This is a genomic window from Micromonospora sp. DT68, from assembly GCF_049847245.1.
Taxonomy (GTDB): domain Bacteria; phylum Actinomycetota; class Actinomycetes; order Mycobacteriales; family Micromonosporaceae; genus Micromonospora; species Micromonospora profundi.
The window spans coordinates 1-57,671 of the sequence record NZ_JBNCNZ010000022.1; the positions used below are offsets into that span (position 1 = coordinate 1).

The following is a 57,671-nucleotide window of genomic DNA, read 5'->3' on the forward strand; positions in this document are numbered from 1 at the left end:
CGGACCGGACGTGGGAACCGGACCGGACGACATGGCCACGATCGCCGAACGGACCCCGCATGCGTTCTGCCGACCGGTGCACGCCGGTGGCAGCGGCGACTCCTCCGGACACACCGCCGTCGGCGTCCTCGCCGCGCTGCATGCCCTGTGCGCCGAGCGATTCGGGTCAGCCGACCTGTCCGCGCGCAGCTTCGCCGTGCTCGGCCTCGGCCGCGTCGGCGGCCACGTACTGCGCATGCTCGCCGAAGCCGGCGCGACCCTGGTGGCCGCCGACACCGACGAGGGCAGGCGCACGCTCGCCGACACCGCGGGTGCCGCATGGACCAGCCCGCAGGACTGCCTGACCGCCGACGTGGACGTGCTCGTCCCCGCCGCTCTTGGCGGTCTGCTCACCCCGCACACAGTGCCGACACTGCGCTGCGCCGCGATCGCCGGACCGGCCAACAACCAACTCGACACCCCGGCCGCCGCCGACCTGCTGCACCAGCACGACATCCTCTGGGCACCGGACATCATCGTCAGCGCCGGCGGCATCATCCACGCCACCGCCGTCGAGCTACACCAGGAAACCTCCGCCCAGGCCACCGCCCGGGTCCACGGCATCGCCGACACCCTCACCGACATCCTGCGCACCGCCCGCGCCACCGGCTCGACCCCGGCCGCCGCCGCCCGCTCCCGCGCCCGCCACCACATCGAAAACCGCCGCCGCTGACCCTGCCGCCACCCGACCCGCACCACCGATACCCGGCCGAAGCCCTCCGTCACAATCAGGAACACTGCTCTCGGCAAAGCCGTGAGCGACTGATCATGTTCCGGACGCCATGTAGTTCGCGGCAGATCAGCACTCCTGATCTTGGCGTTCGACCGTTTGACTGCGACGGAGGTTCTCAACTCCAGGAGGGATTGCGGCTCGGCAGCCACGGCCCGAACAGCGACTCGTACTCCTCACCAGTTTCGACGGTGAGGAGGAAATCAGGTGCGGTACCGGCCACCGCATCACGCAAGCGGGCCAGCAGCAGCGGGACAGTCGCCAGGTCCAACATCAGTGCTGTCGCGAGTTGGACTCGCTTAGCTCCAACCTCCGGCTGGTCTCTGAGCTCGTCGCGCTGCAGGTGCTCCGCAGCGGACTGCATGCTCACCAGATCCCCGTCGCCGGAAACTTCAAGCAGTCCCACCAGGACGGTAGCCCGATCATGACCTCCAAAGCTTCGGCAAGGCTATAGCCGATAAGGCCGGCCTGCCCTTCGGAGCTGGCATACAAGACCGGGCGGACCGAGCGGCGTTCACCGCAGAGGAAGAACGTGCCGCCAGTGAAGTCACCTGCTATGCCTTCCAGTGCCTGCCCGGACGACAGCCGGACAGCTTCGCTGTGATCACCGCGTGTGAGGTCAAACTCGCAGACCTCCCACAGCATCTCGGCGAGACTCAGGTCATGGCGAACCAATTCCAGGAGTTCGTCATCGCTCTTCACGCCGCGGACGGTAACAGTCAGCGGGGTCCGCAATCCCGCCGGACTGCGCCCTCGACATCCGCTCACCGCACGCTGCCTGCCACCTCGACACGCTCCCGTCCACGGCGGCCATCGCTGAGTTGCGAGCGCTTGGCGCGAACGGGAGACGGCCCCAAGAGTGAGTCCGACCGGACGGTCCGCTCATGGTTTTGACGGAACCCGGGCCGACTCGGCGTGACGCTGCGTAGCGCGGGCTCGCGGCTCGGCAGATGCGTGCATGGCGTGGCTCGGTGGAGGGCCGACGAGGCGCCCGGAGTCGGAGTACGCGCTGTTCCGGCAGTTCGGCGCCAAGCCGCCGGACGACCTCACCGGCGGCGCGGTCCTCAACGGGCCTAACTACGGCTCGCGCGCCGGCTACGACAACGGCTACGCACTAACGGCCAACCTGCCCGCGGCCGCAGCCGCGACCACCACCGGCAATCTGATCTTCTTCCCTAAGGTGAACGTCCTCGTGGTCTACCAGAAAGCCTTCGTCGCGCTGCCCGCCGACCTGCACGTCGTCCTGACCGACGCGACCACCCGCACCCGCACCCGCACCCGATGACCGCCGCCCGCACGCCCGACGCCGCCGCTCAGGCCGCCCACCCGCGGTGATTCCGTGCGCTAAGTAGATCCAGCCCCGGCGCCGGCCGCGTGATCGGCCGGCGCCGGATACCGGTTCAGCGCGTTCCGGTGCGGTGCAGCTGGACGGCGCCGGAGGTCAGATCGCGTGGGGCGATCCGGTCGACGTCGAACTCGGTGCTGCCGGGGCTATGGTCGTAGACGACCGTCCCGGTGGCGGTTTCGAAGACGACCAGACGGGCCCGGTCGGTGGGGATGCCCACGCAGTCGGTGCGGCCCGACGAACAGGCGTCCCAGCCGTAGATCACCCAGGTGTAGCCGGACCGGCCGTTGAGGGTTCCCGTACCACGGGAGGCGACCTTGCCGTCCTTGGTGAGCACGAGCCACTCCAGGGAGCTGGGTTCGAGCCGGAAGCTCGTCCCGTCCGTCCACGCCTTGCCCTGGCCGACCGGGATTGTGGCATTGCTGGTCTGGTACTGCGCGGTGTTGTGCAGCCATGTCTGGCCGGCCGGATGGTCGGCGGGAGATCGCTACCCTCGTAGTCGACCGAGCGGGGAGGAGAGCGCATGGCGGCGCTGGTCGAGCACACCGAGCTGTACGTCGATGTCGACTATCGACTGTTCGCGATGATCGACGACAGCAACGACCGGCGCAACGTGCCGCCCCCACCCCACGAGCTCGATCAATGGGTCAGCTCGACGCCGGGCTACGTGCTCGTCGAGAACATCGACGACGCCGTGGTGCTGGGTAGCGACACCCGGCTGGAAACCTGGGACGGGCCGGCCGACTTCGACCCGGCCGACTGGGACCGCAGCCACGTCCTCGATGTGGTCTTCGAGTCGGGCATCCTCGGGTTCTCCAGCGGCACGGCCGGCGGCATCGCCGACGCCTACCGCCTTCCGCCGGGCCGCCGATGGAGCGTACGGCTGGCCTGGCGCACCGAGGCGCCACCCGCTCCGGACGAACTGCCGACCGCGTCGGTCCTCATCCAGTTCAGCCCGGCCTGAGCCGCCGGGGCCGACACTTCGCGGTCGGGCGTGTCTGTCACCGTGTGCGGCAACACCCACGGCGACGCTGACTCTCGGCGCTGCTCAGCGCTCAAAGTGGGCAGGCACCCACCGGCTGCGGGCGGCGACCCTGGTCACGGCGATCCGGCGGCGCACAATCAGCGCCGGGACGCCGCCCCCGGCCAAGGCCAGAATGCTGCCCGTCGGCACGGGGTTCCGGCAGGCGCGCGACGTACCGGCCGACATGAAGGACTCGCGCGAACTCTCCCAGCCGCCTCGCGACCGAGCACTTCGCCTCTGGCACGCCTCGGCACATGCCTGACGGCCTGACAAGCCGGATTCTCGGAGACTCCTCGACCAACGCCGGACCTACACCCGTCCTACTACGACCCGTCCAGCCTTGCGTTCCTTGCCCCCGACAAGCGCGTTCCAGTCGAACACCGTCGCGTCGGCCAGACCAATGAACCTTGATATCGGCCCTCATGCGGAGTCGACGAGCCCGAGCGGCGGCAATGCACGATCGGAGGCCACGAACGATCGGCATGTCGACGGCGATTGCCACGTGCGAGCGTTCCATCACTGAGTAGCATCAATCCGACTCGGAGCGTCCACCGGGGGGAGCTCGGATGTCGCTGTACGGCAAGAACCTTCGCCTCGGTGCCCGCGGTGACGACGTGGTCGAGCTGCACCGGCTGCTCGACAGCGCGGGCCATCCCGCACCACCTGACGAGGTTCGCGGTCAAATATTCGAACGTGGCACGCAGGAAGCCGTCACAGAGTTTCAGCGCCGGCACGAACTCGGGGCCAGCGTTGTCGTCGACGATCGCACCGTGGCGGCCCTTGAGGGCCGTGACCCACCACCGGAGCGTCCGCGCCGCGTGGTTCGCGGCCAGGTGATGTATCGGCGCGGGTTGGCCATCTCCGGCGTCCATCTCGTGGCCCTGCACCGCGGCCTGCGCGACGACGTGCCGCTCGGCTCGGCGGTCACCGACGAGCGCGGCGAGTTCGTCATCGAGTACGACCCCGCCGACATCGGCCGCGACCAGGTCGACCTGCAGGTACGTGCGTTCGCAGGTGCGGACGAGGCCAGCGACGGCAGCGCCGAGTCGTCCCTGGCACAGTCGCGCATCTTCTACGCGGCCCAACCTATCGAAAAGGTTCGCATCCGGGTGAACGGCGGCCCGGAGACTCGCTGGTCCGAATACCAGCAAGCCGTCACGGAGCTCGACCGTCACCTCGACGGGCTCAGCATCGCCGACCTCGATGAGAAGAAAGGGATCCACGACCTGTCGCTGCTGGCCGGCAAGACCAACCAGCCGATGCGACGGCTCGCCGATCTGGTCGTGGCCCACCGACTCTCCGAGACCACTGGCGTCGCGCCCGAGGCGTTGTACGGGCTGGTCCGGCGGGGCGTGGCCACCGACCTCGCGTCGCTCGCCAGCCAGAGTGACGACCGGTTGCAGGCTGCCATGCAATCCGCCTCCGACCGCGGACTGGTGCCAGCCCGCGCCGTCGAGGACGTGGCGTCCGTGGCATCCGACATCCGCGCCGCCGCGATCAAGGTGCTCGCCGAGAGCCCGGACGCGTTGGGCGGGTTGCTGCATTCCCTCGACGGCATCACCGCACGAACGGCATACGTGGAAAAGCTCGTTCAACACGACGCGGTGTGGACCGAACCGGGCGATGACGGTGAGCTTCCGCATCTGTGGGAGACGGTGGCCGCGGATCCGCTGCTCGCCGAGCAGGTGCCCCGGCTGCAACTCAACATGCAGCTCGCCGCGCTCACCGGTGAACACGCCCCGCTCGTCGACACGCTGGCGAGCCGGCTCGACGGCGTCAAGGCGCTGTCGGCGTACTCGGTTGGCGACTTCGAGTCCTTGATCAGCGAGCTTCCCGACAACGACAGGGTGCCACCGGAGATCGACGCCGCGGTTGTCGCCGCGCTGCCGCACGGCACCCCACCGGAAGAGATCGAAAAGGCCAAGATCAGGACGTACGCCACGACGTTACGCGCCGTCGTGGCCGAGACCATGCCCACAGAAGTGCTGGCCAACACACTGTTGGCCGACGACGCGACGACAGGCGACGCGAGGACCTTCTGGCGCAACGTGCTTCGCGACGACACGACGTTCGACCTGCGCACGGGCATCGACCCCGCCCAACTCGACGAAGCGCTGTTCGACGACGTCGCTGATCGCGCCGCACTCGTCGACGAGGTCGCCACCGTCAAGCGGCTGTTCAATGTCACAAAGGATCCCGCGCACATGAAGGTGCTGCGCGACGCGGGCCTGGATTCGGCGACGGCGATCGCGCGGTTGGGCGCCTCGACGTTCATCGGCCGGTACGGCGAGGCGCTCGGCGGGCCGACACCGGCGTTGAACTACCTTACGAGAGCGGTAAACATCTCGGCGACCAGTGCAGCCATCTATTCGGCGTTCGCTCCCGAACTGAACGACACCCCGATGTACGTGCTGCCAGCGTACGACTACGAGGGCCGGGCCAATCTGGAGACGCTGTTCGGCTCCGCGGGCTACTGCGAGTGCGGGGACTGCAATTCGATTCTCAGCCCCGCCGCCTACCTGGCCGAGCTGCTCGGTTGGCTGGCCGATCGGCACCTGCCCGGCGGAGGCACCGCGCTCGACGTGCTCTACCGTCGCCGCCCGGACATCGGCGAGATCGAGTTGTCCTGCGCGAACACCAACACCACGCTGCCTCACCTCGACCTCACCCTGGAACTGCTCGAGAACCTCGTCGCCCCCATCGCCGACATCACTGTCGACGCCGCCGAAGCCGCTGAGCTCGATGCGCGCACCATCTCGGCCGCCCTGCGGGACGCGTTCGCCGCCGCGGGCGTACCGCTCGCCGAGGACCACGCGTGCTACGTCGTCACGCCCGACGAGCATTGGTTCCTCACCGACCATCGCGTGCTGTGGGTGCTGCGTCGCAGCTCACCGACGGAGCTCACCGCCCGGTTCGGCAGCTGTCAGACCGCAGGTACCGCGGTAGAACTCGCCGCCGAACCTGAACACCGCAACGCCAGGGCCTACGACGCGCTGCGCACCGCCGTCTACCCCGTCTCGGCGCCGCTCGACCTGTGGACCGAGGAGGTGCGCACCTACGTGGGGCACCTACTCGACGATCCCGACGCCCCCGCCACCCACCGCCGTGACCTGATGGTCGCGTTGGCCTCCCCCGCCGACGACCCGTACACCGATGTCGACATCGCATGCGAGTCGCTGGGCGTCACCGTCGGGCAACACACGCTCATGACCGGCCGTTCCGCGACTCCGTGGAGTGATTTCGGGCTCGCCGAGAACGGCAACCCCGTCGCGGTGTACGACGCGGTCGCCGAGGCGATGGCGACCGTCAACCTCACGTGGACCGAGGCGCTGCGCTGGGTCGCACAGGTGCTGCACCGGTTCGACGTCGACTACCCCGACCTGCTCGGCCTGCTGTCCAGTGAGTTCGTCGATCCCGACGACACCATCCGCATCCAGTCCGCCGACCCGCAGGACCCGGCGACCTGCGACGTCGCCAAGCTCGTCATTGTCGACTTCGACGCGGCGGCCGCCGACCGGATGCGCAGGTTCGTGCGGTTGCGTCGGGCGCTGGGCTGGACCACCCGAGAGTGCGACGACCTCATCGCCGCGCTGCGCTCCGATCTCGCCGACGTCAACGACCGGATCGACGACAAACTGCTGGTCGCACTGTCCTGCGCGGCCCGCCTGCACCAGCGGCTCGGCATCACCCCCGCCGAACTGCCCGCGCTGTGGGCGACGCTGCGCGCCGACCGGCCCGACGAGCTCTACTTCAAGCTGTTCGGCAACCCCGAAGTGATGCGGCCCAGCGACCCGGCCTTCGCCGTGGCCGAGGACGCGGGCGGTGCCATGGAGATCGCGTTGCTCGCGCTCGATCCCGCGCAGGCCGTGATCACCGCACATACGTCGGCCATCATGAGCGCTCTCAATCTGACCGCCGGTGAACTCGATACGTTGACGCGCACGCTGACCGACGGGCGCCTCACTCTCGCGAATCTGTCGGCGCTGTACCGCTTCAGTCGGCTGGCCCGCGCGCTGACCATGCCGGTCGACGAGCTGTTGGCGCTACGGGGCTGTGCCGCCGACGTGTTCCCGTCGGGAGTGGCCGGCCCGGCCGCCACCGAACGGTTCGTCGACCTCGTCACCGACATACGCGAGAGCGGGCTCACCGTCCCCGAGGTGGACTACCTGCTCTTTCACCAGACGACGACGCCCGGCCAGGCGATGGGCCCGTCGGAGGAGGAGCTGGCCGTACGCCTGGGTGAGACACGCGACGCCCTGCGCGACGTCGCGGCCGGCACCGAGATCGCCGGCCAGGTTCCGGCGGAGGCACTGCGGCGGTGGATGGCCCAACTGCGGTGGTCCACCCCGCTCATCGACGACGTGCTGGCCGTACTCGATGACACAGCGACGTTCGACGCGCCGTTGCCGGCCCCGCCGAACGACCTGGTTGTCCCGGCGGCGCTGCGGCCCCGCGTCACCGCCACCGACGGCCGGCTTCGGGTGCGGGGCGTGCTGACCACCGCCCAACGTGGCGCGCTGCTGAGCGCGCACACCGACGCCGCCTACCGGGCGGCCGTACACGCCGCCTACGACGCGCCGCGGACCGTCCTCTCGCGCAGCCTGAAAACGTGGCAGTGGCCCCCGTTGAGGGCCGGCCTGCCGGCGCTACCCGCCGACCTGGTGCTCCCCCCGGAGCTGCGCACCCGCATCCACCACGACGGACCCGCCGGCGAAATCGTCAGCGACGGCCCGCTCACGACCGACGAACGGACCCGGCTCGCCTCCCTGTCCGTCGATGCCTCGTGGCGCACCGCACTCGACGCGCTGGCCACCGCCGCCACCGCGTACGCGCCTGCCAACGAGCGCCGCCTGTTCGACGTCGCGGCGGTGAACGCGTTGCTCGACACCGCGGGCGACGCTCGGATAGCCGCGGTCGCAGCCGGTGTCGCGACGCATCTGCGCGCCGAGCTGAGCCACCGCGTGATCGTGTCCGACTGCTCGGAGCAGTTGGGCGTACCGATCGCACTCGTCGACGACCTGCTCACACACCGGCTCGTGTCGGCGGACGACCCGGCGCGACCGGCGCTTGCGGATTTCCTCGCCCCGTCGTTCGCCACCAGCCACCAGGACGTGCCGCTGACCGCGGTGAGCTTCGAGGCGCAGTTCCGCACCTATGTGCGGATGGCCAAGCTCGCACGCCTGGTGACCCGAATGGGTTGGACCACGACCGAACTCTCCTGGCTGGCCGACTACGGCGCCACCGTCGCGCCACGACCGATTCCCTGGCAACCCGCCTCGCAGGCGCCGTGGTGGCAGCCCGCGACGCTGCCGGTGACCCCGACGCCGCGCGACCCGGTGCCGCTGGCCGCGTTGCTGCGGGTGCTGCGGCTCAGCCGATGCGCCGCCAATCTCGGTCGGCCCGTTGTCTCCGCCCTGCTGGCGTCGGCACGCCAACCCGGCGCCACACTTGACGATCTCACCGCGGCCATCGCGACAGCGGCCTCCCGTGACAACCTCCGGGTCTCGGCCGCGGACCTGTCGACGCTGGCCACCACCACCGGCCTCACCGTCGCCGACTTCGCCGACGAAACGGGCCCTGCGGCGCAGCTGCGCGTCATCGGACTCGTCCGCCGCACCGGGGCGTCCGCCGCGCAGCTGGCTCAGTTCGCCGCCGTAGAGTGCGACGAGCGTGCCGCACGATCAGCGCGCGAAGTGGTGAAGGCACGCTACGACGACGCCCGCTGGCGCGAGGTGGCCGCGCCGCTCCGCGACGTGATGCGCCGCGCCCAGCGGGACGCTCTGTTGGAGTACGTGCTGGCCGACCCAGCCTCGGCGTGGCCGGCCCTGCACACCGAATCGGAGCTCTACCGCCACCTGCTTCAGGACAGCCGCACCGAGCCGATCGTCACGACGTCACGCATCAAACAGGCCATCGCGTCGGTTCAGCTGTTCGTGCAGAGCGCCACGATGAACCTGGTTGCCGGCATCGAGGTCGACGACGCCCTGGACCCGGGCTGGCGGGACTGGGCGTGGATGAAGAACTACCGCGTGTGGGAGGCCAACCGCAAGGTGTTCTGCTTCCCCGAGAATTGGATGGAACCGACGCTGCGCGACGACAAGACACCTCTGTTCGGCGAGCTCGAGTCCGCGTTGATGCGCGACGACGTCACCGCCGAGCTGGTCGACGACGCGTTCAGCGTGTACCTCGAGCGACTCGACGAACTCGCCCGACTGGAGATCCTCGGCCTCTACGAGGTCGACGCCGCCCCCGGTAACCCCGCCACTCTCTACGCCGTCGGCCGTACCCGCGGACTGACCCCGAAGTACTTTTGGCGCACCAGAATCGACTACGCCGAGTGGACACCATGGAGGGCCATCGACGCCGACATCAGTGAGCGTCAGGTGCTGCCGGTGGTATGGAACGGCCGGCTGTACGTGTTCTGGCCGATCTTCGCCGACATCACGCCACAGCAGGAGCCCGGCGACAAACCCACGCTGCCGGCGGGCCGCCGTTACGACATCTCGTTGGCCTACACCTACTTCCACCGCAACAAGTGGCAGCCCAAGCAGGTCACCGAAGTGTCGGTGCAGACGCAGCTCGTACCGGTCAACGATCATCCTGAGACCGTCAAGCAGAAGTTGGTCCTGCGGGCCGTCGTCGGGTCGCCCGATCTGTGGATCTGGCCCGAGTGGGACAACCCCGCCGTCAACGTCTCCACCGTGAATCCCGGTTACACGCCCGCGAACCCCGGTTACAACGCCCTGTACGCGTCAGTCTCGGGATTCCACTTCACCGGACGTAGCCGTCAGGTGGAGACCTACGGGCAGAGCATCGCGGGCATCTTCGAACCCACGGGCACGGTCCCGGCCGGGATGCTGTTCGCCCAGAAGGGCAACAATCGACTCAACCTGCCCGCGACGCTCGACTGGCGCACCGAGGCCATGGCGCTCGGCAGGTCGCCCAGCCCTTTCACGCTGGCGTACGCCCATCAGGATCAGTTCATCAGCGGCGCACGGACGTTCGTCTATCAGGACGGCCAGCGGTGCTTCGTCGTCGATCCCTCCACCGGCATCGACTGGGGCTGGTTCTTGGCCGACAAGGACAAGATCGACCCGTCCGTGGTGGGCAAGCTCAAGGCCAAGTACTACACCGACGTCACCACGTACATGCCCGAATTCGTGGTGCACCCCGACCCGGTGATCGACGTGGCCGCCGTGCACGGCACCACCGATCCGCTTCAGCTGGCGAAGCTGACCTCCACCACCGATGTCGCGATTCGTCCCAAGCGAGCCCTGGCGCGGCGCAGCCTCTTCCAGGTCGGCGACCAACGTCAATTCGTGTCGAAGGCCGACAAGTCGATGCTGAAGATCTCCGACTACGTGAGCCGCGACCGCATCGTCGCCGAGCTGGGCCCCGTACTGGTCTCCAAGCAGGCCCGGCGTTACCTCTTCAGCACCGCGTTCCACCCGTACGTCGGCGACTTCCAGAGCGACCTCGCCGCCGGCGGCGTCGAGCGGCTGGTCACCCGGGCAGGGCAGTCGCGGGCCGCGGACACGTTCGCGGCTACGTACAAACCCGAACGTCTCGTCAGCGAGCCGTATCCGGTCGAGGAGGTCGATTTCGCGCCCACCGGCTTCTTCCAGCAGTACAACTGGGAGCTGTTCTTCCACGCGCCGGTGCTGATCGCCACACGGCTGTCGGCGAACCGGCGCTTCGAGGAGGCGCAGCGGTGGTTCCACCTCGTGTTCGACCCCACTGACACGTCGAGACAACAGGTCCCGGCGCGCTTCTGGCGCACCAAGCCGTTGTTCGACGCGTCGGTGGACGGCGTCGCACCCCAACGGTTGTCGGACATCATCAACGCGCTCGCGGCCGGTACCGCCGACGCTGGGCTGTTGCGCCAGGTCGCGACCTGGCGGGCCAGCCCGTTCAATCCGTACGCGATCGGCCGGATGCGGGTGGTGGCGTTCCAGAAGATGGTCGTGATGGCCTACCTGGACAACCTCATCGCGTGGGGCGACCAGCTTTTTCGACAGGACACCATCGAGTCGATCAACTACGCCGCCAACCTCTACACCCTGGCCGGTGACATCCTCGGTGAACGGCCGACGGCCATCCCGCAACGTGTTCGGCCCCAGATTCGTACCGCCGTCAGCCTCGACCCGCAGTTGGAACGGCTGTCGAACACGATGGTGGCGATCGAGCAGCGCATCGGTTCGACAGCGCCGGACACCGTCGTCGTCGACCCAGACGCACCGCCGTTGTCCTGGCCGAGCGTCACCTACTTCGGAGTCCCCAGGAACGACAAGCTGTTCGGCTACTGGGACACCGTCGCCGACCGGCAGTTCAAGATCCGCAACTCCATGAGCATCGAAGGCGTGGTTCGCCAACTGCCGCTGTTCGAACCACCCATCGACCCCGCACTGCTGGTGCGCGCACGGGCGGCAGGGCTCGACATCGCGTCGGTGCTCTCCGAGGTGACCGCCGCACCGCCCACCTACCGGTTCCACACCCTGGTGGCCCAGGCGCTCGCGTTGGCCGACGACGTCCGCAATCTCGGTGGCGCCCTGCTGACCGCCATGGAGAAGCGCGACGCCGAAGCGCTGGCGATGTTGCGCGCCACCCACGAGACCGAACTGGCCGACGCGATCGAGGAGATCAGGCAGAAGCAGGAGGCTGAGGCCCGTCGACAGGTGGAGGTGCTGCGTGCGCAACGCGGCACGCTTGTCAGCCGCTACCAGCACTACCAGCAGCTGCTCGGGGTCACCACGGTAACCGTGCCACCGGAGGACATGCCGATCGCACCGGTCGCCGCGTCGGCGAGCGCCAACATCCCCAGTTCCGAAGGCGTGAAGCTGCTCAGCCATGACAAGGCCGAACTCGGCAGCCTCGAAAAGAGCCGCGACAGCCAGACCGCAGGGGCGGTGGCGCAGGGCTCCGGCAGCATCCTGTCGGTCCTTCCGACGTTCTCGTTCTCCGCCAAGCCGTGGGGCATCGGCGTCGGATCGTCGTGGGGCGGAGGCAATCTGGCGGCCGCCGCGAACGCCATCGGCGCCGTGTTCAACGCGAACGCCGCCAGCTCGGGCTTCGACGCCAGCAAGTCCAGCCGACTGGCCCAGGCGGTGGTACGCGAGCACGACTGGGTGCTTCAGCACAATCAGGCCGCCTCGGAGATCATGTCGACGGACAGGCAGCGGCTGGCGGCGGAGCTCCGGTTGGACGCGGCCACCAAGGAACTGAGCAATCACCGGATCGCCATGGGCCAGGCACGCCAGATGCAGGAGCACCTCGCCGGCAAGTACACCAACACCGAGTTGTACGACTGGATGTCGGCGCAGCTCAGCACGCTCTACTTCCAGAGCTATCAGGTGGCCTACGACACCGCCAAACGTGCCGAGCGGGCGATGCAGCGCGAACTGGGCACCGGGGCCACGCAGTACGTGCAGTTCGGCTACTGGGACAGCACCCGCAAGGGGCTGCTGGCGGGTGAACGCCTACACGCCGCCGTCACCCGCATGCAGGCCGATTATCTGCAACGCAACCGCCGCACGTACGAGCTGACCAAGCACGTCTCACTCGCCAACGTCAATCCGGCCGCACTCATCGAACTCCGCGAGACGGGAACCTGCACCGTCACGCTGCCCGAAGCGCTGTTCGACCTCGACCGGCCCGGTGACTATTGCCGTCGCATCAAGATGGTCAGCCTGAGCCTGCCCTGCGCGACTGGCCCCTACACCGGCGTCAACTGCACTGTGACGTTGCTGTCGAGCATGATCCGCACGGCTGCGACACCGGTCAAGCCGTACCGGAGCAGCGGAGTCGACGATCCACGCTTCACGTACGTCTCCCCCGTCGAGTCGGTGGTCACGAGCTCCGGCCGCGACGACTCCGGCATGTTCCAACCAGACCTGCGCGACGAGCGCTTCCTGCCGTTCGAGGGTGCCGGCGTGGTCGGCACGTGGCGCCTCGAACTGCCCGCCGAGTACCGGCAGTTCGACTACCAGACCATCTCCGATGCCGTGCTCACCGTCCGGTACACGGCGCTCGACGGGGGTCCGCAGCTCCGCGACGCCGCTCAGGCCGACCTCCGGGACGCACTGCTGTCCATGGAGGTCGGCGACGGCCGGAGCGGGTTGTACCGACTGCTGTCGGGCAGGCACGACTACTCCGACGAGTGGTACAGGATGTACTACCCGGCGGGCGACGCACCGACCCCGAGCACGTTCCGCGCGACGATCGGGGCGCAGCGTTTCCCGGTCACGTACGCCACGGCCGCGTTGGCGGTCGAGCGGCTGGCGGTGGTCGTGCGCTGCCTCGACTACGACACCGCCGACGACTTCACGATTAGAGTCACGAGACCCGACGGGCGAACCGACCAGCAGACCGTCCGCATCGTCGACACCGACCTCGGCGGCCTCCCCGTCGCCGTCTTCGAGTTCGACGGCGGGGGCGTGAAGATCGAGGACACGACGCCGTGGAACATCGAGTTCACCGCCCTGCCGAGTGCTCTGGGGCAGCAGGTCCAGGTCGGTGCGCAGCAGATAACCCGGCTCAGGCCCGACGCCCTCGACGACGTCGGCCTGCTCTTCGAGTACCGGTTCTGACCGTGGGCATCGACACCGCGCAGTCGCCCGTCGCCGGGACCACTGACGTCGAGGTGGCCGCGCGGCTGTGCGCGATCATGGCCCGCCTCGGCGGCACCGGCCCCCGCCCGGGGGCGCACGCCCAGATCCGCCGGCTGACCACTGCGGCGTTTCCGCGTCCGCTGGGCGATGCCGCCTACCGCACCAACGCGCTCAACCCCGGCGGTACGCCCGTCGAGGTGTCCTTCTCGGAGCAGACCCCGCTGGCGCTGCGCTTCGACCTCGTACGAGGCCACCCGGATACCGCCCTGGCAGACCGGCGGGCCGACGCCCTGCGGCTGGCCGACGTTCCCGTGTCGACAGCGAGACGGTGGGCGCCATACTTCGCAGACGATCGGTTCGGCGGGTTCGTCTCCGCCGTAATCGGCGCCGACGGTACGGCGGCCAAGGCCTATCTCGAAGTTCGGCGCAGTCGTGACGTGCTCGCAGCGCTGGGTTCCCGCCAGGGCCTTCACGAAAGCCTTCTGGACGCGGTCCCCGGCCTGGAGCCACACTTCGTCGCGCTCGACGGCGCCCGGTTCGCGGCGAATCCGCGAATGTACTACGAATGCCGCAACGGCATCGCGCTGTCGACGCTTGTCGACTGGGCGGCCGGCCACGGGCTCACCCGGCATGCGCTGGCCGCGGCACACGTCGCGCGCCGGCTGACCGGGAGGCTCATCCTGCCCGAGGCCGGAGTGCTGCTCGCACTGGATACGACGAGCGACTCCGTCGAGCTCAAGCTCGAGCTGACCGGCGGCGTGCTGGACGGCGACCCGCTGGCCGCGATCCGCGCGGTGCTGGTGGAGCGACCGCACGCAGAGCGGGCCTTCCGCGACTGGTGCGACGCGGTCGACCAACCCGTGCGACCCACGATGGTCAGCGTGCGAATCTGCGCCGACGGTCCCCTGCTGAGCGTCTACGCCGGGCTGGCGCCATGACGATACCGCCCGACGCCGACTACGACACCGCCGTGACACTGGCGGGCGACGCGGCGCGCGTCCTCTACGAGGCTGGGGCGAAACGCGTGTGGCTCGCCGGGTCGCTGGCCCACGCTCAGCACTGGGATGCGCGGTCCGACATCGACTTCGGCACGATCGGATTGCCGCGCGTCCAGTTGCCCGACGCGGTGGCCCGACTACGGCGTCGGCTGGGTCGTCATGTCGACGTGATCCCGATCGAGGACGCCCCCAGCTTCATCCGCAACCAGATCCTGCTCGAAATGCTGCCGGTGGGGTCCGACGGCCGGGTGGAGCCTCGCAACGGCCCTGCGCCCCCCTACCCCGTCGCCACGTTGACCGGCCCCCCTTATCCGAAGGGCCTGCACCAGCAACGCCATGCCGTCGCATCCGACATGCTGAACCGGCGCGGGGTGCGCAAGGCCCTCGACGTCGGATGCGCCCAGGGCGAGTTCGAGCTCGCGGCGTTGCGGCGGTGGCCGCAGAAGGCCATCGAGTTCCACGGCATCGACCCGGACACCGACGCCGTACGCTCCGGACTCGAACAACTCGACCGCGAACTGGACGATCGACTCCGCCCCCGGGCCCGGCTGGACGTCGCCGAGATCGCCGACCTTCCGCACCTGTGGGCCGACCACGACGCGGTGGTGGCCATCGAGGTCATCGAGCACCTCGACGAGCCCACCCTGGAGTTGTTCGCGCGCCTGGTGTTCCGCGAACTGTCCCCACCGACGATCGTGCTGACCACCCCCAACGTCGAGTACAACGTCCTGTTCCCCGAGGACGACCACACCGGTCAGCCCCGCGTCCGCCACCCCGGGCACCACTTCGAATGGACCCGGTCGGAGATGCGCCGCTGGATCGCCGGGCACGCCGCCCCCGCCGGGTACCGTGCCGCCCTGCGCGGCATCGGGGAGGCCCACCCGGCGTACGGCCCGCCGACACAGATGTGGGTGCTCTCGCATGACAGCTGACGCCGGTCTGCCGGCCCCCTCCGCCTCGTCGGTTGCCCCCGCGTTCACACCGCCGGCGCTACCGAAGGGCGGCGGCGCGGTCCGCGCTATGGGCGACAAGTTCACCGTGGCGCCCGCGACCGGGACAGGTTCCACCTCGATACCCGTCCGGATTCCACCGGGCCGGGCCGGTTTCGCGCCCCAGCTCGCGCTGACGTACGACTCGGCTGCCGGCAACGGACCATTCGGCCTCGGCTGGAGCCTTCCCGTGGCGTCGATCACCCGCCGCACCGACAAGGGCGTACCCACCTACCGCGACGACGTGGACGCCGACGTCTTCATCCTCTCCGGTGCCGAGGATCTGGTGCCGGTACCCGGACCGCGCGGCCAGCGCGACGATCTGGACAGCGCACCCGGGTATGCGATCCGCCGCTACCGTCCGCGCATCGACGGGCTGTACGCGCGCATCGAACGCTGGACACGCACCACCGACGGCGACGTCCACTGGCGCTCGCTCAGTTCGACAAACGTGCTCAGCGTCTACGGCCGGGACCACGGATCCCGCGTGGTCGACGCCGCCAGCTCGCGCCGGGTGTTCAGCTGGCTGCTCACCGAGACCCGTGACGACCGCGGAAACGGCATCGTCTACGAGTACGTGGCGGAGAACGGTGACGGGATCGACCTCACCCGACCGTGCGAGATCGGCCGCGGGGAGCGCCACGCGCCGGGGCGGGCGACAAACCGCTATCTCAAGTCGATCCGGTACGGCAACCGCACCCCGCTGCTCGACGACGACGGCCGCCGGCCCCGCTTCCTCGCCGACCTGGCAGCGGCACCGGACCCGGGCTGGATGTTCGAGGTGGTGCTCGACTACGGCGAACACCACAGTGACGCGCCCACGCCGGGCTCGGTCCGGGACTGGGACCTGCGGCACGACCAGTTCTCCAGCTACCGGAGCGGCTTCGAGGTACGCACGCTGCGCCGGTGTGCACGCATCATCACCTTCCACCACGTGCCGGACTCCGTCGCCGGTCACCTCGGCTACGACGGTCCAGTGTCGTCGATGGACCTCGGATACGGCGTGGCCGAGTCGGCGACGTACAGCCAGTTGCGCACGATCACCCACCGCGGTTACCGCAGGGACGGCGGAGCGATCACCAGCCGGGCGCTTCCTTCCGTACGGTTCGACTACAGCCCCGCCACCGTCGGCCGGACGACGCACACGGTCGACGTCGACGAACTCTCGTCCGGTGACGACCCGCGCTGGGTCGATCTCCACGGCGAGGGCATCCCGGGGCTGCTCGTCGAACGCCACGGTTCCTGGTCGTATCGCCGCAACACCAGCCCGCTGTCCGGGGCCGCCGCGTTCAGCCGGGCCGAACCGGTCGCGCTCCGACCAAACGCCGACAGCACCGACGGCGCCCACTTCGTCGACCTGGCCGGCGACGGCACACTCGATGTCGTCATCTTCGACGGCCCGACACCGGGACTGCACGAGCACGACGATGGCGAGAGTTGGCGACCCTTCCGGCCGCTGGCGTCACGGCTCAGCGCCAACGTCCAAGCACCGAACGCCCATTGGGCGGACCTGACCGGCGACGGCTGCGCAGACGTGGTGTTCGTCGAGGACGCCGTCTTCGTCTGGCATCCCTCGCTGGCCGAGGCGGGCTTCGGGCCAGGCATCCGGATACCCCGGCCCGACATCGACCAGAGAGGCCCTCAGCTGGTCTTCAGCGATCCCACCCAAGCGGTCTACTTCGCGGACCTCGGTGGCGACGGGCTGCCCGACCTCGTTCAGGTTCGCAATGGATCCGTCTGCTACTGGCCGAATCTTGGACACGGCCGGTTCGGCACCAAGGTCGTCATGGACGGCTTGAGGGCCTTCGATCACCCGGATCGGTTCGATCCGAACCTTCTCCAGCTCGCCGACATCGACGGCTCGGGTACGACCGACCTCGTCTACCTGCACCCCGACGGCATCCAGCTGTATCTGAACCAGTGCGGCAACGGGTGGAGCGAACCGACGTCCATCGACGCCTTCCCCACCATCGTCGACCCGTCCGCGGTCATGGTCACCGACCTGCTCGGCAACGGCACCGCCTGCCTGGTGTGGATGCCCTCGGCGGTCGACGTCGACCCGCAGCGGCTGCGCTACCTCCAGCTGACCGGTGACCGAAAGCCGCACCTGTTGGTCCGGATGGACAACAACCAGGGCGTCGAGACGCACATTCGCTACACCCCGTCGAACACGTTCAGCGCCCGGGACGCACGCGATGGACGACCGTGGTCGACGAAACTTCCCTACCCCGTGCACGTCGTCGAGCGCGTCGACACCGTCGACCGGGTGAGCCGCAACCGCTTCACAACCCGCTACGCCTACCACCACGGCTACTTCGACGGCGAGGAGCGCGAGTTCCGCGGTTTCGGCCTCGTCGACCAGTGGGACACCGGGGAGTTGGCGGCCCTCAACGCCACCGGCGCACTCGACGAGCACTTCGAGAACGAGGATCCGGCGACGAACGTCGCACCGGTGATGACCCGCACCTGGTTCGACCTCGGCACGTCCACGGAGTACCTACCGCCGGGGGCGCTGGAGGCTCCCCCGCTGCCGACCGCTGTGGACGGGCGCGAGGAGGCCGAGGCACGCCGGGCGCGCAAGGGCGCCGTGCTGCGTCAGGAGGTGTACGGCTGCGACGGCAGCGCGGCGCAGGACTTCCCCTACGTCGTCGTCGAACACACGTTGACCGTGCGTCGGGTGCACGCGCACGGCACAAACCGTCACGCCGTTTTCCGGGTTCATCCGTACGAAACCGTGGAACGGACCTTGGAACGCAATCCCGACGACCCCAGGGTCAAGCATTCGATCAACCTGGAGATCGACGAGTTCGGCGCCGTGCTCAAGTCGGTCGCGATCGCCTACGGCCGGCTACCGGCGGGGGCGGCTGCCCTGCCGGAGCAGGACGACAGGACGCGGCAGCGCACCGACCTGCTGACCTACACCGAGGCGGAGGTCACCAACCCGATCGCCGATCTCGACGCGCATCCCGATGATCACCGTGCTTCGATGCCCGCCCAGATGAGGACGTTCGAGCTCACCGGCTACCTCCCAACGGGCCGCAACTCCCGCTACCAGGCCTCGGATTTCGTCGACCGGGACTCCGGAGTGCCCGTGTTCGAATCGGAGCTCGACTACCAGCAGTCCCCGACACCGGGATCGCGACAGCGCCGACTTGTCGAATGGATCCGCGTCCGGTACCGCGCCGACGACCTGTCCGACCTGCTGGCCGTCGGCGGGCTCGACTCGCGTGCGTTTCCCGGGCAGACGTACCAGTTGGCGTTCACGCGCGGGTTGCTCGACGAGGTGCTGCGCCGCGGCGCGGACCCCCTGCTCCCCGATCCCGCCGCGGTGCTGTCCGACGCGAGCGGCTACGTCTCCGACGGCCCGGGCGGCACCCGGTGGTGGATACCCGGCTCGCGTACGTTCCTGTCTCCCAACGGTGCCGACACACCTGCCGCCGAACTGGCGTACGCGAAGGGGCACTTCTTCCTGCCGCACCGCATCCGCGACCCGTTCCACACCGCGGCGGTCAGCACCGAACACACGGCCCGCTACGACGAGCACGACCTGATGATCGTCGACACCAGCGACGCGGTCGGCAATCGCCTCACCGCGGACATCGACTACCGGGTACTGCAGCCCTGGCGGGTCACCGATCCGAACGGCAACGTCGGCGAGGCTGCGTTCGACGTCTTCGGCACGGTGAGCGCCACCGCTCTCGTCGGCAAGCCGGGTCAGCTGACCGGCGACTCCCTTGCGGGCATCAACCCGGATCTCTCACCCGACGAGGTCAGGGACTTCTTCGCCGACCCACGAGCTCACGCCGCAGGGCTGCTGGGGGCGGCGACGACGCGGCGGCTCTACGACCTCGCCGCGTACGCCGACTCCCGTGACCAGGAGTTCCCCAACCCCATCGCCGGCGCGGCGATCTCGCGTGAGATCCACGTCGCGGGGCTCACGCCCGGAGTCCCGTCCCCATCGCAGGTGGGGTTGTCGTATCTCGATGGTTTCGGACGGACGATCCAGCAGAAGCTCCAGGCCGAACCCGGGCCCGTGAGCGACGGCGCCCCCGACGGACCGCGGTGGAGTTGCACGGGGTGGACCGTGTACGACAACAAGGGTCGGCCCGTGCGCACGTACGAGCCGTTCTTCAGCGCCACTTCGGCCTTCGAGTTCGACGCGCGCATCGGGGTCAGTCCGGTCCTCTTCTACGACCCCCTGGGCCGGGTCGCGGCGACGCTGCACCCGGACCACACCTACGACAAGACGACCCTCACCGCGTGGACACAGGTGACGTGGGACCGCAACGACACGGTGCTCGACGATCCCCGTACCGACCCCGACATCGCCCACCTCGTCGCGGGATACTTCGCCGGCCTTCCAGCCGCCCCGCCGTGGCGAACATGGCACGACATCACCGTCGAGTCCGACCCGGGCACACCGCAGCGCGACGCCGCCGACAAGGCCGCGGCCCACGCGCGTACCCCGAAGACGGGTCACCTCGACCCGCTCGGACGGCCGTTTCTGACGATCACCGACAACGGACCTGACCCGTCGCGGCCGGACCGGCACCTCCTGCTCGCCAGCCGCGCGGTGCTGGACATCGAGGGCAACCAGCTCGCGCTTCGTGACGCGATCCGGCCGGCTGGCGACCCGTTGGGCCGCATCATGATGCGCTATGACTACGACCTCGCCGGGAGGATGATCCGCCAGCGCAGCGCGGACTCCGGCGCCCGCTGGACCATGGCGGACGCAGGCGGGCAGCCGCTGCGCTCGTGGGACGAGCGCGGGGTGGCGATGCGCACCGAGTACGACCCGATGCGACGGCCCGTGCGGACCTTCGCCGTCGGCGCGGATCCGGCCGACCCGGGCCGCGAGGTGCTCATCGCCCGCATGGTGTACGGAGAGCAGCACCCCGAAGCGGCGCAGCGCAATCTGCGCGGGGCGATGCACCTGCACCTCGACCAGGCCGGGACGATCTCGACCGAGCAGCGCGACGCGGGCAACAACCTGGTGCGGGTGACCAGGCGACTCACCGGCGGCACCCGGTACCGCTCGATCGTCGACTGGACCGATGTCGACGCCGACCACGCGGCTCTGCCCACCGCCGCCGACGCGCTCATCGACGTCGCCACGCTCGACGCCCGCCTCGCCTCGATGCTCGGTGACGAGGCCTGGACCACGTCGACCACGTACGACGCACTGAACCGTCCCGTGGTCGTCACTGCGCCGCACACGTCGGGGCGGCCACCCACCCTGGTCCGATCCCATTACGACGAGGGCAACGGTCTACAGTCGGTCGACGTCAACCTGCGCGCCGCGACCGATGCGCTGGGTGAACCAGTCTGGACGCCGCTGGTCAAGGCCACGCAGTACGACGCCCACGGGCGACGGGTACGCCTCGTGCGCGGCAACGACGTCAGCACCTTCTACAACTACGATCCGGCCAGCTCGCGGCTGGCAATACTACGTACGCTGCGCGACGGCGACCGGCTACAGGACTTCTCGTACGCCTACGACCCGGTAGGCAACGTCACCGCGATCCGCGACGGCGCCCAACAGGTGCTGTTCTTCGCCAACACGGTTGTCGGCCCGAGCTGCACCTACACCTACGACGCGCTCTACCGACTGGTCGAGGCCACCGGCCGCGAGCACCTCGGCCAGCACGGTCCCCTTCCGCACAGCAGCCACGACGCGCCCCGCGTCAGGCTGCCGCATCCCAACGACGGCGCCGCGATGGGCGGGTACACCGAACGCTACGTGTACGACGACGCAGGGAACATGCTGCGGATGACGCACACGGGCACGAATCCGGTGAATCCAGGCTGGACGCGGACGTTCGACTACGAGAAGCCGAACAACCGGCTCGACCGCAGCCGGGTGCTCGGAGGCGCGAACCCCGACGAGCCATGTGGCTACGACGCGCATGCCAACCTCACCACCATCACCGGCATCGGTGCTGGCGACGCCAACCTGCACTGGGACCTCTACGACCAGTTGCACCGCGCCGACCTCGGCGGTGGGGGCACCGTCTACTACGGTTACGACGCCGACGGCAACCGCGTGCGTAAGGTCTGGGAGAAACCGGGCGCCGTGAGCGAGGAGATTATCTATCTCGCGGGCTTTGAGATCCGCCGTACGCGCAGCGGCCCCCACCTCATCGAGCGCGAGATCGTCCGCGCCATGGACGGCACCCACTGCATCGCGGTGGTGGAAACCCGCACGGTCGACACCGCGGGCGTCGACGCCGGGCCCGCCCAGCTGATCCGTCACCAGCTTGCGAACTATCTGGGCTCGGCGACGCTGGAGCTCGACCAGACCGCGCGGATCGTGTCGTTCGAGGAGTACTCCCCGTACGGCGGCACGACCTTTCAGTCGGTGTCGAATCAGACGGAGACACCGAAGCGATACCGGTTCTGCGGACGCGAACGCGACGATGAGACGGGCTTCGTCTACATCGGCGCGCGCTACTACATCCCGTGGTTGTGCCGGTGGGCCAGCGCAGACCCGGCCGGACCCGCCGGCGGACTGAACGCCTTCCAGTACGCGGCGGCCAACCCGGTGGTGCTCATCGACGCCGACGGGCGCGTCCCCAGCCTGGCCGACGTCAACCGCAACCTCGAACGGGTGAACCGTTACGCGACGATCATGATGGGGCCGGGGGCCATCGCCCTCAAGGGGCTGTCCACCGGCGTGGCCGACGTCGCCGTCAGCTACATCACGAACGACGGCAAGGGCAACGCGAAGGCCGAGAAGCTCGCCGACGACGTCATCACCTCCAACATCCCGGGCGTCGGGCTGGTGAAGACGGTTGTCGAGGGCACCAAGGAGGTCGCCGAGCACATCGACGCCGCGCGGGAGGCCAACAAGCAGGGTAGTTCCCTGGAGGCCGCCGGCCACTACGTCGACGCGGGCCTAGCGGGTTTGGAGACGGCGACGGTCGTTGTCGGTGATCTGGTCACACTGGGAGAGGGCGGCAAGCTGCACTCCAAGGTGCTCGACCCCACGCGGGCGCCGAAGGTGATCAAGACACGACCGGCTGCGCCCCACACACCCGCAGTCAAGGAAGCCGCGCCCGTACCGCCGCCGAAGCAGGCGCCGCCCGTGCCCGCCGACTCGCCCGTGAACAAGCCGATGACCCAGGAGGCCAGGGCGACCTACATTCACGACCGCTACGGTGAGGCGGTCGTCGGAGGGCCGTTGAACGCCACGAAGTTCGAGGTCACCGCCAACACCAAGCTGGACTCCCGGATCGCCGACCACTACAACACGTCGACCGGCACGCTCTACGAGTTCAACACCACCCCGTGGAGCCAACTGCCCGCGGACAAGCTGAAAGAGAAGGTCGACTTCAAGGTCGCGCAGGTCGGCAAGGACGTGCAACTGCGGGCGGACCGCAAGATCCAGCAAGCTGTGTGGTACGGCACCGAGGCGCTGCCGACCAGCGGCGAGGGCAACCGGCTGCGGCAGGCGCTCATCGACGCGGGCATTCAATACCAGGTGGTGCCGCTCCCGCCGAACCTGGCCAACCTGCGTCCGCCGGTGTACTGAGGGGGTGCAGCAGACCCAAGGGCTCGGGTAGGTCGCGTCATGACGACACAACAATGCAACTGCCCGACACACGCCCTCGCTCCCGGGAACGGCCGTAGCGGCGCCGTGGGTGCCGGCAGTCCGGCGACCAGGGTCGCCACCGGCGGCCCCGGTCCCAGATCAGCTCCCGCAGATGCCGTATCCGTTGAGGCTCCACGAGCCGGCGAAGCCGTCGGCGTCCTCGTCCGCCCGCACCCGCGTGGTGTCTTCCCCCCGGTGATGTTGATCCCGGTCATCGGCACCCAACGCTGGTCGTGGAGCAGACCGTCGCTCTGCTGCACTGGCTTCGCCGCCTCCGGATCTGCTGGATGATCCGTGCCGACATGCACGAAGCGTTCCTCACCCTCGCCTGCGCCATCATCTGCTGGCGCCGGCTACAGCGCTCAAAGAGTTAGGAGCCTTTAGCTGCGAGAGCGTCGCTTAGCCAGCGAGGCGAAGAACCCACGGCCTCCCTCACTACCGCTGGGCCTGCGCGGCCCGCTCTACTTGAGGTCAAACGTGTAACTCCAGGCGAGGGCTTGCACAGCCTCTTCCCCAATCTCCGTGCGTCTCACGGAATTGGGCGGCAGCCTGCTCTCCCATCGATTTCAGGTCCGGGGCAACATTGCTTGCTTCGGACGAGTAGAACTCGTCCTCCAGCCGGCGGACTTCTGCGAGGACGCCGGGGGCGAGATCAGGACCAAACTCGGCCACGAGCGACGCCTCATCGCGGTCGGGCCACGGCGTTCGTCCCCATCCCGTCCAGACGACGATGGCGCGGGTAATGATCTCGCTGTCCATGGCTATCGTCTCCAGAGGACGCTCGAAGTGCCGGTTTGTGGATTGATCGCAGTGCTGGACCTCCGCCCAGTCAGTAGGCGTGGTCCGGCCAGTGCGGGTCGTCCCATCTGGCCGGACAGGGAATGCCGAGTAGCCTGATCCGGTCCAGCAGGTCTGCGTCGGCGCCGATCATCCGCAGCCGGGCCGGTGCGTGCTGGAGCAGCCACCTGGTGAGCTCCGCGCGAAGGGCCTCCTCCTCGTCGTCCGTCAACGACCAGGTTCGCCACGGCAGATCGTCGCGGAGCAGGTCGTACTCCCATGTTCCGAACGCCTCCGCGAGCCGTTGGTTCGCCACCGGACTGGTCGCCGTTGCCCAGGCACGAAGCCAGCGGTCGAACCCGCCAGAGGCCTCCACCAGCATGGCCAGCACCGAGTACGCCGGAACCTCGGCGTCCTGCTCCGTGAGCACGACGAACCACCAGGCGTCCAGGAAGTCAAGGACCGCCCGCGACCGCCGGCCAGGCCACTGCTGCCAACGGCCGAGTGCGAACATCCGCCCCGCATGATCCATGCTGTCCAGACGCATCACCTCACCGTCGACCAGAGAACGAGCGAGCTGAGGCAGGATCCGGCGCAGCATGGCGGCGGGGAAGTCCCAGTCGCCGGCCGAGTAGGTGCGGCGCAGCAGATCCGGGTCCAACTCGACGTCCGCGGTCTTGAGCAGGGCAAGGTCCTCCGCGCTGCCCCAGTGGCACTCGCAGTTGCTGTCGTTGGGATGGGCGGCCATGCCACGGAAGGTGATGGTGAGATGGGCCAGGGCGGCGTCGAGTCGACGCCGGGCGGGCGTGGATTGCGTCACGGAGATGCACCTTCAGGGACTCCGGCGGCGCGCGGCGGCCGAAGGTTGTGAAGCTACCTGGCCAGACGGCAAGACGCATAGCAATTCAGACGGCAGGGCAAGGATGCGACCGCCTGCCGGCTCGTGCCACCGTTACTGAACCGCACCCCGATGCCGCCGCGGATGGTGCTCATACGCGGTGCCGACGCCGGCCTCCGCCACCACTGCGCTATCCACCTAGACGTACCGCAGCGGCTCAGGCCGATCGAGCTGGCGGACCAGCTTGTTCGATCCGGGCTCCTATACTCGCCCGGTGATCGAGGGATGGTCGGTTGTCCCGGAGCGGGTGGCGGTGGATGCTGCCGGCTCGAACGTCGAGGTCGTGCATGGTGACGGGGTCACCTTCGCGTACGGGGCCGACGCTCTGGTCGTGATCGTTGACGCCGGAGACCGGCCCCACGGCAACGCTGTGGACAATGCGAACACGCTGGTGCTGCGGGAGCCGTTGCCCAGTGCGGCGACTCAGTGGATAAGTTCGAAGAACGAGTTCAATCGGCCGCTTCTGGGCTTTGTCAAGATGGCCGATGGCTGCCTGGCTCTCGGTGAGCTCTACCAAGCCAGGAGCATCTACCGTGGGATGAACCCGTACACGGGGGAACAGGGGTCACTTACGTTCGCTGAACTGACCTGGGGCGAGCGACTTCTCCCCGGACTGCTGGACAGGGTGCGGCCGACACCGACGCTGCCGGTGCCCGGTATCGACTGGCTGGACAATGTGCCGCAGGACCTGACTCGGGCTCTGCGTTCCTTTCTGACCGCTTGGTACGCCGATGTGCCGGTGCCGCCGGCCACACCCCAACACGCGGCTATGACGCTTCCGGCCTCGTTGCTGGCCTTCCACGACATCGCCGCTGGCCGCTCGGAGATCCTCGGCCGGCAGGACTTCATAAAGCCGCTCGACAGAATCGAGTACCTGGACGACGAGCCGCTGGTGGTCTTCGCGGCCGAGAATCAGGGCGTCTGGGTGGCGTTGATCGACCCCACCGACGACGATCCGGTCGTTTGGTACGACGGCGGCCCGGAGCGGCTGCGCGAGCGGGAACGCCTCAGCGGCTTCCTGCTACAGTTCGCCCTCAACGAAGCGGTGAGCACCTCACCGTTCACCGGTTCCGCCACGGTCACCACGGAGGCGCTGGACCGGTTCGTCGAGGATCTGGTTCCTGTCGCGCTGCAGCCGATGCGGGTACCGGGCGACCCGACGCGCCATTGGACAGCTCCCGGCCTGGTCGCCATAGCCGTCGACTATGGCGAGAGCGGCATCTGGCTGAGCATCGGCAGCCGGCAACGCTCAGCCCTGCGACCCCTACGCTCCCGCCTCGAATGGGAACAGTTCAACGGCTAACGTGCGCGCGTCGCCACCCGCCAGTCGGTTGCTCACGATGCGCGGACGGCGGCAGATCAGTACGGGCGTTGAACGTTGTAGCGAAAGAGCTGTACCAGTACGGGTTGCGGAAGTCCCCTGTCCCACCCTCACCGTCGTGGATCTGCACCCGGTAGTGTGCCGTGCCCTGTGCGCCGTCACCTGTGTCCTGTGCTGGGCATGCGATGTATGCCAGGGAGTCGAACCCCTACGCCTGCCCTCGGCGCGCCAGGAGTGAGCCGGAATACCGCCGGCTCCCGGGTCGTGCACGCCTCCACGTCGGCTACCTGCTCCGCAACCTGTCGTCAGTCCAGCAGGTCGACCTCCCAGTTCGTCCGCTGGATCAGGGTGTCGACCTCGCGAAGTTGCCGGGCTAGGTCGTCGGCCTGGCTACGCAGTTGCGCCACCGGCAGGGCCGGAATCATCTTCAGCTCCGACCGCAACTGCCGAAACCCTCGCTGGCCCTCCCCGACAGCGGCATCGGCGGCAGAGGTGACCACGCCGTGCCGCAAGCGAAGCACGTCGCGCCGTGCCAGAGCGTCGGTGAGTGTGCCACCGTCAACCCCGGTGGCGGCGTTGGTGCGGTTGATTCGTCGGATCAGCGCCTCCAGTTCACCGAGCACCTCGCCGACCTCCCCAAGGAGAGCCGCAGCGTCCTCCGCAGGCGTCTCACCCTCCTGGAACCGCGCGCTGGCGACGATGCGGGCACGGAGTTGTTCGGCGCGACGCGCCGCATCTGCGCGCAACGCAAGAGCCTCAGCAAGCTTCATAGGCACCAGTATGACCAACGAAGATCACCGCCACCTCCCAATTACGTTGACCAACAGGACAAGAAGGAACAGGAGATGCAGTAGGGCTCTGGGCTGGGTTGTGTCCAACCCGGATGGGCTGATCGCCGACATGCGTAGCCTGATCGCCAATGCCCGAGCCGGCAGGCCCGACGTCCGCATCCTGGTCGCCACCGTCCCGCAACGCACACCGCTGGACGCGCAACCGGATCTGGGCAGCAAGATCAGCGCGTACAACGCCAAGCTGTCTGCACCCGAACCCGCAGTGCGAACACAAGATCGCCAAGGGGTTCGCCAACGTGCTGTGGAACCAGTTCCAGCTCGGTGCCGCCGGCGCGATGGAGTACCGGCCGGATTCGCCGCCCGAGCGGATCAGCGCCGCCACCGGGGTGATCCGCGCCAGCGCACACCACGGCGACGGCCGACTCGGTTGAGCAGGAGTTCAGCCCGTGCCCTGGACCACGTCGCGTGTGTCGAAGCCCATTCGCGCGATCGCTGAACCCGACCACACGATCAGAGCGGCGGGTGACCTGCGGTTGTGCTGACCTGGTTCGGCAGTTCCGGGCCGGACGCCCGGTCGCCGCCCTCTCGCAGCCGGATGGAATGCCATGCCGCGCGTACGTGGCTGCGCATAACGGACTCCGCCCAGTCGGGGTCGGGCGCGGCCAGGGCCGCCACCAGCTCGTGGTGGTGAGCGAGGCTACGGCGCAGCGCGGCCGGGCTGTAGCGGGAGAAGGTACGCCAGACGAGCGGCATCTGGATCACCGAGGAGACGACACCAGTCAGTCGGCTGTTGTCGGACGCCTCGAGGATCATCCGGTGGAACCGGTTGTTCAGCTCGGTGAGCTCGTCCACATCGGTCGGTCGTCCGTCCGGCGCTACCTCGTCCATCCGGTGGGCCAGCGCGTCGAGCGCGTCCACGTCGATGGTTCCCGTGGTCGCCGCCAGTCGGCAGCCCCACGGCTCGAGCACGGACCGCAGGCTGAAGATTTCGTCGAGATCGTGGATGCTCCACGCCTGGACCTGCACGCCACGGTTGCGTTCGTGGCGGACCAAACCCTCCGCGGTCAGCCGTCTGAGCGCCTCCCGGACGGGCGTCCGACTCACCCCGATCGACTCGGCCAACTCGCCCTCACGGAGCCACGCGCCGGCCGACCGTTGCCCGGACAGGATCTGTTCCCGGATCAGCCGATAGGCATCGTCGGCGGCGTGGCCGTTGTCGGCCTCCCGCAGTGGCGTGTGGTCACTCATGATGCTCGGCACCGTAACAACACGGCGGGTTGTATGCAATCTCCCTGCAGTCCATTGACACCCGAGGAGCCGGGGCCTATTTTCCCAGCACGAGCATGCTGTAACGAGAGACACATAGTCGTGAATTGCATGCAAAGAGACCTTGATTGAGGAGCTTATGAGCACTCCACTGCCGCTTGACGACATCCGGGTGATCGAGCTCGGGCAGCTGCTGGCAGGGCCGTTCTGCGGTCAACTCCTGGGTGACTTCGGCGCCGAGGTGATCAAGGTCGAGGACCCGGGTCAGGGCGACCCCATGCGGCAGTGGGGGCGCGAGAAGCCGTACGGCAAGTCGCTCTGGTGGCCGGTGGTGGCGCGGAACAAGAAGTCCGTGACCGCGAACCTGCGGACCGAGCAGGGTCAGGATCTGGTACGTCAGCTCATCGCGCGGGCCGACGTGTTGATCGAGAACTTTCGGCCCGGCACGTTGGAGCGCTGGGGGTTGGCCCCGGAGCGGCTGTGGGAGATCAACCCCGGCCTGATCGTCACCCGCGTGACCGGCTTCGGGCAGACGGGCCCGTACTCGTCACGTGCCGGATACGGATCGATCGGCGAGGCGATGGGCGGAATTCGGTACGTGACCGGCGACCCCGATCGCCCTCCGGCCCGGGCCGGCGTCTCTCTGGGAGATTCGCTGGCGGCGACGTTCGCCTGCCTGGGCACCCTGGTGGCGCTGCACCAGCGCGGACGTACCGGTCGAGGCCAGGTGGTGGACTCGGCCATCTACGAGGCCGTGCTGGCGATGATGGAGTCCCTCATCCCCGAGTACCAGATCGCCGGCTACCAGCGGGAGCGGACCGGAACGACCCTTCCGAACGTGTCCCCGAGCAACGCCTACCCGACGGCCGACGGCGAGATGGTGCTGATCGCGGCAAACCAGGACACAGTCTTCCGCCGGCTCGCCGAGGCGATGGGGCAGGTGGAGCTGGCCACCGACGAGAAGTACGCCACCCACGGCGCCCGAGGCCAGTGGATGGAGCAGCTGGACGGCCTGGTCGCCAAATGGAGCTCGACGCTCGCGGCCGACGATCTACTCGAACGGCTGCACGCCCAGGGCGTTCCGGCAGGCCGCATCTTCAGGGCCCGGGACATGCTCGAGGACCCGCACTTCGCCTCGCGGGAGGCGATAGTCCGGCTGACCCACCCCGGTCTCGGGGAGTTCGCCATGCACAACGTCGTACCCAAGCTCTCTGACAGCCCGGGCCGGGTCCGGCACGTCGGCCCCGAGCTCGGTGAACACAACGAGGACATCTATCGCGACCTGCTGGGGCTCGGCGACGACGCGATGGCGTCGCTGCGTAATGCCGGCGTCATCTGAGGGAGGAACCATGACCTACCGACTCGGCGTGGACGTAGGCGGAACGTTCACCGACATCCTGCTGATCGACGAGGCGACCGGAAAGACCTACCGGGCCAAGACCTCCTCCACGCCCGAGGACCAGTCCATCGGGGTCCTGCGTGGCATCGAGCGGGCCTGCGAGGCCGCCGGCGTGCGCATGTCGGAGATCACTGAGGTGTTCCACGGCACCACGGTCGCCACGAACGCGATCCTCGAGGGCAAGGGCGCCCGGGTTGGGCTGGTCACCACCGATGGATTCCGGCAGGTGCTCCAGATCGCCCGTTCCTTCGTGCCAGGTGGCCTGGCCGGCTGGATCATCTGGCCGAAGCCGGAGCCGCTGGCGGCGCTGGAGGACACCGTGGAGGTCGTCGGCAGGATCGGCGCCGACGGCGCGGTGGTGACCGAACTCGACGAGGCTGACGTCCGCACGAAGCTGCGCAAGCTCCACGCGCAGGGCATCGAGGCGTTGAGCATCAGCCTGATCAACTCTTACGCCAACCCGCAGCACGAGCGCCGGGTGGCCGAGTTGTCCGCCGAGGAGCTTCCGGGCGTACCGGTGTCGCTGTCGTCCTCGGTGTTGCCGGAGCTTCGCGAGTACGAGCGGACCATCACCACCGTGGCGAACGCGGCCGTGCAGCCGCAGGTGGCGCGCTACGTTGCCAACCTTGAGGCGCAGCTGCGCGAGTCCGGGGTGGACGGCCGGCTCTGCATCCTGCGCAGCGACGGTGGCCTGGTCTCCGCGGCCGTCGCCGCGGACAACCCGGTGAACCTGCTACTGTCCGGCCCTGCCGGCGGGGTTACCGGCGCGACCTGGGTGGCGGAGCAGGCTGGCTACCCGGACTTCCTGACCTTCGACATGGGCGGCACGTCCACCGACGTCGCCCTGGTACAGGGGCTTACGCCGCGGGTGGGTCGGGAGACCACAGTCGGGGACCTCAAGGTCCGCGCCACCTCCGTCGACGTACGAACCGTGGGTGCCGGCGGCGGATCCATCGCCCACGTACCGCCGCTGACTCAGGCGCTCCGGGTAGGGCCGCAGTCGGCCGGTGCCGCACCCGGTCCGGCCGCGTACGCGGCGGGCGGTGAGCAGCCGACGGTGACCGACGCGAACGTGGTGCTCGGCTACCTGCCCACCGATCTGGCCGGTGGCGAGATCACGCTGGACCGTGCGGCGGCACGAGCGGCGGTGAAGTCGATCGCCGACGCCACCGGGTTGGAGTCGGTCGAGGCCGCCGCCGCGGGCATCATCGACATCGTCAACGAGAACATGTTCGGGGCGTTGCGGCTGGTGTCGGTGCAGCAGGGCTTCGACCCGCGCGATTACGCGCTGGTGGCCTTCGGTGGCGCCGGCCCGTTGCACGCCAACGCTCTCGGCAGACTGACCGGGGCCTGGCCGGTGATCATTCCGCCGTCGCCGGGAGTGCTGTGCGCCTACGGCGACGCGACGACCAATCTGCGCGACGAGTCGGTGCGGACGTTGGTGCGCCGCTTCAACGAGATGACCGACGAGAGCCTTCGCGCGGTACTCACCGAACTCGCGAGCAAGGCGTGCTCCACGCTCAGCGAGCAGGGCGTCCCTGAGGAGGAGCAGCACGTCGTCTACTCCGCCGACCTGCGCTACCACGGACAGGGTTTCGAGATCCCGGTGGTGGTGGACGTCGACGCCTTCGACGGGACCGGCGGCGGGCTCGCGGCGCTGCGGTCGGCGTTCGACGCCGATCACCAGCGACTGTTCTCCTTCGTTCTCGATGCCGAACACGAGTTGGTGACCGTCCGGGCCACCGCGCACGGTCCCCGGCCCCAGGTCGCCGCGCCCGAACTTGAGCACGGTGACGCGGACCCGAGCCCCGCCCTGCGGGCCCACCATCGCATCTGGGTCGAGGGCGCCGAGGTGGAAGCGGGAATCTACGACCGGTCCCTGCTGCGAGCGGGCAACGTCGTGCCCGGTCCGGCGATCATCACCGAGATGGACTCCACCACGCTCGTGCTGCCTGGGCACACGGCGGCGGTGCATCCGAGCGGCAGCCTCCTCATCCGCCCCGTCGACACCCACCGGGAGAACTGACCATGGCACGCCTCATCGAGACCGCTACCGGACCACTTCGCTCCGTGGATGTCGACGTGGTCACCATCGACCTGATCGAGAACGGGCTGCGCAACGCCCGCTACGAGATGGACGAGGTGCTCTTCCGGACCGCGCTGTCGCCGGGGATCCGTGAACAGCACGACGAGTTCCCGTTGATCGCCAACCCGGCCGGAAAGATGATGGTGGGACAGTTCGGACTGTCCATCCCCGACTTCCTGGATAACTTCGACGGCGACATCGAGGAGGGCGACGTCCTCCTGACGTCGGACCCGTACTCCTGCGGCGCGGCGATCAGTCACGCGAACGACTGGCTCGTGGTGCTGCCCATCTTCTTCGAGGGCCGGATCGTGGGCTGGGCGGCGATGTTCGGGCACATGTCCGACGTCGGCGGCAAGACGCCGGCGTCGATGCCGACGGATGCCCGCACCATCTTCGAGGAGGGCGTGGTGATCCCGCCCTTCAAGCTGTACAAGAAGGGAGAGCTGGCCGAGGACGCTCTGCGGATCATCCTCAACCAGGTGCGGAAGCCCGACTGGAACCGTGCCGACCTCAACGGGATCGTCGCGGCGTGCCGGACGGCTTCCCGGCGGGTCCAGGAGATGTGCGCCCGGTTCGGGGTGGACACCTACAACTCCGCGCTCGACCAACTCCTGGACCGCAACTACCGGGCGATGAAGACCCTGCTCGCAGCGGTCTTCAGAGAAGGCGAGACGCTGTCGTTCACCGACTACATCTGCGACGACGGCCTCGGCTACGGCCCCTACGAGCTCAGGCTCAGTCTGACCCGTACCGGTGAGAAGGTGCTGCTGGACTTCACCGGCAGCAGCCCGCAGGCGCAGGGCCCGATCAACTACTACATCAACGAGAACCTCGTCCGAATGTTCTTCGGGATCTACATGATCACCGTGGCCGATCCGCAGATCCTCTGGAACGACGGCTTCTATCCGCTGGTCGACGTCACGATCCCCGACGACTCGTTCTGGAAGCCCGCGTACCCGGCCGCCCTCAACGCGCGCAACCACGGCATCGGTCGCGTCTTCGACCTGTTCGGTGGCCTGCTCGGTCAGACGAACCCCGGGCTGCTCAACGCCGCCGGCTTCTCATCGTCGCCGCACTTCATGTATTCGGGCACCTACGGGCCCGGTGAGCGCAAGGGCGAGTGGTTCCAGCTGTACTCGATCGGATTCGGCGGGATTCCCGGCCGGCCGCTGGGGGACGGCCCGGACGGCCACTCACTGTGGCCGTCGTTCGTCAACATCCCGTGCGAGTACCTGGAGTCCTACTACCCCCTGCGGATCGAACGCTGGGAGACCATCGCGGACACCGGTGGCGCCGGGCTCCACCGCGGCGGGAACGGCGTCGACGTGGCGTACCGGTTCCTGGAGGCCGGCACGATCGCGATCCACGACGACCGCTGGCTCACGTACCCGTGGGGGGTCAACGGCGGCGAGCCCGGCGCCCGCGGCCGCAAGTGGCTCGAACGTGCCGACGGCGGCACCGAGATCCTGGGCAGCAAGGTCCACGACGTCCCCGTGGCGCCCGGGGACGTGCTGCACTTCGTCACCTGGGGTGGTGGCGGATGGGGTGACCCGCTCGCCCGCGATCCGGAACTCGTCGGCCTCGAGGTCCGCCGGGGCCTGGTCACCCCCGAAGGCGCCCGCCGCTTCGGCGTCGTCTGCGACGAGGCCGGCACCGTCGACGTCGCGGCCACCGAGGGGGTACGGGCCGAGCTGCGCCACGGACGCCCGGACCCGCTGCCCACGTTCGACATGGGGCCGCCGATGGAGACCATCCTGGAGCGGTGCCTGGAGGAGACCGGTCTTCCTGCTCCTCGCCCGCCTGTCGCCCGATGACCCACGTGTCGGACAGCGGCGACGACGGATTCGGGGGCACGCTCCCGCCCGGTGCCCGTCCCGCCGTGCTCGTCATCGACCTGATGCGGGCCTACTTCGACCCGGCCAGCCCACTGTGCCTGCCGTCCGCGGACTGCCTGCGGTCGGCTGGCCGGGTCATCGCCTCGGCCCGCGACCACCGGGTTCCCGTGCTGCACACCCGAGTCGCGTACGGGCCCGGCGGGGTCGACGGAGGCCTGTTCGTCCGGAAGGTCACCGCCCTTCGGCAACTCTTCTCCGGCGGCGGCGCGATGGGTGAGCTAATGCCGCAGGTCTCCCCCGCCGAGGATGAACTGGTGCTGGTCAAGCAGTACGCCAGCGCCTTCTTCGGCACGTCGCTGGCGTCCACTCTGCGCGCGGAGCGCATCGACACCGTCGTGCTGGTCGGCGTGAGCACGAGCGGTTGCATCCGCGCCACCGCGGTGGACGCGATCCAGCACGGTCTCGTCCCGCTGGTGGTTTCCGAAGCGGTAGCGGACCGCGCCACCGGTCCGCACGAGGCGAGCCTGTATGACCTGCAAGCCAAGTACGCCGAGGTGATCAGCGAGGCCAGGGCCGTCGCGTACCTGTCGGAGGAGCGATGACAACCATGATCGACATCGTCGAGGTCTCGCCCCGCGACGGCCTGCAGAACGAGGCGACGCTGCTCACCACCGGCGACAAGGTAGAACTCGTCGAGCGGGCGGTACGCGCGGGAGCCCGGCGAGTGGAGGTGACCAGCTTCGTCAACCCCGCCCGCGTTCCTCAGATGGCGGATGCGGACGAGTTGATGGCCGCGCTCCCCCGCCACGACGGCGTCCGGTACGCGGGCCTGGTGATGAACCGCCGCGGCCTGGACCGGGCTCTGGCCGCGGGCGTCGACGAGATCAACGTCGTCGTCGTGGCCACGGACACCTTCTGCGGCCGCAACCAGGGCATGACCACCGCCCACGCCTGTGACACGGCCGCAGTACTTGTGCAGGCGGCTCGCGAGGCAGGGGTGTTCACGACGGTGACCGTGGGTGCCTCGTTCGGATGCCCGTTCGAAGGCGAGGTCCCGCCGAACCAGCTGCGGGAGGTACTCACCCGGGTGCGGGATACAGGTCCGGACGAACTGGCCCTCGCCGACACCATCGGAGTGGCCGTACCCTCCGACGTCACCGAACGGCTGACGCTCGCTCGGGAGATCACGCAATCCCGGACACCGCTGCGGCTGCACCTGCACGACACCCGACACACCGGCGTGGCCAACGCGGTCGCGGCAGTCCAAGCGGGCGTCACCACCCTCGACGCCAGCATCGGCGGAACAGGCGGTTGCCCGTTCGCACCGGCGGCGACCGGAAACGTCGCCACCGAGGATCTCGTCTACCTCTTCGACCGCTTGGGGCGGCCCACCGGCCTGAATTTGGAGGAACTCACCTCGGCCGTCTCCTGGCTGGAACGGAGACTCGGCAAGCAACTCCCCGGCGCTCTGCTCCGGGCGGGCGGTTTTCCCACCTGAGCCCGACCTGGACGCCGGAGAGTCTGCCCGGCACATGGCTCGCTGGCCGTCGGCTTCGACCAGCTGAAGCTTCCCTGCCGCGAAGTCGACGATGAGCCCGTCGGTGCCCCGCCCCGCGGCTTTCTCATGTCTGTCCGAAACGTCCAGTGAGGATCAGGGGCATATCAGACGGTCACCTCGCCGCGTACGAGCGCCTTCGCGACGACGGTCCGGAGGATGTCGTTCGTGCCCTCGCCGATGCTCATCAGGATCGAGTCCCGGTAGAGGCGTTCGACCTCGAACTCGGTGGAGTAGCCGTAGCCGCCGTGCACCTTCATCGCGTCGATCGCGGCCTCCAGGGCGACCTCCGAGCAGAACACCTTGGCCATCCCGGTCTGCCCGTCGGCGCGACCGCGCCGGACCGCGTCGGCAGCCCAGTACGCCATCAGGCGGGCGGCCTGGAGCTGGATCGCGATGGTGGCGAGCTTGAGCTGGATCGCCTGGAACTCGGCGATGGGCTTGCCGAACGCCTTGCGCTGCCGGGCGTAGGCCAGCGCCTCGTCGTGGGCGCGCTGCGCGATGCCGACCGACCGGGCGGCGATGTTGACCCGGCCCCACTCCAGGGCGGACAACGCCTGCTTGAGGCCGACGCCCTCGACGCCGCCGAGCAACCGGCCCTTCGGTACCCGCACGTTGTCGAGGAGGATCTCGCAGGACTCGGTGCCCTTGTAGCCGAGCTTCGGGATGTCCCGCAGGACCTGGAAGCCGTCCAGCGTCGCGTCGACGAGCAGCACGCTCATGCCGGTGTGCGTGGGCGTGGCGTGCGGGTCGGTCTTGACCAGCACCGGCAGGGGGTCGGCGTACCGCGCGTTGGTGATCCACATTTTGGTGCCGTTGACGACGTAGTGGTCGCCGTCGAGGCGGGCGGTGGTGCGGATGCCCTGCAGGTCGGTGCCGGCGTCCGGCTCGGTGAGGCCGATGCCGGTCCGCCGGGCGCCGGTGGCGAGGTCGGGCAGGTATGCCTGCTTCTGCTCCTCGGTGCCGTGCACGGCGATCATCCGGCAGGCCAGGGAGTGGCTGCCGAGGATGCCGGCGATGCCCATCCAGCCGCGAGCGAGTTCCTCGAACACCAGCGCGAACGAGACCGGGTCGAGGTCGAGGCCGCCGTACTGTTCCGGCACGGTGATGCCGAACAGCCCCATCTCGGCCATCCCCCGCACGATCTCCGTCGGGTACCGCCCGGTTTGCTCCCACTCGCGCGCGACCGGGATGATCTCCCGGTCGACGAACGTGCGGAGCAGGGCACGGAAGTCCTGTTGCTCCTCGGTGAGCGTGAAGTCCATGGATAGCCTCCGTCAGCGGTGGAAGACCGGCAGCGCCCGGCCGTCGTCGAGGTCGAGCCAACCGACACGGACCGGGTCGCCGATCCGCCAGTCCTGCCCTTCGAGGGTGGACAGCACGACTGGTCCCTCGGCGAGCCGGATCCGTGCGATCGTGTACGGCACGGCAGCCTCCGGCACGGGTGCCCGGTGCACCACGGTGAACGTGTCCACGACGCCGTGGCCGGACGCCTCGACGAACCCGAGATCCACCATCGACGAGCAGGCGGTGCACAGCGCACGCGGCGGATGCTGGACGTGCCCGCAGGACCCGCAGGACTGCAGCGTGTAGCGGTGCTCCCGGGTGGCGTCCCACCAGCCGGCCGTCACGTCGTCGGGCGGCGGTACGTGCATCACCGCACCCCCAGCACGACCGTCGCGTGCGTGGACAGGATCCCGCCGGTGCCGTGCGCCACGGCCACCCGGGCGTCGGGCACCTGCCGGGCTCCCGCCTCGCCGCGCAGTTGGCGGACCGCCTCCACCAACAGCAGCACCCCGTACTGACCGGGATGGCAGTACGACAGGCCGCCGCCGGAGGTGTTCAACGCCAGCTCGCCGCCGGGACGGATCCGGCCGTCCTGGATGAAGTCGAGCACCTCCCCCGGTCCGCAGAAGCCCAGCGCCTCGATGCTGAGCGCGGCGGTGATGGTGAACGAGTCGTAAACCTCCAGCACGTCCACGTCGGAGGGTGTGATGCCGGCCCGGGCGAACGCCTCCCGACCCGACTCGCGCGCACCGGTGACCGTCAGGTCCTCGACGGCGGTCATCGACGTGTTCGTCGACCGTTCGCCGTACCCGAGGACCCGCACCGGCGGGTGCCGCAGGTCGCGGGCCCGGTCGAGCGTGGTGAGCACGACCGCCCCGCCGCCGTCGGTCACCAGGCAGCAGTCGGCGACGGTCAACGGGCTGGAGACCATCGGCGCGGCGAGCACGTCGTCGACGGTCAGCGGCCCGGCGTCGTAGCGGAACGCGGCCGGGTTGAGCAGCGCCCACTGCCTGGCGGCGACCGCGATCTCGGCCAGCTTCTCCCGCGTGCCGCCGTACCGGTGGAAGTACTGTTGCGCCGCCATCGCGTAGTACGACAGCGGGTACAGCGGGCCGTACGGCGCCTCGAACTGGGCCTCCGGGGTGTGCTCCTCGACGATCCCGCCAAGGCTGCGCGAGCGCGCGGAGCGCTGGTTCGACGCGAAGCTGATGACCACGGTGGAAGCCTGGCCGGCGTCGATCGCCTGCGTGGCGCGGGCGACCATCATCTCGGCGGCCGACCCGCCGACGAACGTCGAGTCGACCCAGCGGGGCCGCAGCCCGAGGTACTCGGCGAGCTGTGTGGTGGAGAAGCGGGACACTCCGGTGGTGGCCAGTCCGTCGACGTCGGCGAGGGTGAGCCCGGCGTCGGCGAGCGCCCGTGTGACGGCCTGGGTCTGAAGCGTGAGCGTGGACTTCCCGGTGCTGCCGAGGTCGCACTCGGCCGCACCGACGATCGCAACGCCGGTCACCGGGCGCCCGGCCCGTCGGCCGTGCCCAGCAGCACCGTCGCGTGGGCAGGGCGGGCGGCGGGCCGTTGCGGGCCGTACTCGCTGGCCAGGATCGTGGCGGAGAGGTCCACCCGGATGCGGTCGGCACCGACCTCGACCACCGTGCCCTCGCACCGGACCGTCTCGCCGGCGAACATCAGGTTGCGGAACGTGAACGACAGCTCGTGCACGAAGCAGCGCGGGCCGAGCGTGTCCTGGAGCAGCTCGACGAAGAGCGCCCCGAACACCTGCCCGTCCACGACCGGGCCCGGGACCCGCGCGGCGGCCACGAACTCGGGGTCGAAGTGCAGGCGGTACCAGTCCCAGGTGGCACCGGCGTAGGCGACCATGTCGGTGAGCGTGATGGTGCGCTCCAGCGCGGGCAGCGCATCCCCGACGTTCGGTGGCACCCGGGATGTCATGCGGCACCGTCCAGGCTGACCAGGATGATCGTCTCCTCGTTGACGGCGAGCAGCTCGCCGTCGTGGTTGGTGTACGTCGCGCGCGAGGAGACCACGAGCATGTCCGCGCCGGTGCGGGTCTGCTTCTCGGTCAGGTCGTGGATCTCCCAGGTCGCGGTGATGACGTCGTCGGGGCGTACCCGGCGGTGGAACGTGTAGCTGTTGCCGCCGCGCACCTGGCGGGTGCCGGGGACATCGAGGTGCCAGGAGTGTCCGGCGTAGCCGTCGCCGTCCATCGGGAGGTTCGCGTACTGGTTGGTCTCGCAGATGAGCGTCGGCGGAGCGGTCACGCCCGGCAGGCCCTGCGCGCGGGCGAACCCGGGGTCCGAATACAGCGGGTTGTCGTCACCGATGGCCAGGCCGAAGTACCGGCCGGCCGCGGCGCCGAGCGGTTCCGGCGCGGTGTAGACCTTCCGCGTGCCCAACAGGGCGCGCAGGTCGTCGGTCAGCAGGCTCACGCCGTCTCCTCCGCTCCGCTGATGTTCGGATACACCGCCGTCGGGAATACCTCGAACAGGAACTCGGGGCGCAGCAGGGCCTTGCAGATCGCCCCGGTCGACGCCGGCCAGGGCGCGCTGAGCAGTCGTTCCCGCACGCCGGCCACGCCCCGGTACGCCGGCAGCGCGGACTCGACGCAGTACTCGGTCGTCTCCAGCAGGTGCTCCGGTCCGAGGCCGGCGTGGCGCAGCAGGTGCAGGATCGCGCCGTACGTCGCCTCGGCCTGCGCCACGATGTCGCCGGGGTGCAGGGCCTGCTGCGTCTGCATGTCCAGCGCCGCGAACCCGGACATGTACAGGGTCCGGCCGGCCCTGACCCCGGGGGCGTAGGTGAGCGTGTCGTAGCGCGACCAGCCCGGGTTGACCAGCTCCAACCGGTGCCGGGAGGCGGTGACGCCGATCGCGACGAGGGCGTCCGGGTGGTGCAGCCGGCTCATCAGGATGCCGCCCGCGCCCGGGTAGACACCGGCGCCACCGAGGCGTTCCCTGCGCACCCGGTGCGTACGGCGGTAGACGTCGCGGGTCGCCGGGGTCGAGTAGTCGTAGGTCGTGACCACCGCGTCGAGGGAGAGCCCGGCCGCCTTGAGCAGGTCTCCCGCCCGGTCCAGGCAGTAGGCGTACTGGGCGGCGAAGTCGCCGGGGTGGACCACCGCGCCGGTGGCGTCGAGCGGGAGCATCGTCGGCAGGTACACCGCGCCGTCGTGGCCGGTGCCCACGGTGGCGGCCCGCCAGGTGCCGGCCTGCCGGGGTTCGCTGGCGACCAGCACCTCGCCGCCGCCGCGGACCGCGTGCAGCTCGACCTCCAGCAGCGCGGTACGCCGCACGAGCCGCTCGACGACGACCGTCCGCAGCACGGGCTCGTGGTCGCCGAAGACCTCCCGCCGGACCGCTGCGGCCGCCTCGTACTCGGCGAGCCCGGCGACCGTCACGTTCTCGGTGACCCGGGTGACGTCCTGCGGCCCGAACCCGGCGGCCGCCAGGATCGTCAGCACCTTCTCGTACGCGGTGCGCGCCTGCGCCGCCATGTCCCCGGTGACCGTCATCCTGCCGACGGCCTCGTCGAACGCGGCGGAGGTGTGGCCGGAGGTCCAGGCCGCGTCGCCTTCGGCGAGGCCGAGGCAGAACGTGAAGCCGTCGTACGGGAACCAGCGGAAGGAGGGCGGTTTGATGGCGTGTGGTGTCACGGGCGGTCCCTGCCTGTACCGGCGGCGGCCAGCGCCGCCATGAGCGGTTCGATGGTGTCCAGCTCGTCGAGACGGGACAGCAGGTCGACGACGTCTGTGGTGTCGCCACCGGCGTTGCTGTGGAACTTCGCGACGAGCTGCTCGTCGGTCAGCGGGTTGTCCGGGCCGCCCGCGCTGCGTGGCACGCTGCCGGGAACGGCCGAGCCGTCGACGAGCGTGATGCGGGCGGTGCCGGGCGCGTCGGCTGCGGGGCCGCCGGTGGGGGCAACGTGCCAACGCACCAGCCGGGCAACGCGTTCCACCTCGGGTCGGCCGAGCGAGTCCGGCTCGTACGTTGCGGTGGTCAGGTCACCGTCGACGACGGCGGCGGCGATGCTCCACGGCAGCGAGAACTTCGCCGCGTACGGCGACGCCGGTCGCGCCAGGTCCCGCCGGGTGTCGCAGACCGTGGGCACCGAGTCGGGGTGCACGTCGACGTCGATCGCGGCGACGTCGCCGGAACGGACACCGCCGCGGCGCACCGCGTCGCGGACCGCGTCGATCGCGGCGTGGGAGAGTTGGCACGCCGGGTACGGCTTGATGCCGATCCGGGTGGTCTCCCAGCGTGTGCCGAGCTCGGCGGTGATGGACGCGAGGTCGACCGCGCCGGCGGCCAGTGCGTCGTAGACACCGTGCGGGCCGTCGAGGACGTTCGCCGGGCCGCCGGCCCCGGCCGCGGCCAGCCGGGCGGCGAGGATGCCGGCGTGCCCGGCGAATCCCGGGTGCAGCTGCTTCGTCGAGGCTCCACTGTGCAGGAACGCGAGGAGCCCGCCGGCCTGGCTGCCGGCGATGCCGAGCGCGTCGGTCGTCCGCGCGGCGTCGAGGCCGAGCAGCCGGGACGCGACGATCGCCGAGGAGAACACGCCGGCCACCATCGTGGCGTGCAGCCCGCGGGCGTGGAATCCGTGCGACGCGGCGGCGGCGACCCGGCACACGGTTTCGTAGCCGACGACGGCGGCCTCGATCACGGCCCGGCCAGGCGCGCCGACGTGCTCGCCGACGGCGAACGCGGCCGGCAGCACCACGGCTGTGGCGTGCACGAGGCCGCCAGCGTGGGTGTCGTCGAAGTCCAGTGCGTGCACGAGGGTGCCGTTGGCGAGCGCGGCGGCCGGCGCACCGACCCGGCCCCGCGACCCGATGATCGTCGCCTCCGGAGGCCCGCCGAGTTCCCGGGCGACGACGACGGCCGGTATCGGCGACGGCTCACCGGGCTCCCCCGTCATGGGGCTGGCGCTCAGCCCACCCAGCGCCGTTCCGACCCCGTCGAGCAGGTGCCGCAGCGCTGCGGCCCGGACCGCGGCCGGCACTTCGACGTGGCCCGTGCCCCACTCGGCAAGCTCCTCGGCGATCATCGTGACGTGGCTGTTGTGTCGAGGCTGTCAGGGGTGTCGGGGGTGTCGGGGGTGTTCGCGCCGTGTGCCGGCTCGGCATCGCCGAACGCGCCGGCCGCCCGCAGCGCCACCACCTGAGACGCGTCCAGGCCCAGGATCTCCTCGGTGACGAGTGCGAGGTCCTCGTTGCGCTGCGGTGCCCGGCGGTAGGTGGGCGTCTCGTCGCCGACCCGCACCGGGGACGCGAGCTGCCGTACCTCGCCGTAGCGGGGGTGGTCGGTGGTGACCACGAGGTTCCGGGCGGCGGTGTGCTCGTCCACCAGGGCCGCGCCGACGTCGTTGATCGGGCCGCACGGGATCGACCCGGCGTAGAGCTGCGTGAGCCAGTCGTCGACGGTCTTCTGCCGGAAGATCGCCTCCAACCGGGGCACCAGGTCGGCGCTGTGCTCCCGCCGGCCGGCGAAGGTCGCGTACGGCGAGCCGGCCTCGGCCCACTCCGGGTGGCCGACGATCTGGCACAGCCGGGCCCAGAACTTCTCCTTCGCGCAGCCGACGACCATCCAGCCGTCCTTGGCCTCGAACGCCTGGAACGGCACGAGCGACGGGTGGGCCGAGTGGTGTGTGCGGACCGGCTGGAACCCGGCGTTCAGGTGCCACGTCGCGGGATAGGTCAGCATCGACACCGCGGTGTCGTAGAGGCTGACGTCGCAGTCCATCCCGACGCCGTCGCGGCGGGCGGCGTGCACCCCGGCCAGCAGCGAGATCGCGGCCACGAAGCCGCCCGAGTAGTCCACCAGTGACAGTCCGGACTTGGTGGGCGGTCCATCCGGCTCACCGGTCAGCTCCATCCAGCCGGCGAGACCCTGCAACACGTAGTCGTAGCCGGGTTCCTGCTTGCGGGGCCCGGTCATCCCGAACCCGGTCAGCGACACGCACACGATGCGCGGGTTGAGGTGCTTGAGGTCGTCGTACCGGATGCGCAGTTTCTCCGGCACGTCCCCGCGCAGGTTGGAGTAGACGACGTCGGAGACCGCGACGAGTTGTTCGAAGACGTCGCGCCCGGCGGCGGTGTTCAGGTCGAGGGAGATGCTGCGCTTGTTGCGGTTGAACGTCTCGAAGAAGAGCGAGTCCTCGTCCTCGGCGTACGGCGGCACGTACCGGCCGACGTCGCCGCCGGCCTGCGGGTCCTCGATCTTGATGACCTGGGCGCCGAGGTCGGCCAGGTGCACGCTGCCGAACGGCCCGGCGCCGTACTGCTCGACCGCGATGATGCGCAGGTCCTCCAGCGGTCTCACGTGGTCGCTCCCGTCAGCTCACCGATCAGCGCGATGATCTCGTCCTGGGCCGCGCGGATCTCGACGGCCGGCAGCCCGTGGGTCGGCGGGCTCAGCTTCACGGTGTCGGCGATGCCGTCATAGGCCGCGATCCGGGCGGCGACGTCGTCGTGGGTGCCGGACATGGTGAGCGCGTCGACCATCCGGTCGCTGACGCTGCCCGCGAGGTGGTCCGCTCCGGCACCGGCCCGGAACGCGTCGATGACGGCCTGCTGGTCCTCGGCGAGGCCGTGGAACGCGAAGAAGTCGGCGTAGGTGCGGACCGTGGCGTAGAAGCCGACCACACCGGCGGCGCGGCGGCGGGCGAGCGCGGGGTCGGCGGCCACCGAGCAGCACGCGGAGACGACGACGTCGACGTCGTGGCGCGTTTTGCCGTCCGCGCGGTCGATGCCGAGCGTGAGGTCGGGCAGGATGTGCTCCCGCAGGTACCCCGGTGAGCACAGCTCGTGGCTGATCCAGCCGTCGCCGATCTCGCCGGCCAGCCGGGTCATCAGCGGGCCCATCGCGGCCAGGTACACCGGGATCGGCCGCTCCGGAACGGCGTACGGCCGCTCGTAACCGCGGATGTGCATCGGCTCGAACTCGCCGTCGGCCCGGATCTCGGCGCCGGTGGTGCAGGCGTCCCAGAACAGCCGGATGTTGTGGACCGTCTCGCGCAGGTGACCGACCGGCTTGCCGAACGGCACGTTGTGCCATTGCTCGTTGAGCCGGCGCACCCCGGAGCCGAGGCCGATCACGAACCGGCCGCCGGACAGCTCGTCCAGGTCGAGCGCCTCCAGCGCGGTGATCATCGGGCTGCGGGTGAACGCCAGGATGATCGAGGTGCCGATCCGTGCGGTCGACGTCGCCCCGGCCAGGGCCGCGGCGGTGCCGGTCGCGCTGCGGTGCAGCTCCGAGGCCCACAGCACCTCGGCGCCCGCGCGTTCCGCCCGGCGCCCGGCGTCGGCCAGCTCCGCGAGCGTCTCCCCCCACGGCTGGTACGTGAGCCTCATGCCGTTTCCTTGCTGTCGCCGTCGAGGGAAAGTGGGGACTTCCCCACCGGGAAGAGGTTTTCCAGCTGTTCGGCGCCCCGGCGGTACACATAGAACGTGCGCTTGAAGGAGCAGACCTCGTCGCCGTGCTGGTTCAGCGTGCGGGTGCGCACCGTGACGATGCCGGCATGCGGGCGGGACGCGGACTCGCGCTTCTCCAGCACGAGTGACTCGCTGTAGAGCGTGTCACCGGCGAACACCGGGTGGGTCATCCGGATCTCGTCCCAGCCGAGGTTCGCGAACGCGTTCTGGGTCAGGTCGGTGACGCTCTGCCCGACCGCGATGGCCACCGTGAGTGTCGACACCACGAGCGGCTTGCCGAACTCCGACCGTGCGGCGTACTCGGCGTTGAAGTGCATCTCGTTGGTGTTCATGGTCAGCAGCGTGAACCAGGTGTTGTCGGTCTCCGTGACGGTGCGTCCCAGGGGATGCTGGTAGACGTCTCCGATCTCGAAGTCCTCGAAGAACCGCCCGGTCCAGCCTTGCTTGAGCCCCATCAGCCAATCTCCTTCTGACGACGCGCGAGGTACCCGTCGCGGATCATCCGCTTGAGGATCTTGCCGCTCGGATTACGCGGCAACGCGTCGACGACGTGCCACTCGCGGGGCACCTTGTAGCGCGCCACGTGCTGCCGGACGTGGCCCTCCAGGGCTCCGACGTCGATCCGCGTCCCCGGGCGGCCCACCACGAACGCGGCGATGCGCTCGCCGTACACCTCGTCGGGCACACCGATGACGGCGACCTCGTCGACCGGCTGGTGGCGGGCGATGACCTCCTCGATCTCGCGCGGGAAGATGTTCACCCCGCCCGCGATGATCATGTCGTTCTTTCGATCGAAGATGGTGATGAAGCCCTCCTCATCGCGCACGGCCACGTCGCCGACGGAGAAGAACCCGTCGGCGTCGTATCCGGCCCGGGTGGCCTCCTCGTCGTCGAGGTACCCGGCCAGCAGCAGCGGCGAGCGGGCGAACAGCTCGCCGGGCTCACCCGGGGAGACCTCGTTGCCGTCGTCGTCCTTGAGCCGGATCTCGTTCCAGAACCAGGGATGCCCGACACTGCCGGCCCGTTCCAGGGCGAACTCGGGGCGCAGGTTGGTGACGATGGAGCACTCGGTCGAGCCGTACAGCTCGTGCACGTCGACGCCGGGGAACGCGGCGATCACCCACTCCTTCAGCGCGACCGGCAACGCGGCGGCGTTGAAGTAGAGCGTCCGCAGCGCCGACAGGTCGTACCGGGCGGCCGGCTCCTCGCAGAACCGGCGGAGGTGCTGGGCGTGCGTGGGTACCAGGAACACCGTGGAGGCGCGACTGGAGGCCATCAGGTCCAACAGCCGCTCCGGATCCCAGGTCGGCAGCACGCTGCACGAGCCGCCGAGCATCGGGGCGGTGTAGGCGAACGCGAACCCCGCGCCGTGGTACATCGGTGCGACGGCGATCGTGCTGCGGTTGGGGCCGAGCCCGTAGTCCAGCCCGACTCCGAACGCGGTGAGGACCCGTCCCCGGTGGGTCAGCAGGACGCCCTTGGGCCGCCCGGTCGTGCCGGAGGTGTAGGTGACGCAGAACGGGTCGAGTTCGTCGACGGGGACCTGCGGATCGACCGCGCGGCCCTGTCCCAGGAACGTCTCGTACCGCTGGCCGACCTCGCCGGCGAAGCTGAGCACGAGCGGCAGGTCGTCGAGCAGGCCGTCGACGTTGCCGGCCAGCTCGTCGGCCAGGATGATCCCCCTCGCCCGGGAGTGGGCGAGGATGTAGGCGTTGTCCGAGCTGTTGTTCTTCGTGTTCAACGGCACGGTCGGGATGCCGGCCTTGGCCATCGCCGCCGATATCTCGAAGTACTCGTAGCGGTTGTTGCTCAGCACCGCGATCCGCTCACCGGGGGCGATGCCGTGCGCGAGCGTCGCGGACGCGAGCCGGTTGGAGCGCTCGTCGAGCGCGCCGAACGTCACGGCGTGGTCGCCGTCGACGACCGCGACCCGGCCGGGCGTGGCCCGGCCGAACTCGCGGATCCCGGCGGCCATGTTGAGCTGCACACCCTTCACCCGGTGCCGTCCTTCCTGAGTCGGTCAGAGTCCGTAGCGGGCGAGCACGTCCCGCTTGCCGGGCGTGAGGAACTTGCGGGTCATCCGGGCGGTGGTGAGCCACGCGATCGCGTCGCCGTTGCGGGTGCTCGCCAACATCCGGTCGACCAGGTACGGCGCTACGTCGTCGACGTGGTCGCACAGGATGTTGAGCTGCCGGCGCTGCCGCGCCACCTGCTCCGGTGCGGCGGCGGCTTCGCGCAGCCACCCCTCGGTGATGAGGATGCCGGGGCGGATCTGGCCGATCCGCACGCCGGTACCGGTGACCTCCTTGGCCAGTGCCCGGGTGAAGGAGTCCAGGCCGCGCTTGGTGGCCGAGTAGACCCCCATGCCGGGGCGGATCGCGCCGTCGCTGCCACCGCCGAGCACGTTGAAGACCTGGCCGCCGCCGGTGGCGAGCATGCCGCGGACGGCGACCTGCGACCCGTACACGGTGCCGAGCATGTTCGTGGTGACCATCGTCCGGACGTCCTCCGGCGCGGTGTCAACGATCGGCCGGGTGGTGTTGGCGACACCGGCGTTGTTGATCCACAGGTCGACGCCGCCCAGCGCGTCGACCGCGGCACTCCATATCCGCTCGACCTGCGCGGCGTCGGTGACGTCCGCGGCGATTCCATGGACGGTGGCCGCCGCGGCGGCCTGCGGGCGCAGCCGCGCGACGGCATCGTCCACGGCCGTTCGTGAGCGCCCCGACACGACGACGGAGTGGCCCCGCGAGAGCAGCTCGCGGGCGAGCGCGAAGCCGATCCCCTTGGTGCTGCCGGTGATGACTGCCTTACGCATGACTGCTCCTGCCCACTCAAGTCGGGGGGAAGGAAGGGGCCCTTCCTAACGTCTGGTGTATAGGAAGGGCCCCTTCCTAACGGTCCGGTCAGTCGCCGGCCAACCGGGCGACCGCGTCGGCCAGCGGCACCACGTCGGCATACTTGGCGTCGAGGTCGAAGAGGTTGGCCTCGTGCGGCCCTGGATCGCGGTCGGCGCACGCCTCGCGCACCACCATCGGACGGAACCCGTGTTGCAGGGCGTCGACCGCCGACGCGCGGACGCAGCCGCTGGTGGAGAAGCCGCCGAGCACCACCGTGTCGACGCCGGCCGCGGTGAGCCAGGCGGCCAGCGCGGTGCCGGCGAAGGCGCTGGCGTAGTGCTTGTAGACGATGTATTCGCCCCGGGCGGGCGTCAATTGGGCCGGGAAGTCGCCGAGCGGGTTGCCGGCGGCGAACGCGGCCAGCGCCGGCACCTTCGCGGCGAACAGGGGCGCCTCTGCGCAGGACTCGTCGACGTACCGCACCGCGGTGAAGGCCACCGGGACCCGGGCCGCGCGGGCCGCCGCCACCATCTCGGCCATCGCGGCCAGCGCGGCCTGCGCGTCGGCCAGGAACAACGGCGACGAGGGTACGGCGTACGCGGCGACCGGGTCGACCAGCACGAGCGCGGGCCGGGTGCCCCAGCCGAGGCGGCGGGCGAAACCGGCGGTCGTGTAGTCGGCATCGAGCGTGCCGGTCCCCAGGACCCTGGCGTCGGAGCGTGCCCCATTCATTCGACGCATCGTATGCGCTGGATACACCGTTTCGCTAGGGGGAACATTGCGGGAGGACGGGCTTGCCGTGCCCGTGGAAACAGTGTTTCCATTGCAGCCATGCTGGTCCCGGACGGCATCGATCTCACCATCGCCGGCTGCCGGGCGCCCCGGCACCTCCGGCCGGGGGCGCCGCCCGCAAACGCCGCCGGGAAGACCCTGAAACGCGAAGTGAGGAGCAGCGGGTGCGAGCGCACGTCGAACTGATTCACGAGAATGACTACATCTGGCACGTCGGGGAGCTGCCGCACGGCGAGGGCGGGGCCCGCGAACGTCGACTATCGGTGGACGAGGAGGACGGGTCGTCCTCGCTGTCGCTGAGCTTCGACAGCGACTGGGGGCGCGGGCCGGGCGTGCCGCACGCCGACACGGAGTTCTACGTGCAGTCCGGCTCGCTGAACTACGGCGGTCAGGAGATCGGCCCCGGCGGCTACCTGCAGGTGCCGCGGGGCGTGCCGATGGACTGGATCAAGATCCGCGAGGGCTCGTCGGTGCTGCACTGGCGCGAGTACGGCGACTGCGGTTTCGACGTCGAGAAGGCACAGTGGAATCCGGCCTCAGCACGGTGGGAGACCGCCGTCGGCGAGGTGACGGTGGTGGATTCCAACGACATGGAGTGGACCGCCGCCCCGACGGTCGGGCCGATCACCCCGCTCTACATCAAGTTGCTGCACCGCGACCCGGTGACCAACTTCTACACCCGGCTGATCCGGGCCCACAAGGGCTGGAGCGACCACCGGCTGGCCCATCACCCCTGCTACGAGGAGTTCTACACGCTCGGCGGGAAGATGGCGTACAACTTCGGCGACATCGACGAGGGCACCTACTGCTTCCGGCCGGCCGGGGTGAAGCACGGCCACTTCGTGGCCGAGACCGACATCGACTGGATCATCCGATCGGACGGCGAGCTGATCAACTGGTACACCACCGACGAGTGGGTCAAGTGGGGTGGCACGGCGACCAATTACCACGAACACGACGAGGCGCCGGTCATCTCCAGCCTGCCGGTGCGGTCCCGTTCGCGCGGCCCCTGGTCCGGCGACGGGATGTGATGGCGACGGGGTGTGACGTGGCCACGACCACCGCCGCGTCACACCCGGTCACACCTAGCGGGTGACGTACACCCCCTGCGGCACTCCGGTGACCGCGCCGTCGCGATATGCGACGTGCCCGCGGACCACCGTCACAACCGGCCAGCCGCGGACCTTGCGCCCCTCGAACGGACAGTGGTCCTGCCCGGACAGCAGCAGGTCGGTCGTCACCTCCCGCTCCAGGTCAGGGTCGACGATCGCGAGGTCGGCGTCCGCGCCCACCACGAGGTTGCCCTTGCGCCCCCACAGGCCGTACGCCCGCGCGGGGTTCGCCGAGGCCAGCTCCGCGATCCGGGCCGGCGACAGCCCACGCTTGTGCATCCCCTCGCTGATCAGCAGCGGGTAGAGCAGCGCGGTGCCGCCGAAGCCGGGCAGGGCCGGCCAGAGCGCGTCGCCCTTGTGCTCCTCGGTGCAGCACGCGTGGTCGGAGGCCACCCAGTCGACCGAACCGTCGAGCACGCCGGCCCACAACGCCTCGGTGTCGGCCACCGTGCGGATCGGGGGGTTCACCTTGCCGCCCAGCCCGGTCAACGCGTCGTAGGACAGGCAGAGGTGGTGCAGGGTGACCTCGGTCCGGATGTCGGCGCCGGGCAGCGCGGCGCGGGCCGCCCGGGCCGCGTCCAGCGCGTCGGCCGAGGACAGGTGCAGCAGGTTGACCGGGCAGCCGGTGGCGCCGGCCAGGGTGGTGGCCTCGCCGATGGCGACCCGCTCGGTGAGCGGCGGGCGGGCGTCGGAGTATGCCTTGAGGGTCTGCGGGTCACCGGCTGCCCGGACCCGGTCGATGAACAGCCGCATCAGCTCGGACTGCTCGCAGTGCAGCGACAGCGACACGCGCCGGTCCGGGCCGTTGGCCGCCGCGACCGCCTCCATGATCTGGTAAAGGTGCCCCAGGTCGTATTCGTCGCTCATCGTGAAGGACTTGGCGTCGCGGGAGTCCGCGCTGAGGTTGAAGCCCTTGTAGAACATGTAGTACTTGAACGACGACACCCCATGCTCGCCGACCAGTGTGGGCACCTCGCCGACCTGCGCGGTGTCCATCGGCGCGAGGTGGAAGCCGTAGTCGGTGTAGGCGCGCCCGCCCACGGCCGCGAGCACCTCCGGGAAGATGTCGGCGTACGCGCCGGTGCGGTTGAGGTAGTGCTGCCCGGTCCGGAAGTAGGACAGCACCGTGGTCGCCCCGCCGACCAGGGAGGAGCGGGTCTCCTCGGCGGCGTCCTCGGCGAGCGACCGGTAGATGCCCAGGTGGTAGTGCGCGTCCACCGCCCCGGGGAAGACCAGCCTGGCGTCGGCGTCGAGCACCTCGGCGGCGTCGGCCGGGTCGAGGTCGGCCCCGATGGCGGCGATCCGGCCGTCACGGGTGGCGAGATCAGCCCGGATCGTTCCCACGTACGGCAGCACCAGCGTGCCGCCCTTGACCAGCAGGTCGTAACGCGCCACCGCGCACCCCCTTCACCTTGTGCGTTTCGGACAATGTAACGGGGTTTCCATTATGGATAAAGCCCGGTTAGATTGGCGTCCAAACCTCGATCGGTCCCCGCGGAGGTCCCGTGCCCGGTGCACTGAACGCGTGGACCGGGCGTCCGCCCGGTGCCGACAACCAGTCCGTGTACGGCGACCAGCTCGGCCTCAGCGCCGACGAGCTCGCCGACCTGCAATCGAGAGGCGTGATCTGAGTGGGCCCACCCACCGCTGGACCGCAACCCGACCTCGACCCCGGCGCCACCGCTCTGTGGCCGGCGCTGGCCGGGGCCCGGATCATCGACCTGGCCCACCCGATGCGCCGGGGAATGCCCCAGTCACCGAACCACCCGCCGTTCCGGATGGTGATCGAGCGCCGCCACGGCGACCTGGTGCGCGCCGACGGCGGCAGTGCCGCCAACGAGGTCATCATCACCGGCGGGCACGTCGGTACCCACGTCGACGCGCTGGCCCACGTCTCGCAGGACGGATTCGTGCACGCCGGCCGGCCGGCCGGGGCAGCGCAGTCCCACGAAGGCTTCGCGGAGCTGGGCATCGAGACGTTCGATCCGTACGTCGGACGGGCCGTGCTGCTCGACGTCGCCGCCGTGCACTCCACCGCCGTGCTGCCGGCGGGTTACGAGATCACTCCGGACGACCTGGAGCGGGCCGCCGGGCACATTCGGATCGCGCCGGGCGACGCGGTCCTGGTCGGCACCGGATGGTCGCGACGGTGGGGCGACGGTGCGGCGTTCGTCGGGCTCGCCGACGGGGTTCCCGGCCCCGGGGTGGCCGCCGCCCGCTGGCTCGCCGAGCGCGCCCCCAGGGTGGTCGGCGGCGAGACGATCGCCTTCGAGCACCTCGCGCCCGGACGAGGCCACGCCACCCTGCCGGTGCACCGGATCCTGCTGGTGGAGCACGGGATCAACATCGTGGAGACAATGAACCTGGCCCCGCTGCTGGACACCGGAGCCCGGGAGTTCCTGTTCGTGCTCAACCCGCTGCCCATCGTCGGGGCCACCGGCGCCCCGGTCCGCCCGTTGGCGGTCCTGCCGTGACGGCGGGCGAAAGCACGGCCGGGACCACGGCCGCGCCGGGCGACGAGCCCACGCTCAGCGCCCGGCTGGCGCGCTTCGCGGTCGACTGCCGCGACCACGGGGTGCCCGACGTCGTCCGCGCCGACATCCCCGGCCGGGTGTTGGACATCCTGGGGCTGGCCCTGGCCGCGCACGCCGACCCGGGGGCCGACGCCGCAGCGGCCGCGCTGCGCTCCGTGCGGCGCTGGGGCGGCATCGGCGAGGCCACCGTCATCGGCTCCGGCGACCGGCTGCCCGCCCCGGCCGCCGCGCTGGTCAACGGGGTGCTGGCCCACTCGCTGGACTTCGACGACACACACCTGCCCTCGGTGTTGCACCCGAGCGCCAGCGTCGTACCGGCCGCGCTCGCCGCCGCGGAGGCGGTCGGGAGCGGTGCGGCTGTCGACGGCGCGGCCCTGGTCCCGGCGGTGGCAGCCGGGATCGAGATCACCAACCGGCTCGGCATGGCAGGCTACCTGCCCGACACCGGGGTCAACGTCTACTTCGAGCGGGGCCAGCACGCCACCTCGATCTGCGGCACGATCGGCGCGGCCGTCGCGGCCGGCCTGCTCTACGGCCTGGATGCCGCGGGCATCGGCCATGCCATCGGGATCGCCGCGAGCATGGGCGCCGGCATCCTGGAGGCCAACCGCACCGGCGGCTCGGTCAAGCAGGCCCACTGCGGCTGGGCCGCCCACGCCGGGGTGAGCGCGGCGGTGCTGGCGGCCGACGGGCTGACCGGGCCACCGACCGTGCTGGAGGGACGGTTCGGTTTCTTCACCGCGCACACCGGCGACTTCACCGCCGACGCGCTGCTGCGCGGGCTGGGCACCGACTGGGAGGTGCTGCGCACCGTCTACAAGCCGTACCCGTCGAATCACTTCACCCACCCCGGCGTCGACTGTGCCCTGGCGCTGCGGGCTGGCGGGCTCGACCCGGCCGACGTCGCCGAGATCGAGCTGGGGGTGGCCGCCCCGGTACTGCGTACCATCGCCGAACCCACCGCCGAGAAGACCCGCCCGCGCAGCGCGTACCACGCGAAGTTCTCCGGCCCGTACACGATCGCGGCGGCGCTGCTCGGCGGTGGCGGCCTGGGGCTGTCGCTCGACGACTTCGTCGGCGAGCTGCCGGCCGACCGGCTGGCGCTGGCGGCCCGCGTCCGGTGCGTGGCCGACCCCCGGGCGTCGGAGCTGTTCCCGCGTGCGTTCGCGGCGGTGCTGCGGGTGCGGACCCGCGGTGGAGCCCTCCTGGAGCACCGGGTCGACTCGTCGCGCGGCGGGCCACAGCATCCGTTGAGCGCGGCCGATCTGGCGACGAAGTTCCAGCTCAACGCCGAGCGGGCGGTTCCACCGGCGCGGATCGCCGCGCTGCGCGACGCCGTGCTCGGCACCGGGGTGACGCCATCGGCGCTACTCGCGCTGACCGCGCCGGCTCGCTGAGGCCGGACCCGGCCGGCCATGCCCACCGCCGCACCCACACCGACGCCGCGCCGGGAATGCGCGGGCGCCTACACCGCCAGGGCGAGCAGTCGCCGGGCGGAGCGGACCACCGCCTCGTCCACCAGCCGGCCCCGCGCGTCGAGGCAGACTCCCACGCCGTCGCGGACCGCCGCGTCGAAGCGGGCCACCAGGTCAGCCGCCGCCGCCACCTCGTCCGGTGTCGGGGTGAATGCCTCGTTGACCACCGCGATCTGCGCCGGATGAATGCAGGCCCGGCCGACGAAGCCGATCCGTCGCAGCGCGATCGTCGACGCGCGCAGCGCGACCAGGTCCCGGAAGTCGGTGCTGACCGGTGCCACCGGTGGCTCGATGCCGACCGCCGCGCTGGCCAGCACCACCTGCGAGCGGACGAAGAGCAGTTCCCGCTCGTCCGGCCCGAGCGTGACACCGAGGTCGGCGCGCAGGTCCGCCTCGCCGAGTTGCAGCCGCCGTACACGGGGTGCGCGGGCGATGTCGAGGACCGCGACCACGGCCGCCGCCGACTCCAGCAGCGGCACCACGGGGGTCGTGCCCACCGGCGACTCGGCCGCCGACTCGACCGCGCCGAGCACCTCGTCGAGGGCTGCCAGTTCGGCGGCGGACTCGGCCTTCGCCACACAGAGCCCGGCGAGCCCCGGCCCCACGACGGCCGCCGCGTCGACGTGGCCCAACTGGCCCGGGTTGATCCGCACCCACCAGGCGACCCCGGGTGGTGCGGAGCGCAGGAAGGCGGCGACCGCCGAGCGGGCGGCGCCCTTGCCGGCCGGCGGCACCGCGTCCTCCAGGTCGATGATCACCGCGTCTGCGCCGCGCCGCGCCGCCTTGGCCAGCTTGTCGGGCGCGTCCCCGGGCACGTACAGGTACGACCTCAACGGCTTCGGGCCCTTCCGTTCGACAACGCCCCGGCGATGCGGCCATTGTTTCGACTGCGAATACAGTGTTTCCATTAGGGCTCGAGACGTCAAGGAGGCTTCATGGGACCGCACCTGCACGGCTGGTGGATTCTGCTGCACATCGTGCTCTTCGTCTTCTGGCTGGGCGGGGATCTCGGAGTCTTCTGGTCGAGCCGGTTCGTCCTCAAGCCCGATCTCACCCCGGCCGCCCGGGCCACCGCACTGAAGATCATGGGCGGGCTCGACCTGGGGCCCAAGATCTGCCTGGTGCTCTTCCTGCCCAGCGGCGTCACGCTGATGGCGCTGGACCCGCACGGCGCGCAGGTCTTCGGCATCAACCCGTTCGGCTGGCCGATCGTCGCGCTGCTCTGGGTGTTCGCGGCGGGGTGGCTGGCCGCAACGATCTCCGACCATCACCGCCCGGGCCACCACCGGTGGGTGCGCCGGGCGGACTGGACGGTCCGGATAGTGCTGATCGCCGGGCTGGCCGGGACCGCGCTCTACACGCTCTTCGCCGCCGCACCGTTCGGTGTGGACACCAACCCGAAGTGGCTGGGCGGCAAGATCCTGCTCTACAGCGTCGCGATCGCCTGCGGACTGGGCATCCGGCTCACCCTGCGCCCGTTCGGACCGGCCTTCGGCACCCTGATGACGACCGGCTCCACACCGGAGGTGGAGCGCACGATGCGGCGGGCGATCGACGGCTGCCTACCCTACGTGTGGGGCATCTGGGGCAGCGTGCTCGCGGCCGCGGCGCTCGGCGTGCTGAAGCCGCTCGCGGCGCTGTGACCCGGGCAGGTCGGTCAGGCGCCGCTGTAGCCGAGCTGAGCGGAGATCCGGCCGGTCGCCTCCAGTAGCGACTTCGCCAGCTCGGGCGAGTCCGGCTTGAACCGCCCCACCGGCCCGGCCACGCTGACGACCGCCACCACGTGCCCGTCGTGGTCGTGGACCGGCGCCGCGATCGACGTCGCGCCGGGCTGGCGTTCGCCGCGCGAGGTGGCATAGCCGCGTTTGCGGATGGCCGCCATCTCTTTGCGCAGCTTCGCAGGGTCGGTGATGGTGCGGTCGGTGACCTCGACGAGCCGGTGCCGCTCCAGGTAGGCGTCGAACTCGTCCTCGGCGACGAAGGCCAGGAACGCCTTGGACGAACTGCCGGCGTGCAGCGGGTACGGAATGCCGATGTTGACGTCGAGCCGCAACTCGTGCTCGGGCACCACCTGGTCGACATACAGCCGGGTGTCGCCCCGGCGCAGCGACAGCGTGGCGGTCTCGCCCGTCTGGGCCGCCAGCGCGCGCAGCTCCGGGCCGGCCATCGCGCGCAGATCGGTGCGGGCCAGGTAGGCCCGGCCGAGCGTGACGGCCGCGTGGCCCAGTGCGTACCGACGGGTGCTCGGGTCGACAATGATCAGATCCCGGCTGCGCAGCGCCGTGAGGATGCGGTGCACGGCGGCCTTGGTCAGGCCCAGCGCGGTCGCGATCTCGGTGACGCCCAGGTCCGGTCGCCCGCTGCGCCCGAAGTAGAGCAGCACGTCCATCGCCCGCTCGACCGCCGCGATCGAGCGGGACTGGCCGTCGCCGTCCTCCGCAACGGCCGGTGCCGTCGCCGCGGATGTCCGACTGGTCATGGGTGAGCCTCCACAGCACTGTTCGTTTTTGTCCGGTCCCCAGAGCAGTGTAGGTCGCGCCATTCCACCTAGCGAAACGGCGTGTCCGGAGTGTCGCCGGCCGGCCGGACCAAAGAACGGTTGACACGGGACACCACCCCTCGTTACGTTTCTGGTAACGGCGTTTCCTGATGCGAAACGGAGAGCCTGTCAGTGTCGGTCGAAAGCATCACGTTCCGCTCGGCCCTCGCCCAATGGCCCAGTGGCGTCGCTGTCGTGACCACGGTCGTCGACGGCCGACCACACGGCATGACGGCGAGCTCGTTCTCCTCGGTCAGCCTCAACCCGCCGCTGGTCTCCATCTGCCTGGGCGTCCACCTTCCCAGCCACGCCCTGGTGGAGCGGGCCGGGGTCTTCGCGATCAGCTTCCTCGGCAAGGGCCAGGCCGGCATCGGCCAGCGTTTCGCCGGCATGCGCCCCGAGATCACCGACCGCTTCGCCGGGCTGGACTGGACGCACGCCGAGACCGGCTGCCCGGTCCTGGTCAACTCGACCGCCTGGCTGGACTGCCGGGTCGTGCACGCCTACCCCGGCGGTGACCACACGATCTTCGTCGGGGAGGTGCTCGCCGCCAGCACCCCCCGGGTCGGCGCCCCGTTGCTGTTCCACTCCAGCGTGTGGAGCCAGCTCGCCGACCCGCTGCCGGAGAGCATCGACATCGCGATCGGGGGCCGGCTCTCCCGCCCGCGCGCGAAAACCCTGGCGATGGCCGGCTTCACGGTTCGGGCAACACCCGGCCCGATGATCGCCGACGCCTTCCGGGCCGGCGGCGAGGAGGCCACCCTCGCCGAACTGGACCAACTGCTGCGTGCCGGGCACACCGCCGTCACCCTGGTCGAAGCGGCCGACGCCAGCCCGGTGCAGGTGCGGGCAGTGCTCGCCGACGCCACCGTGCGCGCCCGCCGCGCCTCACTTCGGGTGCGACTGCGGACCCAGCGCGGGCTCGGCCTGGTCAACGCCATGGTCGCGATGAAGAGCGGGGTCACCGGCTTCGACACCACCCTCAGCGGGCGAGCGGGTGCCCTGCGCACCCGCGACCTGGTCTTTCTCGCCCGTCAACTCGGGGTGTCCTGTCCCCGGCTCCCCGCCACCAAACCAGAGGAGTGACCCACATGTCCACCGGCGGACGGCTCATCGACGACCTCACCCCGGCTGAGCAGGATCGCGCGGCCCGGGTGGAGAAGGTGCTGCCCGCGCTGCGGGCCGCCGCCGCGCAGGCCGACGCCGACGGGGTGTTTCCCGCCGCGCACGTCGCGCTGCTGCGCGATGCCGGGCTGCTCGGCCTGGTGGTTCCGCAGGAGTACGGCGGCCTCGGCGGCGGCCTGCGCGACCTCGCCGCCGCCACCTTCGCGATGGGCAGCGCGTGCCCGTCGACGGCGTTGGCCTTCTTCTTCCACAACACCAGCGCCTCCCGGGGCATGCTGCCGCTGGAGGCGATCGAACGCGGCCTCTTCGACGACGACGACGTCCCCGCCGTGCGGGCCTTCGCCGAGAAGGTGCTGACCCGGATGGCCGGTGGGGTGTGGCTGGCCAACTTCGCCAGCGAGGCGGTGAAGAGCTCGTCGGCCAACATCGCCATCTCCACCACCGCCACCCCAGCCAGTCGCGACGGCGTCGACGGCTGGTCGCTGCACGGCGAGAAGTCGTTCGGCTGCGCCACCGGCGTCGCCGACACCTACCTGGTCACCGCCCGGCTCGCCGGGCACGAGACGGCGGACGGGCTGGCACTGTTCCTGGTCCCCCGCGATGCCGCCGGGGTCGCCTCACGCCCGAACTGGGACGGCATTGGCATGCGCGGCTCGGCCAACCGCGGCATCCGGCTCGACGACGTCTTCATCCCGGCCGACGAGGCGCTCACCGTGCCCGGCGCGTTCGTGAAGATGTTGCAGTGCAGCCGGGGCAGCTTCGTCGGCAACCAGCTGGCCATCACGGCGGTCTACGTCGGCGCGGCGCAGAGCGTCTACGACGACACGCTCACCAGGCTCACCCAGAAGACCTTCGCCGACACCGGTCGGCCGATTGCGGAGAGCCCCATGCACCAGGTGATCATCGGCAACATGACGGAACGGTTGGAGACGGCGTACCTCTGGCTGCGCCGCCAGTTGCTGCTGGAGACCAGTGAGCCGCCGCTGCGCCCGCACGCCGAGGTCTACCGGCAGTGGCGGTTGGCCAAGGGCTCGATCTGCGAGGCGTGCTTCGACGTGGCGGTCGGCGCGCTCAAGGCGTCCGGCACGTCCGGTGCCACCATGAACGGGTCCGTCGGCCGGGCGCTGCGCGATCTGGCGATGGGGCTGGTGATGACGTTCCCGCCGGAGCGCGGCCGGTTGGAGGCGGCCGGCATGGTCACCAGCGACCGGTCCAACGACCTGTTCGTGGCGGTGGCCGGGTGACCGGGCCCCAGCAGCCGGACCTGCC

Annotated in this window: 45 protein-coding genes (1 of these 45 running past the window's edge); 22 read left to right on the forward strand and 23 right to left on the reverse strand. The window is 70.0% G+C overall.

The genetic code is table 11. From position 1 onward, the window contains the following. The coding region (locus ACPXB1_RS27620; RefSeq protein ID WP_425735999.1) for an amino acid dehydrogenase at positions 1–712 on the forward strand (712 nt) is incomplete at its 5' end. 175 nt (positions 713–887) lie between these two features. Here ACPXB1_RS27620 and ACPXB1_RS27625 read toward each other — a convergent pair. Further along, a complete protein-coding gene (locus ACPXB1_RS27625; protein ID WP_355628139.1) occupies positions 888–1,139 on the reverse strand; it encodes a hypothetical protein in 252 nt (83 codons plus the stop codon). After that, positions 1,136–1,471, reverse strand: a complete 336-nt coding sequence (locus tag ACPXB1_RS27630) for a hypothetical protein (RefSeq protein WP_355628141.1) — start codon at positions 1,469–1,471, stop codon at positions 1,136–1,138. The genes ACPXB1_RS27625 and ACPXB1_RS27630 overlap by 4 nt, the downstream gene beginning before the upstream one ends. A gap of 256 nt (positions 1,472–1,727) precedes the next feature. Here ACPXB1_RS27630 and ACPXB1_RS27635 point away from each other — a divergent pair, with 256 nt between their 5' ends. Continuing rightward, positions 1,728–2,054: a hypothetical protein gene (locus ACPXB1_RS27635; protein WP_355628143.1), complete on the forward strand. Its 327-nt coding sequence runs from the start codon at positions 1,728–1,730 to the stop codon at positions 2,052–2,054. A gap of 115 nt (positions 2,055–2,169) precedes the next feature. Here ACPXB1_RS27635 and ACPXB1_RS27640 read toward each other — a convergent pair whose 3' ends face one another. Then, the gene (locus ACPXB1_RS27640) at positions 2,170–2,451 is read right to left on the reverse strand and encodes a hypothetical protein (RefSeq protein ID WP_355593248.1); all 282 of its coding nucleotides are present in this window, start codon (positions 2,449–2,451) and stop codon (positions 2,170–2,172) included. Positions 2,452–2,637: 186 nt separating this feature from the next. On the opposite strand from ACPXB1_RS27640, the gene ACPXB1_RS27645 reads away from it, so the two are divergent. From ACPXB1_RS27645 to ACPXB1_RS27665, 5 genes are all read left to right on the forward strand, one after another. Continuing rightward, positions 2,638–3,078 carry a hypothetical protein gene (locus ACPXB1_RS27645; RefSeq protein WP_355593246.1) on the forward strand — a complete coding sequence of 147 codons (441 nt, stop codon included), beginning with the start codon at positions 2,638–2,640 and terminating at the stop codon, positions 3,076–3,078. Between the two features lie 626 nt (positions 3,079–3,704). Then, entirely contained in the window at positions 3,705–13,724 is a 10,020-nt protein-coding gene (locus tag ACPXB1_RS27650) for a neuraminidase-like domain-containing protein (RefSeq protein ID WP_425736000.1), read from the forward strand. 2 nt (positions 13,725–13,726) lie between these two features. Beyond that, the gene (locus tag ACPXB1_RS27655) at positions 13,727–14,683 is read left to right on the forward strand and encodes a hypothetical protein (protein ID WP_355593242.1); all 957 of its coding nucleotides are present in this window, start codon (positions 13,727–13,729) and stop codon (positions 14,681–14,683) included. Continuing rightward, complete coding sequence (locus ACPXB1_RS27660; protein WP_355593240.1) at positions 14,680–15,675, forward strand: methyltransferase domain-containing protein; 996 nt, start codon at positions 14,680–14,682, stop codon at positions 15,673–15,675. Before ACPXB1_RS27655 ends, ACPXB1_RS27660 begins: the two co-directional genes overlap by 4 nt. Then, positions 15,665–23,263, forward strand: coding sequence for a SpvB/TcaC N-terminal domain-containing protein (locus ACPXB1_RS27665; RefSeq protein WP_425736001.1), 7,599 nt, complete (start codon positions 15,665–15,667; stop codon positions 23,261–23,263). The genes ACPXB1_RS27660 and ACPXB1_RS27665 overlap by 11 nt, the downstream gene beginning before the upstream one ends. A 531-nt stretch (positions 23,264–23,794) precedes the next feature. Here the strand turns inward: ACPXB1_RS27665 and ACPXB1_RS27670 are convergent. Together ACPXB1_RS27670 and ACPXB1_RS27675 are read right to left on the reverse strand one after the other, a co-directional pair. Further along, positions 23,795–24,082, reverse strand: a complete 288-nt coding sequence (locus tag ACPXB1_RS27670) for a hypothetical protein (RefSeq protein ID WP_355593236.1) — start codon at positions 24,080–24,082, stop codon at positions 23,795–23,797. A 70-nt stretch (positions 24,083–24,152) separates the two neighbouring features. After that, positions 24,153–24,920 (reverse strand): hypothetical protein, encoded by a 768-nt coding sequence (locus ACPXB1_RS27675; RefSeq protein ID WP_355593234.1) that lies wholly within the window; start codon positions 24,918–24,920, stop codon positions 24,153–24,155. A gap of 292 nt (positions 24,921–25,212) precedes the next feature. Between ACPXB1_RS27675 and ACPXB1_RS27680 the strand changes: the two genes are divergently transcribed. Then, complete coding sequence (locus ACPXB1_RS27680) at positions 25,213–26,301, forward strand: hypothetical protein (RefSeq protein ID WP_355593232.1); 1,089 nt, start codon at positions 25,213–25,215, stop codon at positions 26,299–26,301. A 323-nt stretch (positions 26,302–26,624) separates the two neighbouring features. On the opposite strand, the gene ACPXB1_RS27685 is transcribed toward ACPXB1_RS27680, so the two are convergent. Beyond that, positions 26,625–27,089: a DIP1984 family protein gene (locus ACPXB1_RS27685; RefSeq protein WP_355628152.1), complete on the reverse strand. Its 465-nt coding sequence runs from the start codon at positions 27,087–27,089 to the stop codon at positions 26,625–26,627. Positions 27,090–27,238: 149 nt separating this feature from the next. Here ACPXB1_RS27685 and ACPXB1_RS27690 point away from each other — a divergent pair, with 149 nt between their 5' ends. Then, positions 27,239–27,541 (forward strand): hypothetical protein, encoded by a 303-nt coding sequence (locus ACPXB1_RS27690; protein ID WP_355593228.1) that lies wholly within the window; start codon positions 27,239–27,241, stop codon positions 27,539–27,541. A 79-nt stretch (positions 27,542–27,620) separates the two neighbouring features. On the opposite strand, the gene ACPXB1_RS27695 is transcribed toward ACPXB1_RS27690, so the two are convergent. Then, positions 27,621–28,358 (reverse strand): GntR family transcriptional regulator, encoded by a 738-nt coding sequence (locus ACPXB1_RS27695; protein WP_355593226.1) that lies wholly within the window; start codon positions 28,356–28,358, stop codon positions 27,621–27,623. A 157-nt stretch (positions 28,359–28,515) separates the two neighbouring features. Here ACPXB1_RS27695 and ACPXB1_RS27700 point away from each other — a divergent pair, with 157 nt between their 5' ends. The 5 genes from ACPXB1_RS27700 to ACPXB1_RS27720 are packed head-to-tail and all read left to right on the forward strand — an operon-like array spanning position 28,516 to position 35,194. Next, complete coding sequence (locus tag ACPXB1_RS27700; RefSeq protein ID WP_355593224.1) at positions 28,516–29,715, forward strand: CaiB/BaiF CoA transferase family protein; 1,200 nt, start codon at positions 28,516–28,518, stop codon at positions 29,713–29,715. Positions 29,716–29,725: 10 nt separating this feature from the next. Continuing rightward, positions 29,726–31,801, forward strand: a complete 2,076-nt coding sequence (locus ACPXB1_RS27705; RefSeq protein WP_355597625.1) for a hydantoinase/oxoprolinase family protein — start codon at positions 29,726–29,728, stop codon at positions 31,799–31,801. Positions 31,802–31,803: 2 nt separating this feature from the next. Continuing rightward, the gene (locus ACPXB1_RS27710) at positions 31,804–33,675 is read left to right on the forward strand and encodes a hydantoinase B/oxoprolinase family protein (protein WP_355597626.1); all 1,872 of its coding nucleotides are present in this window, start codon (positions 31,804–31,806) and stop codon (positions 33,673–33,675) included. Next, entirely contained in the window at positions 33,672–34,298 is a 627-nt protein-coding gene (locus ACPXB1_RS27715) for an isochorismatase family protein (protein ID WP_355597628.1), read from the forward strand. The genes ACPXB1_RS27710 and ACPXB1_RS27715 overlap by 4 nt, the downstream gene beginning before the upstream one ends. Then, positions 34,295–35,194 carry a hydroxymethylglutaryl-CoA lyase gene (locus tag ACPXB1_RS27720; RefSeq protein ID WP_355597630.1) on the forward strand — a complete coding sequence of 300 codons (900 nt, stop codon included), beginning with the start codon at positions 34,295–34,297 and terminating at the stop codon, positions 35,192–35,194. Before ACPXB1_RS27715 ends, ACPXB1_RS27720 begins: the two co-directional genes overlap by 4 nt. A 164-nt stretch (positions 35,195–35,358) precedes the next feature. Here the strand turns inward: ACPXB1_RS27720 and ACPXB1_RS27725 are convergent, their stop codons facing one another. The 13 genes from ACPXB1_RS27725 to ACPXB1_RS27785 all read right to left on the reverse strand — a co-directional run bounded on the left by ACPXB1_RS27725 (position 35,359) and on the right by ACPXB1_RS27785 (position 47,557). Then, entirely contained in the window at positions 35,359–36,516 is a 1,158-nt protein-coding gene (locus tag ACPXB1_RS27725) for an acyl-CoA dehydrogenase family protein (protein WP_355597632.1), read from the reverse strand. 12 nt (positions 36,517–36,528) lie between these two features. Next, positions 36,529–36,906, reverse strand: a complete 378-nt coding sequence (locus ACPXB1_RS27730; protein ID WP_355597634.1) for a Zn-ribbon domain-containing OB-fold protein — start codon at positions 36,904–36,906, stop codon at positions 36,529–36,531. Then, positions 36,906–38,048: an acetyl-CoA acetyltransferase gene (locus tag ACPXB1_RS27735; protein ID WP_355597636.1), complete on the reverse strand. Its 1,143-nt coding sequence runs from the start codon at positions 38,046–38,048 to the stop codon at positions 36,906–36,908. Before ACPXB1_RS27735 ends, ACPXB1_RS27730 begins: the two co-directional genes overlap by 1 nt. Beyond that, a complete protein-coding gene (locus ACPXB1_RS27740; RefSeq protein WP_355597638.1) occupies positions 38,045–38,488 on the reverse strand; it encodes a MaoC/PaaZ C-terminal domain-containing protein in 444 nt (147 codons plus the stop codon). The genes ACPXB1_RS27735 and ACPXB1_RS27740 overlap by 4 nt, the downstream gene beginning before the upstream one ends. Beyond that, the gene (locus tag ACPXB1_RS27745) at positions 38,485–38,985 is read right to left on the reverse strand and encodes an FAS1-like dehydratase domain-containing protein (RefSeq protein ID WP_355597640.1); all 501 of its coding nucleotides are present in this window, start codon (positions 38,983–38,985) and stop codon (positions 38,485–38,487) included. Before ACPXB1_RS27745 ends, ACPXB1_RS27740 begins: the two co-directional genes overlap by 4 nt. Beyond that, a complete protein-coding gene (locus tag ACPXB1_RS27750) occupies positions 38,982–40,208 on the reverse strand; it encodes a Rid family hydrolase (RefSeq protein WP_425736002.1) in 1,227 nt (408 codons plus the stop codon). Before ACPXB1_RS27750 ends, ACPXB1_RS27745 begins: the two co-directional genes overlap by 4 nt. After that, on the reverse strand, positions 40,205–41,599 hold the full coding sequence (locus ACPXB1_RS27755; RefSeq protein WP_425736003.1) for an MmgE/PrpD family protein: 1,395 nt from the start codon (positions 41,597–41,599) through the stop codon (positions 40,205–40,207). Before ACPXB1_RS27755 ends, ACPXB1_RS27750 begins: the two co-directional genes overlap by 4 nt. Continuing rightward, positions 41,596–42,873 (reverse strand): CaiB/BaiF CoA transferase family protein, encoded by a 1,278-nt coding sequence (locus ACPXB1_RS27760; protein ID WP_355597646.1) that lies wholly within the window; start codon positions 42,871–42,873, stop codon positions 41,596–41,598. Before ACPXB1_RS27760 ends, ACPXB1_RS27755 begins: the two co-directional genes overlap by 4 nt. Beyond that, complete coding sequence (locus tag ACPXB1_RS27765) at positions 42,870–43,904, reverse strand: LLM class flavin-dependent oxidoreductase (protein ID WP_355597648.1); 1,035 nt, start codon at positions 43,902–43,904, stop codon at positions 42,870–42,872. Before ACPXB1_RS27765 ends, ACPXB1_RS27760 begins: the two co-directional genes overlap by 4 nt. After that, positions 43,901–44,440, reverse strand: coding sequence for a MaoC family dehydratase (locus ACPXB1_RS27770; RefSeq protein ID WP_088947019.1), 540 nt, complete (start codon positions 44,438–44,440; stop codon positions 43,901–43,903). The genes ACPXB1_RS27765 and ACPXB1_RS27770 overlap by 4 nt, the downstream gene beginning before the upstream one ends. Then, complete coding sequence (locus ACPXB1_RS27775; RefSeq protein WP_355597650.1) at positions 44,440–45,981, reverse strand: class I adenylate-forming enzyme family protein; 1,542 nt, start codon at positions 45,979–45,981, stop codon at positions 44,440–44,442. The genes ACPXB1_RS27770 and ACPXB1_RS27775 overlap by 1 nt, the downstream gene beginning before the upstream one ends. A gap of 24 nt (positions 45,982–46,005) precedes the next feature. After that, a complete protein-coding gene (locus ACPXB1_RS27780; protein ID WP_355597652.1) occupies positions 46,006–46,803 on the reverse strand; it encodes an SDR family oxidoreductase in 798 nt (265 codons plus the stop codon). An 88-nt stretch (positions 46,804–46,891) separates the two neighbouring features. Beyond that, positions 46,892–47,557 (reverse strand): isochorismatase family protein, encoded by a 666-nt coding sequence (locus tag ACPXB1_RS27785; RefSeq protein ID WP_355597654.1) that lies wholly within the window; start codon positions 47,555–47,557, stop codon positions 46,892–46,894. A gap of 224 nt (positions 47,558–47,781) precedes the next feature. Between ACPXB1_RS27785 and ACPXB1_RS27790 the strand changes: the two genes are divergently transcribed. After that, positions 47,782–48,648 (forward strand): DUF4437 domain-containing protein, encoded by an 867-nt coding sequence (locus ACPXB1_RS27790; RefSeq protein ID WP_355597656.1) that lies wholly within the window; start codon positions 47,782–47,784, stop codon positions 48,646–48,648. Positions 48,649–48,702: 54 nt separating this feature from the next. Here ACPXB1_RS27790 and ACPXB1_RS27795 read toward each other — a convergent pair whose 3' ends face one another. Continuing rightward, positions 48,703–50,124, reverse strand: a complete 1,422-nt coding sequence (locus ACPXB1_RS27795; protein ID WP_355628155.1) for a dihydroorotase — start codon at positions 50,122–50,124, stop codon at positions 48,703–48,705. A 110-nt stretch (positions 50,125–50,234) separates the two neighbouring features. Here ACPXB1_RS27795 and ACPXB1_RS27800 point away from each other — a divergent pair, with 110 nt between their 5' ends. The 3 genes from ACPXB1_RS27800 to ACPXB1_RS27810 are packed head-to-tail and all read left to right on the forward strand — an operon-like array spanning position 50,235 to position 52,660. Next, positions 50,235–50,360 (forward strand): hypothetical protein, encoded by a 126-nt coding sequence (locus ACPXB1_RS27800; RefSeq protein ID WP_355597660.1) that lies wholly within the window; start codon positions 50,235–50,237, stop codon positions 50,358–50,360. Beyond that, complete coding sequence (locus ACPXB1_RS27805) at positions 50,361–51,203, forward strand: cyclase family protein (protein ID WP_355597662.1); 843 nt, start codon at positions 50,361–50,363, stop codon at positions 51,201–51,203. Continuing rightward, positions 51,200–52,660, forward strand: a complete 1,461-nt coding sequence (locus tag ACPXB1_RS27810) for an MmgE/PrpD family protein (protein ID WP_355597664.1) — start codon at positions 51,200–51,202, stop codon at positions 52,658–52,660. Before ACPXB1_RS27805 ends, ACPXB1_RS27810 begins: the two co-directional genes overlap by 4 nt. A gap of 68 nt (positions 52,661–52,728) precedes the next feature. On the opposite strand, the gene ACPXB1_RS27815 is transcribed toward ACPXB1_RS27810, so the two are convergent. Further along, a complete protein-coding gene (locus ACPXB1_RS27815) occupies positions 52,729–53,571 on the reverse strand; it encodes an HpcH/HpaI aldolase/citrate lyase family protein (protein ID WP_355628158.1) in 843 nt (280 codons plus the stop codon). A gap of 102 nt (positions 53,572–53,673) precedes the next feature. Between ACPXB1_RS27815 and ACPXB1_RS27820 the strand changes: the two genes are divergently transcribed. After that, positions 53,674–54,381 (forward strand): hypothetical protein, encoded by a 708-nt coding sequence (locus ACPXB1_RS27820; protein ID WP_355597668.1) that lies wholly within the window; start codon positions 53,674–53,676, stop codon positions 54,379–54,381. 14 nt (positions 54,382–54,395) lie between these two features. Here ACPXB1_RS27820 and ACPXB1_RS27825 read toward each other — a convergent pair whose 3' ends face one another. Beyond that, positions 54,396–55,217: an IclR family transcriptional regulator gene (locus ACPXB1_RS27825; RefSeq protein ID WP_355597670.1), complete on the reverse strand. Its 822-nt coding sequence runs from the start codon at positions 55,215–55,217 to the stop codon at positions 54,396–54,398. Positions 55,218–55,409: 192 nt separating this feature from the next. Here ACPXB1_RS27825 and ACPXB1_RS27830 point away from each other — a divergent pair, with 192 nt between their 5' ends. The 3 genes in view from ACPXB1_RS27830 to ACPXB1_RS27840 are tightly spaced (at most 5 nt apart) and all read left to right on the forward strand, a layout consistent with a single transcriptional unit that may run on beyond the window. Then, complete coding sequence (locus ACPXB1_RS27830) at positions 55,410–56,363, forward strand: flavin reductase (RefSeq protein WP_355597672.1); 954 nt, start codon at positions 55,410–55,412, stop codon at positions 56,361–56,363. A 5-nt stretch (positions 56,364–56,368) separates the two neighbouring features. Continuing rightward, positions 56,369–57,646, forward strand: coding sequence for an acyl-CoA dehydrogenase family protein (locus ACPXB1_RS27835; RefSeq protein ID WP_355597674.1), 1,278 nt, complete (start codon positions 56,369–56,371; stop codon positions 57,644–57,646). Next, positions 57,643–57,671, forward strand: the 5' portion of a protein-coding gene (locus tag ACPXB1_RS27840) for an aldehyde dehydrogenase family protein (protein ID WP_355597676.1). The gene runs 1,483 nt beyond the window's last position; only the first 29 of its 1,512 coding nucleotides appear in the window; its start codon is at positions 57,643–57,645; the stop codon falls past the right edge of the window. Before ACPXB1_RS27835 ends, ACPXB1_RS27840 begins: the two co-directional genes overlap by 4 nt.

Excerpts from the sequence above, each read along its gene's own strand:
- ACPXB1_RS27635 (WP_355628143.1), top strand. The coding sequence starts at position 1,728 with ATGGCGTGGCTCGGTGGAGGGCCGACGAGGCGCCCGGAGTCGGAGTAC.
- ACPXB1_RS27645 (WP_355593246.1), top strand. The coding sequence starts at position 2,638 with ATGGCGGCGCTGGTCGAGCACACCGAGCTGTACGTCGATGTCGACTAT.
- ACPXB1_RS27650 (WP_425736000.1), top strand. The coding sequence starts at position 3,705 with ATGTCGCTGTACGGCAAGAACCTTCGCCTCGGTGCCCGCGGTGACGAC.
- ACPXB1_RS27660 (WP_355593240.1), top strand. The coding sequence starts at position 14,680 with ATGACGATACCGCCCGACGCCGACTACGACACCGCCGTGACACTGGCG.
- ACPXB1_RS27665 (WP_425736001.1), top strand. The coding sequence starts at position 15,665 with ATGACAGCTGACGCCGGTCTGCCGGCCCCCTCCGCCTCGTCGGTTGCC.
- ACPXB1_RS27670 (WP_355593236.1), bottom strand. The coding sequence starts at position 24,082 with ATGGACAGCGAGATCATTACCCGCGCCATCGTCGTCTGGACGGGATGG.
- ACPXB1_RS27685 (WP_355628152.1), bottom strand. The coding sequence starts at position 27,089 with ATGAAGCTTGCTGAGGCTCTTGCGTTGCGCGCAGATGCGGCGCGTCGC.
- ACPXB1_RS27690 (WP_355593228.1), top strand. The coding sequence starts at position 27,239 with ATGCCCGAGCCGGCAGGCCCGACGTCCGCATCCTGGTCGCCACCGTCC.
- ACPXB1_RS27695 (WP_355593226.1), bottom strand. The coding sequence starts at position 28,358 with ATGAGTGACCACACGCCACTGCGGGAGGCCGACAACGGCCACGCCGCC.
- ACPXB1_RS27700 (WP_355593224.1), top strand. The coding sequence starts at position 28,516 with ATGAGCACTCCACTGCCGCTTGACGACATCCGGGTGATCGAGCTCGGG.
- ACPXB1_RS27705 (WP_355597625.1), top strand. The coding sequence starts at position 29,726 with ATGACCTACCGACTCGGCGTGGACGTAGGCGGAACGTTCACCGACATC.
- ACPXB1_RS27710 (WP_355597626.1), top strand. The coding sequence starts at position 31,804 with ATGGCACGCCTCATCGAGACCGCTACCGGACCACTTCGCTCCGTGGAT.
- ACPXB1_RS27715 (WP_355597628.1), top strand. The coding sequence starts at position 33,672 with ATGACCCACGTGTCGGACAGCGGCGACGACGGATTCGGGGGCACGCTC.
- ACPXB1_RS27720 (WP_355597630.1), top strand. The coding sequence starts at position 34,295 with ATGACAACCATGATCGACATCGTCGAGGTCTCGCCCCGCGACGGCCTG.
- ACPXB1_RS27725 (WP_355597632.1), bottom strand. The coding sequence starts at position 36,516 with ATGGACTTCACGCTCACCGAGGAGCAACAGGACTTCCGTGCCCTGCTC.
- ACPXB1_RS27730 (WP_355597634.1), bottom strand. The coding sequence starts at position 36,906 with ATGCACGTACCGCCGCCCGACGACGTGACGGCCGGCTGGTGGGACGCC.
- ACPXB1_RS27740 (WP_355597638.1), bottom strand. The coding sequence starts at position 38,488 with ATGACATCCCGGGTGCCACCGAACGTCGGGGATGCGCTGCCCGCGCTG.
- ACPXB1_RS27755 (WP_425736003.1), bottom strand. The coding sequence starts at position 41,599 with ATGATCGCCGAGGAGCTTGCCGAGTGGGGCACGGGCCACGTCGAAGTG.
- ACPXB1_RS27765 (WP_355597648.1), bottom strand. The coding sequence starts at position 43,904 with ATGAGGCTCACGTACCAGCCGTGGGGGGAGACGCTCGCGGAGCTGGCC.
- ACPXB1_RS27770 (WP_088947019.1), bottom strand. The coding sequence starts at position 44,440 with ATGGGGCTCAAGCAAGGCTGGACCGGGCGGTTCTTCGAGGACTTCGAG.
- ACPXB1_RS27780 (WP_355597652.1), bottom strand. The coding sequence starts at position 46,803 with ATGCGTAAGGCAGTCATCACCGGCAGCACCAAGGGGATCGGCTTCGCG.
- ACPXB1_RS27785 (WP_355597654.1), bottom strand. The coding sequence starts at position 47,557 with ATGAATGGGGCACGCTCCGACGCCAGGGTCCTGGGGACCGGCACGCTC.
- ACPXB1_RS27820 (WP_355597668.1), top strand. The coding sequence starts at position 53,674 with ATGGGACCGCACCTGCACGGCTGGTGGATTCTGCTGCACATCGTGCTC.
- ACPXB1_RS27825 (WP_355597670.1), bottom strand. The coding sequence starts at position 55,217 with ATGACCAGTCGGACATCCGCGGCGACGGCACCGGCCGTTGCGGAGGAC.
- ACPXB1_RS27835 (WP_355597674.1), top strand. The coding sequence starts at position 56,369 with ATGTCCACCGGCGGACGGCTCATCGACGACCTCACCCCGGCTGAGCAG.